The organism is Paenibacillus endoradicis, assembly GCF_024721975.1.
On the sequence record NZ_JANQBB010000001.1, the window covers coordinates 230,685 to 288,355 of the forward strand.

Below are 57,671 nucleotides of genomic sequence, written 5' to 3' on the forward strand. Positions count from 1 at the left end.
AGCAACAACAGATCATAGAACAAAGGGGTAGATTATTGCAGCAGAGAGAACGGTTAGTCAGTTCAGATGAACATCAACAGCTCCAATTGAAAAAGGAAGCAGTTATCTCGCAGATTGAAGTATACGTTACTCAATATATGAAGCTCTCTTTAAGTAAATTGCTTATTAAAAATACAAAAGAGAAGTACGAACAGGAACGTCAACCTGCTGTACTTCTCAAAGCCTCACAATATTTTGTAAAACTAACGAATGGTTCGTATACGCAAATTATTGGTAATGCAGAGCTTGGGACATTACAATTACGTGCTAGTAATGGAGCACTAGTGGAAAGTGAATTGCTAAGTCGAGGAACGTCTGAACTATTATATCTATGTATTCGTCTCGCGATCCATGAGGCCGCGGTGAATCATATTAATTTACCATTAGTGTTAGATGACCCGTGCGTGAACTTTGATATGGTACGTCTACAGGCAGCCATGGAACTGTTAAGCGAAGTTTCTAATGAACGTCAGTTATTATACTTTACTTGTCATCCACACACGAGAGATCAATTACAAGCGGTAGCGGGAGATACTGTATCCATTCAGTTGGATAGATAACATTGTAACTATTTGGACATTGTATTTAGTGGAAATTTGGTCAGCTAAGTTTTTTAATAGCGATGAGTAGAAACCATCCTAGGCTAATAAAACCGAATAACGGGTATAGTGTTGAAAGTAGTACGCCAAAACCGATTTGACTTAACAAATAGCATAGAATTAGGACAAACATAACGATTAAATTAATGGACAGTTTCGATCTTTCATGAATCTGTAGTGCTAATCCATATACGTCAGCGAGTAAAGTAGTAAATACTTCAGCAAATATTATACAAATATAGATGACGTATACGACTTGACTAAGACTTCTCGCAATGCCACCCATTGGGATAGCGAATTGTGTGATACCGGGCATATGTGCTGATAACGCGATATGTCCAACCATAAGCATGAAGCCGATCCCTATGCCACCAATGATGGAGCCCCACTTAATAATGCTTGGCTTTGATGTTTGTGCACCAATGGGAACAAGTACAGCTTGTGCAAGTGACAGATTGAAGGCAGTGTATAGGAACGGTGTACTAACTATCGTCCATAGTGGGAAATCGGTATGCGCGCGGAGAAAGTTGCTTGTATAAGGTGTTTCTAACGTATCGAAGAAAATAATAAATGTGAATATAAGCATAATGGGAACGACGATTGAATTCACAGCGATAATGGCAGTTAATCCTTTGCGTAGTAAGAAAAAGCAGACGATACAAGTTGAGATTAAACCTAACTGATATGGCAAATCCCAATTTTCATAAAATACAGTCCCGGCGCCTGCTAACATAACTGCTGATACACCGAGAAGGACGACAAGCATAAATATGCTGATCCAAGAACCAAACCGTTGGCCAAATAAAGCAATGTTCAAATCCTCATACGATTTTGCTTTAATTTGTTGGGCTAATAACATGACTTTATTGCCAAGCCATATAAATAAAAAGGTAGAGGCTATAATTGCAATAGTTCCCCATTGGCCGTACTTTGTGAAAAATTGTAATATTTCTTGGCCAGTCGCAAATCCAGCTCCAACTATCGTGCCCATGTAAATTGCAGCGATCTGTAGCGATTTGATCCAATCTTGCCTGTTCATAAGATTCCCTCACTCTCACTTCAACATTTACTATAAAAAGTAGTTCAAAAAGCCGCTTTTTGAACATGTACTATTATTGTATGAAGTGAAATAGACAAGCATGACAAGCATTGGATTTTTGTGTAAAGCTTATGAGATTTACCTTGTAGTAAACAACCAAATATTTGTAGATGTGACGACTTTGCTTGCTAGAAGAGCGAACCTGTGTTATTTTACGTAAAAGAGAAACTGGTGGGAATTTAAAATCATGGACTGACAGCCAACGATTTTGAACTTTCATTTGAATGCGGAGGGATTTATATGGAACAATTAAAACAAAGAATTTTAGAGGAATCTGCTATTGTATCAAATGATATTTTGAGATTAGATTCTATTATTAATCAGCAAGTGGATCCTTCGCTAATTATGGATATGGGTAAGGAACTTGCTTCACGATTCGCTAATGAGGGTATTACGAAAGTATTGACTATTGAATCTTCAGGTATTCCGGCTGCTTTTGCGACGGCATTACAATTGAATGTTCCATTGGTATTTGCTAGACGCAAACAAACGGTTATAAATGATCCTAATTCATATCTTGAAAGAGTACCTTCATTCACTAAAGGAATGGTTTCCGATCTTGTTATTTCCAAGCAGTTTTTAAGTGAGACTGATAGAATATTGTTCATAGATGATATTATTGCAAATGGCGACGGAGCTCGTGGTATAGTGAAAATTATTGAACAATCAGGTGCCGAGCTTATAGGAATGGGCATTGTTGTAGAAAAATCTTTCCAAGCTGGAGCAGATTATTTCCGTGAGCAAGGTGTACGTGTTGAATCACTTGTGAAAATTGCTTCACTAAATTCTGGAGAAGTTATCTTTAAAGATTAATTTTCCATCAAATTTAGTTGTGATTAAGTTTGTTCATCTTATATAATAGAAATAAGACCAAGGGGAGGCGTAAGCAATGGAACATATTACGGAACAATTCTTAACTGAAAAGATTGCTAGTGCAAAAGTTTCTTTCGAACGTGCACTAGATTGTAAGCATACAGAATTTGATGATTTATATCCTTATATGCTTGAGCACCCTCAATTTTTTTGGTATAAACGATACGTTGCATGGTCTGAATTACTTACAATAGTGAAGTTATGCAACGAATTATCAAGTGAATGGAAAGAACAGTTTACTGATAAGCAAGTTGATTATATTGAGAAACAGGTCATGTCTTCTCGTGTATTAGATGAATGGTACGAAACGATTGATTCCAAAGATCATGCAATTAACGAATAAATAGATCAAAAAGTCTTAATGATACGCTATGAGGCGTTCATTGAGACTTTTTTGTAAATGCAAACTAATAATGTAACTTATTGTGGAGTGGAACGTAAATAAAGAAGTAACGAAGTTTTTATTTATGCTTTCGAAGTAACTTTTTATTACTAAGAAGCACATCAAGAAGCTATAAAAAGTTTTAGGAGGTTTGAAATGATATCTGAAGATCAATTGAATGATTACCGTGTTTCAGGTGAAACGGTTCGAGTAGTTCGTGATAATCTTGAAAGTAATGATGTACAAGGTATCGTTGTTGCCTGGGATGATAGTTGTGTAATGATTCGTAAGAAAAGTAGACGAGTTGTTAAGTTAAGCAGAGAATATGTATACATTGCTGCAACAGAAGAAAGACCATCAATCGTTAACTAGTTATAGTCATAAGCTTGTCTTCATATAAAAAGTCTAATGAGGAAGTTCAATAAACAGTCTTTGCTAACGAAGTGCTGCAGGGAGTTTAATCAGCATCGAATATGAATTGAACTTGGGAAGTCCTGGACTCATGTACCAACTACGTACATTGGAATGTCCTCCTTCTCCATGTATTACTTCATCTTCTTGGATCTGAAAGCCCGCTTTTTGAACATGTCTTATATTTTAAGCTTGCGAAGATTCTTTTTGTTTATGAGAAGTATTTCGGAAGCTAACAAAAAGTTCTAGGAGTGATTGTATGAAGTGTCCAGTATGCGATCAAGTAACGTTGCGAGAAGTTGAAAAAAGTGGAGTTTTAATTGATATTTGTCCTAGCTGTAAAGGCGTTTGGCTTGACCGTGGTGAATTAGAGAAGTTAATGCAAAGCATTAATGAGACTCAAGAAGAATTTGAACAATTACAATCTCAAGTAGCTACTCAACATCTTAGAACTTCAATGGATCAATCCTACAATCCGAATGAACAGAAGGCTAATCAACAACCTTTCACGCAACAACCTTACAGTCAACAAACTTTTGGAAATGTACAACAAAACTATCAGCAAGCCAATCATCAACAACCGAACTATCAACAGTCAAATTATGAGCAGCCTTATAATAAAGATAGTCATAAACATGGCGATAGTAAGTATGGATATGATAAATATGGTCGTCCATATAAGAAAAAGAAAAAAACTGTATTTAGTGTATTTGAAGATTTGTTCGACTAAACAAACGAAATTTAGTATTACAAAATAGATTCCAATGGAATTGGATAATGATTATGAAGCAGGATCAGAGAAAGTAATATACTCTCTGATCCTGCTTCTTTTTGTATTCATACATAAGCTATTGGAAATAGGACAATATAATGACATATTTTACGGAAATGAAAGGTGATTATATGATGAAGTCAGGTAAAAAACTATCGATAGGTATTATTGCATTAATGATCGCGATCACGTTCTATATGGAAGGACAAGAGAAAGTATACAGTGAGAATATAAAATCCGGGACTCATCTGATGGCAATTGTCATTGATGATCTAGGCAACGATATGGACGGAACAGAAGCGATTTTAAAATTAGATATTCCTATAACGGTAGCTGTAATGCCGTTTCTTCCTTCGTCGACAAAGGATGCTGAAGCAGCATATCAAGCAGGTCATGAAGTTATCGTTCATATGCCAATGGAACCAAACAAAGGTTTGAAAAAATGGTTAGGACCTGGAGCTCTAACAGCAGATCTTACGGATGAAGAAGTAAGGCAAAAGGTAGAACAAGCTATTGATAATATACCTCATGCTGTCGGTATGAATAATCATATGGGTTCTAAGATTACTTCCAACGAACGTATTATGCGAATCGTCTTGCAAGTGTGCAAAGAACGTAATTTGTACTATTTAGATAGTAAAACGACATACCAATCCGTTGTTGCAAAGGTAGCGACTGAGTTAGGCGTGCCTTATGCGGAAAATCAGTTATTTCTAGATGATGTATATAGTGCAGAGCATGTTCACAAACAAATGCAGAAAGCGTACGCTCTAATGGAACGTCAAGAAAATACGGTCATGATAGGACATGTTGGTGCACCAGGTAAATATACATCGAGTGAAATTTTACGTTCTATTCCACAATTTGCACAACGTGGCCAGCTCGTACGTGTAAGTGAATTAATACTTTTTAACTTAATTGATCCAGAGGTAATGTAGCACTCCACTTGCAATTGCAGAAGCAATTTTTGTCTGTTCATTACTCGTGACAAGACGTTCGCGATCAGCAGCATTACTAATAAAGCCTAACTCCACAAGAACGGCAGGAGACTTTATATATTTAAGTAAATAGAATGTTTTTACTGGCACCACATGTTTAGATGTTCCAAATAATTCATTCATAGGCGCTTGAATATTGTTTGCTAACAATGAACTTTCTCCTGTGTGCTGATGTAAAACAAGTGGGCCGTTTGCTCTTGCATTAGGAGCGGCATTGACATGTAAGCTAATGAAGATGACATGTTCAATCTCTCGTGTTAAACCCATCCGTTGTGATAAATCTTTAAGATGACGTGATGATGTTTTATGCCAATCATTATCTTCACTTAATGCATAATCACCTGTACGATTTAATATCGTGGGAATACCATTACTTTGTAATATGGCATATAACTTTTTGGCAACAGCCAAATTAATGTCTTTTTCCAAAATGTTTTGATATGATGCACCACCATCAATACCTCCGTGGCCAGCATCAATGATTACAGCAGTCGTTGGGAACATAATTTCTGTATAAGCCCCATCTATATTTGTTAATCTTGATAATTCAGCATCTACGTAATGCAACGAAGCGGCATCCTCATTAGTATCTGTTGACCAGATAACGCTCGAAGCTTGAATTGTATTTGGGGAGCAACTAATTATTACTATGAGTAGACAAATTGCAATGCTAAGTAATAAACAATGGTTTTTCATCCTATCCCAGCCTCTCTTTAACCAATCAAGTCAATATTGCTTTAGGATGGCTTGCATTGATTAGTTTCATTCATGAATGGTCTGGACATGAAGGGGCAATACTTAATGTATGAAGCTACAAAATGATTAGGAGGCGATGGATAATGGGTAAGATAACAGGCCAAGAATATGTACAGTATATAACAGAACAGCTTGTGGAATATATCGAAACGCCAGTTGCAGATCGTAAACAAGCAAAAAAAGAAGCCAAAGCTACAAAAGAGCAATGGCTACCGAAATGGTTTGGAGTTGGTGGAGCATCTCTGTTAATGTGGATTAAGAAAAAAGATCAATAATTGCATTATTGTGGTTTATAAAAATTTCCTTGTTGCAGTAAGTAGTCGAATGGAATGAATCGTCTCATATTTTCATCGTCTTGTTGTAGTTCGATATATAGATCGAATAATTCCCATTCGTGGTAACCTGTTACGGAGTAGATAGCTTCGACTTGATCGCTCCAGATAGAACTTGTATATCGTAATTGACTTCCGAATTCGATCAAGTTTTCGATAGATGTATCATCTTCGAATTCCGAATTCAAGGCAGTTGTAGTTAGCCAAGGCATAACGTCATAAGGAGCAAAGTATGATTGATATTCATATCCAGTTAATAAGGCATGAGAGAACGCTATTCCATGCCTTATTTGCTTTTGTGTAGAAACTTTTGCTGCAATTAAATGTTTTGAACCTAGGTCATATTGCTCCGAAGTAAATGGTTCGAAATACTGATTAGTATTGTTCACTTGTTGCGATACGACCATATGTAATGGATCGTAATAACGTAATTTATATCTATTAGTAGATAAGTATTGTAGAGAGTCATCTGAGCCTAATCCATATTCCCCTAGTACATAACCACCTTTACCATCACTATGTATAACCATATATCCGATTGTACCTAGTTTACTGTGTTGAATTAACATTAACCAACTATGTGTCCCCGGACCGAGTGGAGATACTGTAAGCTCCGCCTCTTTCCAACTTTCAAAATCTGGTTGATTGGCTAGTTCATCAACCCATAACTCTCCTTGGTCTTTAACTGATAGTGAATGAACTTTAGCATGAATAGTTCCCGAAGCCATTATAGATAAATTACTGCAAAGCAGGAAAGCGACCATTACTCTAATGATCAGTTTAGATATTGATTTGTTATGCATGATATCACCTCATTAGAAGTATAGTGGACAAGCTTCAAGAAGACTGTTATATATTGTCATCCATATGCATTGTCCTGAGTTCTATTTTTGCCGATAAGATGAATAAGACGTCATATAGCCACTAATCAATGCCATCCAAATGAAATAATCCGCAGTTTATGACGGATACAGTTATTCTTGGTTCGTATTGCCAACGAATTTCTTCTTCGCGTTTTTGAATTAAGCTTCGAACATGCTCACGACGCTCATCATCTTCAGCATGTTCGAGCATAGGCTCGTAATAACTTGCCAATCTTGCAAGTTCTTCGATAAGTCTTGTCTGAGCGTCTTCTGCCCAACGATAGTCGTAATTTTTTAATTTGCGCTCAATCGTTTGTTCTGCAATCGATAATGCTTTTGCATAGGCAATACCGTTTTTAGCGATATGAATATTTGGCGGGATACGAGGAGAGAGCTTAATTTGCTCTAGCCGCCCTTGAAATGATTCTACGCAGTGACCTGTTACGAGTGAAATACCTAGACTATGAATTTCTTCTCGCTTGCGGTCGGAACTGAATTCCACACAATAATTAACACCAAGCCATACTGTATATGGTCTGGAGGCATAAGGATGTAGTGCTTTCGCGTTAGGCTCTTGGAATAGGCAAACATAGCTACCATTGTCTTGGGTCGATTGAAAGAGTTGCTCGAGACGACCAGAACCATAATGCAGATGTTCCCTTGGTACACGCGCAATTGGTTTCGGGACAAGTCCGTACGCTCTTTCAAAGCTTGATTCCTCAAATGTTTTTGCAACGGGATCTACAACCGGAGTAGACTCGATTAATTCATTATATTTATCATCGTCGGTTACAAACAGAAAGCTCATCGTCTCTGGAGTTTCGTTGACCCGATCGATAAAACTCCAGTAATAATATCTATTTGTTAGTTCACGATCTGCTGCTGGAGATAACTTAACTTTGAAATGATATGGCGATTTCTCGAGAATAGAGCATTGCGTTGCTTCTAAGTATCGCTGTACAAATCGATGAATCTCTTTGCTGTTCATAGTGACCCTCCTAAAACTTTTCATTGAGCTTCTATGGTCAACTTCTCTGCGATGAAAAGTTGCATCGTAAGCATAATCTAAAACTTTTCATTGAGTTTCTATGAGCAACTTCTCTGCAATGAAAAGTTGCATCGTAAGCATAGCCAAACTTTTTATAACAACTTCTCAGCAATGAAAAGTTACTTCGGTTATGGTTTGACTTGTTGCTTCATCTCGTGAATCGTACTTCCTATGACGTTAAGCTCTTCTTGCAGTTGCTTTTCATCTTGAGATTTTAGAATAGCCCTCGCGAGACGCTGTTCAATCGAGCCGTCACGACTTTCTAATTTTTCAAGAATATGATCCAAACCACCGATAACTAGCTCAAAGAGGTTAATCTTCTCATGTAATAGATGCAAAATATGTTCCTCAATGGTTCCTTGTGTACATAGATTGAAAATATGAACATCATGAGTTTGTCCAAGACGATGAACACGCCCAATTCGTTGTTCTACACGCATAGGATTCCACGGTAGATCAAAGTTAATCATATGGTGACAGAATTGCAGATTGATTCCCTCTCCGCCTGCTTCAGTAGCGATAAGTACTCTCGTATTTCCACGAAACAGATCCATCATCCAGTCTTTCTTACCTCTGTTCATACCACCGCGATAAGGAACAGCTGAGATGCCGTTTGCTTGGAAAAATTGCAATAAATACTCTTGTGTAGCACGGTATTCTGTGAACAAGATTACTTTCTCATCGCAATTTTGAATGAGTTCAAGTGCTTTATCAGCTTTTGAGTTAGAAGTAATGCTACGAATTTTCTCAACAATATCCCAAATTTGTGCTCGCATCGGAGATTCTTCGCTTGTTTTCTTAAACATATTGACGAGCGTAAGAAATACAGCATCTCGACTACTACAAACTTCTCGTTGTAATGTGACAAGTGATAACATACTGCTCATATCTATGGTGTCATCTTGTGCACGTTGTTTTACAAAGTTCGTCACTGCATCATAAAGTGCTTGTTCTTCGGTAGATAGCTGTAGCGTAATATTTTTAACAATACGCTTTGTAAAATGAATACCACCATCACCACGGCGATTACGAATCATAATGGAGGAAAGGACATCTTGAAGCTGATCTTCATTTTTCGGGATGCGTTTATCCACAACATAATTGCTAGTGAAATCGCTCTGTGCTCCTAGCTGACCTGGTTTTAATAGAGATATAAGATTAAATAACTCATCCAGATCGTTTTGAATCGGCGTGGCAGTAAGTAATAGACAATATTTTTTGCTTAATTGAGTAGCGAACTGATAGTTGGTTGTTTTTTTGTTTTTTAATTTATGAGCTTCATCAATAATAATTAGATCATAATCTGTTGCTAGTACTGCTTCACGATGAGGATCACGCTTAGCAGTATCAATGGAAGCCACAACAATATCATAGCCCCAAGAGTGTGCTTTTTTTTGAGCGACAGCACTAATACCGAATTTTTGATTAAGTTCTCTTACCCATTGCAATACTAACGAGGCAGGAACAAGAATTAAGGCACGTTTAACAAGACCACGGACAATATATTCTTTCAATATAAGACCAGCCTCTATTGTCTTTCCTAATCCGACTTCATCAGCTAGAATAGCTCTTCCGCCCATTTCATGTAACACTCGTTGAGCTGTATCCAATTGATGCGGCATCGGTTCTAGTGCGGGAAGCGAACGTAAACATTGTAGCTCTTCAAAACTATCTATGACGGTAGCTTGTTTAGCTTCCATCGCTAATTGATACATTGCCCATTGATCCCATGGCCCATTTTGTTCGATGCGTTGTTGTAACTGATGGAACCACTGTCGTTCGAACGTCGTTTGAACTGCTGGATGAATAAGCTTTTGGACGACTTCTTCTTCTGGTTGTGATGGTATAAGACGATTATTCATAGTTGCTCCTTTATTATTGGATAATATTTTCTATCATTCCCCAAATGGCAAAAACATAATCTTTCAATAAGCAGGGTAGCTTAATCATTCGACCTAAGTGACATTAATCATTGGCTCATTCATCTAAACAGCCCAGATTTATGGTATGAAACAAGTACTAGCAGCATTGACTCGTTGACGAAAAGTGAATAGTTATGTAGTCAAAGTACCTGTAATAAAAACTTCATAAATTATTAATTTAAACTATATATAGTATGTTATAATAATTTTATTACTACATATAGTAATATTGAAGAGGGGTGACTAATATGAACCGTTTAGAAGGATTAAGTGAGAAAATATTTTTGGATAGATATGCTCGCAAAAATGCTGAAGCATCAAAGGTAGAAGTTGGTGATACTGTACTAGTATTATTGAAAGACGATCTCGCATTTCCTGTAAAGGAAGCAGGCGAAATATTGTCACGTCAAGGTGAGCAAGTTGAAGTGAAATTGCGTAATGGTGACATTGTTCAATCCACGATCAGTAAACTAACACATACAATAGAGAAAACTCCTGAAGAAATGTGGTCTAGACTTGCTGGCGCGATGTCATCTGTTGAAGACGAGGACAAGCAAGCATTATGGCAAGAAAGATTTCAATATATATTAGATGATTGGAAATTAGTTCCTGGTGGACGTATAGCTGCAGGAGCCGGTGCAAGTGATGAATTAACATTATTCAACTGCTACGTCATTCCATCACCGAAGGATAGTCGTGGTGGCATTATGTCTACATTGACAGAAATGACAGAGATTATGGCTCGAGGCGGTGGTGTAGGTATTAATCTATCTTCATTACGTCCGAAAAGAGCAGTTGTTGTTGGCGTCAATGGTTCATCCAGTGGTGCTGTATCTTGGGGGGGATTATTCAGTTATACAACTGGATTAATCGAACAAGGTGGTAGTCGTCGCGGCGCGTTGATGCTAATGATCAATGACTGGCATCCAGATGTACAAGAATTTATTACAGTGAAACAGTCGATGGGCAAGATTACGAATGCTAATTTATCCGTATGCGTGAGCGATGGATTTATGGAGGCTGTTAAGCAAGATAGCGACTGGGATCTGGTATTCCCTGATACGACAGAAGCAGGATACGATGATCTATGGGATGGCGATCTAGAAGCTTGGAAAGCATTAGGTAAGAAAGTTATCGTTCATAAGACAGTTAAAGCACGTGAAATATGGTCAGCTATTATTGAATCTGCTTGGAAATCAGCAGAACCAGGTGTAGTGTTTATGGAACGCTACAATAATATGTCTAACAGTTGGTACTTTAATCCGATTATTGCGACTAATCCGTGCGGAGAACAAGGATTACCTGCATGGGGAGTATGTAACTTATCTGCAATTAATTTATCTAAGTTCTATGATGAAGAGAATGATGATGTTGCTTGGAATGAACTTGCGAAAGTGACGAATTGGGCTGTAAGATTCCTTGATAATGTGATCGACAGAACACCATATCACTTCCCTGAAAATGAGCTGAATCAGAAAAAAGAACGTCGCATCGGGCTTGGAACGATGGGTCTAGCGGAATTGATGATTAAGCTGAAAGTTCGATATGGATCATCTGAATCTTTAGATTTCCTTGATAAATTATATGGATTTATGGCGAAGGAAGCATATTTAGCCTCAGCCGAAATTGCTGCCGATAAAGGTAGCTTTACAGCGTTTGATCGTGAGTTGTATTTGCAAAGCGGATTTATGAAGAACATTATTGCTGAATTCCCGGAAGTGCAAGCAGCAATAGAAGCAACAGGTATGCGTAATGTAACGGTAATTACACAAGCACCAACAGGAAGCACTGGAACAATGGTGGGGACTTCTACTGGTATTGAGCCTTATTTTGCTTTTGAATATTACCGTCAAAGTCGTTTAGGATTCGATGTTCAGTATGTACCAATTGCACAGCAATGGCTCGATGCTCATCCGAATGAGCAATTACCTGACTACTTCGTAACAGCAATGACGCTTACAGCTGAAGATCATATTCAAGTTCAAGCTGCCATTCAACGCTGGGTGGATAGCTCTATTTCTAAGACTGCGAATTGTCCTAATGACTTTACAGTTGAGGAAACTGAAAAGTTGTATGAGCTGGCTTATGAGTTAGGCTGTAAAGGGGTAACGATTTACCGGGATGGCAGTCGCGACGTTCAAGTGTTATCTACCGCACCAAGTAAGGATGAAGCGAAGAAAGAGAAGATAGTTACAGCAGATTCTGAGAAAGAAGCTATTAGTGGCTTAGAACAACAATCACTTTCATTAAATGGACAGTCTGAAGGACCAATTGGTATCAGTGGTAAAGTAGTCGCTACTAATAATGAAGATCGTCAATATAAACGTCGTCCGCAAGTATTGAAAGGGGCAACGTATCGTATGAATACGCCACTTGGTATGGCGTACATTACCATTAATGATCTCGATGACGTTCCTTCAGAAATTTTCTTAATCGTGGGTAAAGCTGGGTCAGATGTATTTGCGATGGCAGAAGCGCTTGGTCGAGTTTGCTCATTATTCCTACGATATGGCGAGCATGGCAATAAAGTGGCATTACTTATTAAGCATTTGAAAGGTATTGGCGGCACTGGAGCGATAGGATTTGGTAACAATCGTGTTGAGTCAATTGCTGATGCTGTGGCGAAGGCATTGGAAATGCATTTACAAGCAAATGTTGTTGAGCCTGAATATGAACAAATGGAGCTTGCAGGGGAGTTTCTAAGCGTAGATATCGTACCGCACGCCGCAACAAGTGTAGTGCATCAGCATGGATTGCACGATAGCATTGATCTTTGCCCATCCTGTGGATTAGCGACGCTGATTAATATTGAGGGATGTAAGCAATGCAGCTCTTGTGGCTATAGTAAATGTAATTGAGTAGTGGCTAGGCTAGAGACTATATTCACAGAAAAATATAATCGACGTTTAAGGTGCATCGTGTTTCCAGATGCACCTTCTTTGCGAATTTATGTAATCAGTAGTATATAGCTACCTAGAATTGAAAAGAGGAGATAGCAATGTGGAACTTTAATTATTACCTAATCCAAAGAAAAATATAATTTATGTATTTAATATAATATCATAAAACTTTATGACAAAATATTAATTTGACTATCATTCGATTGCTCCCCATTATTATAGAATATCGTTAGCTCTGAGAGCTATCTTTTGCTTTAGTGGGAGGCATCTATGATTAAACATAATTTACATAAAAGCCAAGGAACCAGCCGGAGGCTCTCCGGCATTTTTAAGTTGCTGAAGCGATTCCGAATATGGATCATCGGGATCGTGCTTATACTTACTTCGCTATTAGCAATCGGGGCCTATTGGATACATAGTCTTGATATCGCCAAGTTAGTCGTTCCTATATCTGCTCCGACCCAATTCATAGATCGGTACGGAGAGGTTAGTTCCGAGGTCACTTCTGCAAAAATCGAATATGTGCCGATCGATCAAGTTCCGCTGCATCTCCAGCAGGCGATCATCGCGGTCGAAGATAAGAGATATTATGATCACACCGGAGTAGACATCTTCGGAATTGTTCGAGCAACTTTCCGTAATGCAAAGGAAGGCGGTGCAGTACAAGGCGGAAGCACGATTACTCAGCAGCTTGCTAAGAACGTATTTTTAACGGGTGAAAAAACATTCTCGCGCAAGCTGACGGAAGCTGCTTATGCACTCAAGATCGAGGCACTTTATGATAAGGACCAAATTCTCGAAATGTATTTGAATCAAATTTATTTTGGAGAAGGCCAATGGGGAGTGCAAAGGGCAGCCAAGCGGTATTTCGGCAAACAAACGAGGGATTTGACGTTGGCCGAGAGCGCTTTGCTTGCCGCATTACCGAAAGCACCAAGTCGATATTCTCCGCTTAAGAATAAGGAAATCGCTTTGGAGCGTCGCAACCTCGTGCTAGGTTTAATGAAAGATGAGGGTTTTATCTCCGAAATAGATTATGAACACGCCAAAGCAGAACCGATTAATGCGCTGAAGGAAATTCCTCAGGAACAGGTCAACCATTTGCTAGGTCAATACGCTTCATATATGGATGAAGTAATCGAAGAGGCCATTCGTGTATATGGATTTACCGAGCGTCAAATGCTTGCTGGAAATCTACTCATCTACACAGAGCTGGATCCTGCGGTTCAGAACGCAATGGAAGAAACATACCGCAATGAATCCCTGTTCCCAGAAAGTGCATCCGACCAACTACTGCAGAGCGGGGCAGTCATCATGGATCCGTCTACTGGGGGGGTACGCGGAATTGTTGGGCAGAGAGGAGAGCATACATTCCGTGGTTTCAATCATGCTACACAGCTTGTTAGGCAACCCGGATCGGTATTCAAACCATTAATCGTCTACGCGCCTGCTATGGAAAGAGGGTACGATAAAAATTCACAGTTGTATGATGGTCCATTGGATATTCAGGGTTACCGACCTAATAACGTGGATCACCTGACTTTAGGGCAAGTATCGCTCCAAGAGGCGGTTATCCAATCCAGAAATATTCCTGCGGTATGGCTATTGAACGAAATTGGACTTACTACCGGAATAGAGTTTGTAGAGAAACTCGGTATTCCGCTAGTAGAGGAAGATCGTAATTTAAGTGTGGCGCTGGGCGGATTGTCTCAAGGAGTGTCTCCACTTCAAATCGCGCAGGGCTATAGTGTGTTCCCTAATCTTGGAGTACAGGTTCAAGCGCATACGATTACAAAAATTACAACTGTGGACGGACAAGTTTTAGTTGAGGCCAAGCACCAACCGGTTAAAGTTATGTCTCCGGAGAACGCTTATGCAATGACTGAAGTACTGCAAGATGTTGTGAGGGAAGGTACAGGAAAGAATGCGGCAATCGATCGTACTGTGGCTGGGAAAACGGGATCGACGCAGCTTCCGCAGAATAAACAGTTCGAAGGGATCGCAGGCGGTGTTAAAGATGCATGGTTTGTCGGCTATACGCCAGAGCTGGTAGGGGCGATTTGGCTAGGCTACGATCTCACGGATAGCAATCATTATTTGACAACATCCGGCGGTCAATACCCTGCTTTAATTTTCAGCGAAATGATGTCCTTAGCCTTAAAGGATGTTCCTGCATCTGAGTTTAAACGTCCTATACGCGAACAACCGAAAGAAAAAGAGAGTACTATTATTGGCAATAAAACAAATCAGGGAAATAAAAAAGAGAAGAAAGAGGAAGAGAAAAAGAAGAAAGAAGAAGAGAAAAAGAAGAAAGAAGAAAAGAAGAAAGAAGAAAAGAAGAAAGAAGAAAAGAAAAAGAAGAAAGAAGAAGAGAAAAGAAAGAATACAGAAAAATAGAAAATATGAATCCTATGACCTGCGAACTACGGTAGTTCCTTGTTGACTGACCTCTCATTTGACGGGATCAGCCTTATTTTATATAGTGACGGATTATTATCCTTTGTATTTCGAATTACAATCTAATACTGCAAGCTCAACAACAGGTTAGGCATCGCCCTATTATTACTGTATGTGTTAACTCTGCCTATTCGACACATGTGGAGTATTGCTCACTGTTGGTTAGAAAAAACTAATAATGGAGATGTATTGGCGTATATAGCAACGGAGCGGGTACAGTCTCGCTTCTTTTTTTGACTATATATATCTTTAGGTGAGGCTAGAGACAGTTGGACAGTCGTCCTTTGTTATACCCTAGCCAGTGCCTGACGGAGAATTTATTGTTCATTAGCAGTGGTTAAGGCTTGTCATACCCGCCTGGAAATTTTACGAATATCCTCTTGTACGCACATGGAAGCCTTACCTTAAATTAGAGCCAGTATGTTAACGGTGAGAGCCTTCAAGAAAATATTGGCTCTCAATCACCTAATTCAACTATCGTTCTTCGTAAGCGTAGTCGTCTGATGTCCAAAGAAATCAATTTCTCTCCCATAATTTTTTACACGTAAGCGTCTACACTTATTTTTGTCATATTGATAACGTACCCTTCGTAGACGGAATAACATCGCCTGTTATCCTAATTGCTTTCTTCAACGCATCGCCGAATGCCACGAAAATTGCCTCATTTATATGGTGTGTATTTCTGCCGTATTTCAAATTGATGTGCATGGTTATTCCGCTATTATGCGCTACAGCGACAAAAAACTCTTCGGTTAATTCGGTTTCAAACTCGCCTACTCGTGTTGAATGCATTTCCACGTTAATCACTAAAAAGGAGCGATTAGATATACTCAAATCCACTATTGCTAAGCTCTCATCCATAGGTATACGCGAACTACCATAACGGTTTATGCCTTTTTTATCCCCTATAGCCTTTTTGATTGCTTGCCCCAAGCATATTCCAATGTCTTCAACCGTGTGATGCCCATCTATCTCTAAATCACCTTTACAATCCACATTTAGTTTTATTCCTGCCCTAAAAGCAAAAAGCATGAGCATATGGTTAAAGAATCCAATCCCCGTGTTGATGTTGCCTTCACTGTATTCATCGAGATTAAGCTCCAGTTTAATTTCTGTTTCTTTTGTTTTTCTGTTAATTAATGCCTCCCGCACCATAAAAAACTCCCTTCCTAACTGAGGTTTTGTCTTTGGAAATTGCTAGCCTAATGAATTCGATTAAGACCACATCCTTTATCGCTTTACTCCTCTAATATATTATTGTAATAAATTAATAATGTAAAGTTATGTAAGCCGGTCGACCACGCTAAACTCCCATTAGCTTAATGCCCACTCTTAATAATGCAGTTCACAGCTTAAACAAACCAATTCGAATAACAACAGCTTTGTTATGTATCAACTTGGATACGTGAGGGCTCTCTAAGAGTATTCCTAGAGGTGAAGGGTTTTGATATTGTCAATATCCTTTGACATTTAAAAGAGGGTGTGCGTTTAATACATACCCTTTCAACTTTGAATTATTAAATCCATCCAGAATAACTAAGTGTGGCCTATGCCATAGGAGAGAACCTCCCCAGTTGGGGGTTATTTCATTTTTACAACTTAAATCAAACTTGCAACGGCCATAAAGAGTGAAGAAGATATTTTTTCATAGATTCGAATATAAACAATTTTTAACGAGGAGAGGGATAGATTATGATGTCGGGAAACCAAGAATGGATTAATGATAGACTTATCAGAAAGGCAACTCAGTACGCTTACGGTGAGTCGAAATTTTTTATGCCGTTACCCCATGTCGGCTCCTATTCAAATATACAAAATAACAGTTAATTGTCAGGTTGTTTTTAGTCGCTCAATTACTGTAGACTCTAGGACAGATATAACACGATGTCTATCATTGTGGAGGGGGCTTAGTTTGTGGAATTTAGAGAAATATCATGGGACAACTTTATTGAATGTATTGAACTACAAGTTACAGAGGAACAGAAACTCTTTATCTCATCTAATCAACATGCACTCGCAGAAGCTTATATTGCTTCCAAAGAGGGTCAGGTCATTACTACATTTGCTATTTATAAACATGAAAAGATGGTTGGCTTTATTATGATGTATTATGACGATGGAAATGGCAATTTCGAATACGGCAGTTATGGAGTTTTTAAAATCATAATTGATTGGCGATATCAGGGCAAAGGGTATGGTAAAGAGGCCATGGTAAAAGCTATAGAATTTTTTAAGGCATCTAATTATGGAAAAGCTAGGGTAGTTGAACTAACGTATAAACCTGAAAACCTAGTTGCAAAAAATCTATATACATCGCTAGGTTTTGTTGAAACAGGGAATATAAACCCTTCTGGTGAAGTATATGTTGAATCTCTCCTATAGCCCGTTAAGCTCCTATTAAAATTTAGTTTGAAGCAACTGTAAAGAGACAATAGTAAAGAAGACGCAGCTGTAACAACAGAACCGAGCTTAACATTGGATCCATCTAGCACTTATTGAATACCTTCAGCTTCAAGTAAGTTGACAATCTTCCTCTAAAATCCCCCGACTTTCCTTAGCAGTCTTGACAGATTTATCGACTCGTGGCAGGATAATATAGTTAAATTTAGTTTCTTATGTTTAATTAGTTTGCGAAAATTAGGGGTAGTTATATAAACATATGATATAGTTATTGATAACGAAAATTCAAAAGGAAGGTGTAGATTTGAGTTTATTTCCTATTGATTACTCACTCTTGTCAAAGCAAGCCTTATTATCACATATAAAAGACAATTATGAAGTTTATGAACCTATTAATATAAAATACTTCCTTAGAGGTATGAACGATACTTATGTATTAGAAACTAAGTCAGAAAAATATATTTTTAGAGTTTATCGTGCTGATAGAAGAAATAAATCTGAGATTGCTTTTGAATTAGATTTATTGAATTTTCTATATAAGAATGATGTAAGCGTTTCAATACCGATCACAAAAAAAGATGGTACCCTCATTAATGAGTTTTTTGTCCCTGAAGGTGTAAAATATGGGGTTATGTTTAGTTTTGCTGAAGGTAATGAAAAGCCTATTCAAGCGGTAGAAGATAGTTATTTGTTTGGGAAAGCAGTTGCTCAAATTCATAAAGTTACTGATAGTTTTAGAAGTGAACACGTAAGAGCGAATCTTAATTTGGAACATCTAATTGAAAAACCACTTAACATAATCAAATTACATATGGAACATCGGCAAGAGGATTACAATTTTATTTATGAACTAGTTTTAGGATTAAAGGAAAAGTTAGTGATGAAGATAGAAGAAGGTTTAGATTGGGGTGTTTGTCATGGCGACTTGCATGGTAACACAAATGTAGCATTTACGGAAAACGGGAAATTGACACATTATGATTTCGATATTTCTGGTTATGGGTGGAGATCTTATGATATTGCAGAATTTAGATTAGCGAGAGAAATTCACAGTGGTCATAACAAGGAGGAAGTTGAAAGGCTTTGGGAAGCTTTTCTACACGGGTACAGGGACGTAAGAGATCTCAGTGAAAATGATGTTAAAGTGGTTTCAATATTTGTTGCACTTAGACAACTGTGGCTCTTTGGCTTATGTTTTAGTGAATCAGAACTAATAGGGGTAGCTGACTTCGATGATGGATTTATTGACAGTAAGCTGGAGTATTTCAGGAACTTAATTTTTTGATCTTTTTCATATCTCTATTGGTGAATATATATAAATTCTTCAACTCGACAAATCGATTCTTCGACCTTCTTCGCCAGCCATACTAGCAGATATTTTATTCATTTTCATCATCTGTGGTACGGCGCTTGCAACATTAAGGGCTACTCTACTCAAGAACATAAAAATGGAATAAAGAGACCAAGTTGTAGTTAAAAAGCATCAAACCAATGTTACCGGCATCGAAGACTAAATTATTGCATTGTATATTTGTTACCTTAATTCTTCTGGTTTTTCACCTGAATTAACGAAAAGTTGCTATTAATCTGATACAGGAGAATATAAATATGACTTTAAGAGAAGTGTGTGAAAGTATTTGCTTACCGGATCCAATGATGAGAAAAGTGCTAGACTTTGCAAGGGGATTTGATGAGAACACAATAAAGCCCTTTTCTGCTACCCTGTATGATTCATCAGCCTGGGAAAAGGGAGTTAAAGAAATAGAAAGGGTTCTAGGAGAGGATGCTGATGGGAGCAAAATGCTCACTTTTATGCTTCTGCGTGCAGTAGAGACACATAGGGAATACGAAAAAAGAGGAATCAGCGAGACAATTTTTAAGGATACGATAAAGTTCTGTACCAGATTCATTAATGAACATTACGAGGTGTATGGGACATATGCATTCACGTGGGGATGGTGGTTTCCAAGACAGGTTTCGCTTCACGAATTCCGAATCGGTGCACTTGAATATGAGATGATCGAGCAGGAAGAAAAAAAGATAATAAATATACATATCCCTGCTGATGCGGATATGAGGAGCGACAGTTTGCGTAAGTCATATGAGGAAGCTAGGGAATTTTTTGCGAAATATTTTCCGGAGTATGGACAGTCGGATATGGTATGTGATTCCTGGTTGCTTTCTCCTGTCCTTGCTAAGCTACTGCTGGAGAGTTCAAATATAGTCCGCTTTCAGAAGGCTTTCAACTTGATACGTGTAGATGATACGAACGACAGCTCTATCAGATGGGTTTATGGAAGAACTGATATTCCAATACACGAACTTCCGGAAAAGACATCTTTACAGAAAAAAATCAAGGCCAGTCTGTTGGAAGGCAGTAGCATTGGTGCAGCGTACGGAAGACTGCAGGAAGACCCCTGGAAGGGCTAATGGGAAAGGTTTAATATAGAACGGGGAATTAATGTTTGAGATAATGATACATAGGGGTTTGTTTCCGCCGAGCTGGAACGTTACTTGAAGCTCTCATTGATCCGGAGCTTTTAAGAAAGTTAAGCCAAATGCTAGAGAACGGTGGAAACAGACGGTTAATATGAAGGCTGTTCAATAGTACAGGAAAGCGGGGGGGAAGTTATTCGTCAGTTACACAACCAGGGAGCTTTAAGTTATGTTAGCAGTGGCTATAAGACATGTAATATGCATCAGTGGGGGCCAGGAGTAAGGGACATTTATGCATTGCACTATATTATAAGCGGGCAAGGCTATTATGAAATTGGTCAACGAAAATTTCATCTTCATGCTGGAGAGAGTTTTATTATTTTGCCGCACATGCCAATTTATTATTACCCAGAACCACTAGATCCTTGGGAATATGTATGGATTGAATTCAAAGGAAGCGAAGTGCCGCAACTGTTAGCTTTAACTATCCTGAAGTCGGAATCTCCTGTTACTAAGGCAGCTCCGCAAAGGATGGATTCTTTTTATGATGTGCGTTTATATGACGAATTAAAGGCATATGAAAAAATACGATCTGATGCAAAGATTCGTTTGTTGATTTCGTATTACATAGAATTTTTTCCGGCGGAAGCTACTATAGACGATACCGATTATGTAAGACTATCGAGGGAATATATTGAGCATCATTATTGGAAGCCCTCTTTGACGGTTACTACTATTGTAGAGCATGTAAATATTGAACGGAGTTATTTGTTTCGCTTATTTAAGAAGGCAACGAGTATGTCAGTATTAAGTTATGTCACTATGGTTCGTATTCAGCGCGCAAGTGAGTTATTAACGGATGAAGGTTTATCAATTAAATCAGTTGCTTATTCCGTTGGATATAGTGACCCATTATATTTTTCAAAGGTATTCAAGAAAGCAACAACTTATAGTCCGACAGAATATAAGTTGTTGCATCAGAACAAGTAAGGGATTAACGAAACAGTACACATTTACCAGACTCACGATAATATAGAATTAATCGTTCAATTGGCTCTCGTCCACAATTGAGCTTATCGCCTAAGCAATCGATACAAAGAAAGTCCTTCGCTGTTGTAGAAACTAGCTTCAGGTAAATGGCAACGTCATCGGTCATAAGCGGCACTCTACAGCTAAAGCAACATCTCGTGCTGCTCATGGCTACACTAGCCTTGCTCTAATAACGACGCAATCATGTGCAGGGACGGTAGGGGAAAAGCGTTCTTTAAAGATTCCTAGTTCCTTATGCTCCCAGCAATCGTACAATGACAATGAGAAGTTTGAAGCATATGGCAAGCCAATATCCCAAAACTGTAAAGAAATCTCTCGTTGGTTATCACTTAGATTGAAAAAGCCTATTGTTACGTCACCATTAGTAAGTACCTTTACTAGCATAAATACTTCATCATCATGAAACCACTGAGGTTCTGGCTTAATACGGTAAGCACCACGTGCTTCTAAATCTTGATTAATTGCTAGAATATCTTTATTTAACAATATTCTTTTTGTAGCTGGAGTTGCCTTTCGAATATCACTACCAATCATTAGTGGAGAACCCATCATACTCCATATAGAGAAATGAGTCTTATACTCAAGATCACTGCAGCCTCCTATTTTTCCGATATAGTCGTTGTTGCTGCCGCCATACATGCCAACAATAAGCATGTCCATATCGTTATGACAGAATGAACCAGTATAGCACTCCTTGTCTAGCTGTGAAATGGCTAGCTCCTTTATAGAAATCCAGTTATCACGAATATCTCCAGTAGAGCGATACATGTGAGCACCTGACTCACGAATCCAGTGATAAACATTGTCTTCTCCCCAGTTACAAGCAGAAAAAAGAATCTCTCTGCCGCAGTTTTTAAGCGCTAAACTCATGCGCTTATAAAGCAACTCACCAGAAATATGACGAGGCTTGAAGCAATAGTCATACTTTAAGTAATCTACTCCCCATTCGGCGAACTTCTTAGCATCCTGAAATTCATGTTCAAAGCTACCAGGATAGCCAGCGCAAGTGTGGGTTCCCACACAGGAGTACATCCCAAACTTTAAGCCTTTTGAATGAATATAGTCTGCGAGTGCTTTCATGCCACTAGGGAACTTCTCGGGATCAGCCACTAAATTGCCCTGCTCATCGCGCGCCTTCAAACTCCAGCAATCATCAATAACAATATATTCATATCCTGCATTTAAATACCCTTCAGATACGAATAAATCAGCGATTTCACGAATTAATTGTTCATTAATATCCCATGTGAAAGTGTTCCATGAATTCCAACCAAGTGCAGGGAGCAGGCCAAGCTGCGTATCATTGTTCATCTAAAAAAACATCCTTTTTCGTGTGGTAGAAGCTACAAACATATTTAATCATATGCTAGAGAGTGAATCCTATAGTAAAACGTTGCTTACACATGTATAAATGTTGCTTTTTAGTAGCTTAACCTCTCGTGATCATACTAGTAACGTTGACATTAGCGAGAGTATGAGAATAAAAAGCGAGACAACTAATCTATTGAAGGTGGCATATAACGGTTTGAATTTTGTTTATATGTACTTAGGGCGTATTGTCAGGTGTGACACTTGTAATTTGCTTGAATACTCGATTTTTAAGTACTTAGTATCGCTATTGAAAGTAGAATGACTATTATATTATAGAAATAGAAGCCATTTTTAGGAGGACAATGATGAATCTACAGTCTGAATTTTGGTACAATAAGCCGGCAGCTAGCTGGAATGAGGCACTGCCTATTGGTAACGGATATATGGGAGCAATGGTATTTGGTGATCCAGTTGAGGAAAGAATTGCCTTGAATGAAGATAGTGTTTGGTACGGGGGACCGCGTGATCGTAACAATCCAGATGCATTGGTACATCTACAGACTATTCGTGAGGCGATCCGAGCAGGGGAGTTAAATCGAGCGGAAGATTTATCATTAATGGCTTTATCTGGATTGCCAGAAACGCAGCGTCACTACATGCCGCTGGGCGATTTGAACCTCCAATTTTTCTCTCCTGCTACAGATCATGCAGTAGTAGCTAGTACTGAGAAAACGGTAGATAGGAGTGGATTTGAACATTATTTACGGGAATTGAACATGTCGAGTGGAATTGTTGCTAGTACCTATAAACAATATGGCATCTCGTATCATAGAGAAAGTTTTGTCAGCTTTCCTCACAATGTTATGGCTTTTCATTTTACAGCAGAAAGCCCCAATGCGTATCATATTCGTGTTAGATTAACGCGTGGCAATAATCGCTACTATGAAGTGGTTTCGAAAGCGAACGCATATACACTTATGATGAAGGGCGAATGTGGCGGAGCTCAAGGTTCAAGCTTTCGCACTGGGGTAAGCATAATAGCAGATGGTGGAGAATTGCAAATTATTGGTGAGCAGCTAATTGTTAAAAATGCGAATCGTGTGCTGATACTACTTGCAGCAGCGACCTCATTCCGACATGAGAACCCTGAAAAGTATGTATTGCAACAATTAGATAAAGCCGCGCGGATAGGTTATGAGCAACTACGGCAACAACATGTTGAAGATTTCAATTCATTGTTTAACCGCGTCGAATTCAAGCTGAAAGCAACGGAAGATGTAAGAGTAGTACCTATGAATGAGCGCCTGGAGAGAGTGAAGGATGGCAAAGAGGATTTGCAATTAATCGAAGTATTGTATCAATACGGTCGATATTTATTGTTGTCATCCAGTCGTCCTGGCTCGTTGCCGGCAAATTTACAGGGGATTTGGAATGAACATATGCTACCGCCTTGGGATAGCAAATATACGATTAATATCAATACAGAGATGAATTATTGGCCTGCAGAGACTTGTAATCTATCAGAATGTCATCAGCCGTTGTTCGATCTTCTAGACCGAATGCGGGTAAATGGACGAATAACAGCCAAGGAAATGTATGGCTGTCGTGGTTTTGTTGCACATCATAATACTGATATTTGGGGAGATACTGCCCCGCAGGATAGATATGTTCCAGCTACGTATTGGCCGATGGGGGCGGCATGGCTTAGCTTGCATATGTGGGAGCATTTTCTGTTTACCCAAGACCAAGACTTTTTAAGACAATCTGCGTATCCGATCATAACGGAGGCTGCGCAATTCTTTCTTGATTTTTTAATTGAAACTAAAGATGGTTTATTAGTGACTAGCCCTTCAGTATCACCTGAGAATACCTATATTTTACCTAATGGTAAATCAGGAACGCTTAGTGAAGGACCAGCAATGGATAGTCAAATCTTGCGCGAGTTGTTTGCGGCATGTATTCAGGCATCTGAGTTGCTGCAAAGTGATACGTCATTACGTAAGCAATGGCAGCAAGTATATTCACGTTTGCCGCAAAGTGAAATTGGCAGCGAGGGGCAATTGTTAGAATGGTTGGAGGAATATGTGGAGGAAGAGCCTGGTCACCGTCATATCTCTCATTTATTTGCCTTGCATCCGGGCAGTCAAATTTCAGTACATAAGACACCTGAATTGTCGGCGGCTGCAAAAATAACCTTAAAAAAGCGGCTTGCTAGTGGTGGAGGACATACGGGGTGGAGTAGAGCTTGGATTATTAACTTCTGGGCAAGGCTTGAGGAAGCAGAACTGGCTAATGAACATATTGTTGCGTTGCTTTCGCATTCTATGCTTCCAAATTTACTAGATAATCATCCTCCTTTTCAGATTGATGGGAATTTTGGGGCGACTGCAGCGATTGCTGAAATGATCTTACAAAGTCATTGTGATGAGCTAAGATTGTTACCTGCACTGCCTATAGCTTGGGAAGAAGGATATATGAAGGGATTACGTGCTCGGGGGGGCTTCACTGTAGAAGTTGCATGGAGGGATCATTGTTTAGTATACGCACGCATATGTGCGACGCAAACAACTACACAATGTCGCATCCGCACCAATCTTCCTGTCCGTATTCAATCATCTGAGCAAGCTTGTTCAATTATATACAGTCAGGACTCGTTTATAGCGGAATGGCAGGCAATGAAAGGGATTGTATATACAGTATTACCATTATAAAAAGTACGTTCTAACTAACTCTCATCTGCTCCTTCCCTTGGACGCTTAGTTATAATGACGACAGATAGTGTTTAAGTAGTATATGTGTAACCCATGGTGAAATTCTCTTTACCTTTACCAATCTTAATTGATATTTATAACATATATTGAATGACTCGCTATTCTTTAATATGTTGACTTTATAAGGAAATATATATAATTTGAAAGGTTATTAGACCCTTAAACTACGTGATAGTATTGATGTAATGAATTAATACTTAGTATGAAAAAGTATACTGAAGGGGCGCTAATAATCTATGGTGAGGATAAATGTGACGGGATTACCTGACAAGTATTTATGGTCAGTCATTGAAGAACGTCAAGGTTTTGTTCAAGAGATTACCTATATGGTAAACAATTATATTAATCATTCTCGACAGCTTGTAACATCTGGAAATATCGATATGGATGAAGCAGGAAGAGAAATCGTTACGGGTGATGCCTTAATGAAGAAATGTAATATCTACTTGCCTGCGGGGTATGACCCAAACGACGTAGCAGTCAGATACAATGTATTGTATTTACTACATGGAGTTGGCGGGAATCAATATGAATGGTTAAGAAGTAACGGTAAAGTGAAAGAACGATTCATCATCTGCAATATATTTGATAATCTCATTGCTAATGGTGAAATAGAACCGCTAATTATCGTATTTCCTAATGGAAGAAGCGCCTACGACTGGACAGACAGTTCCTTCAATTCCGAAGGAACCAATATGTTAGGTTTCTATTACTTCGATTATGAGCTCAGACATGATCTAATTCCATTTATAGAATTAAACTATAATACTTACGCAGATATTATGAACACTTCACATGAGGGAATAAAATATAACCGCACACGAAGAGCGATTGCCGGGCTGTCAATGGGAGGGATGCAAGCTCTGAACTTAATTCTCGGAGGTTACAGATATGATTCCACTCTATTCACTGGAACAAAGAGTCATTGGAACAACGGTCTAGATAAGACTGTGCTTGCACCTGGATTGATAGATTTGTTCGATTATGTAGGAGCTTTTTCAAACGCTCCTACGTCTAGTGACGGAAAGATTCTTGGATCCAGTCTGGCGTCATGCGCCTTTAAGCTTCAATTGTTGTATACCACCTGCGGCAGTGAAGACGGAGTTGCAAATAACAGTTTTTTAAATTCGATAGATCAGCTTATACACGAAGCAGGGGATGATCTCGCTCATTATTATGAAATTATAATTAAAGATGGTATCCATGACTTTAATGTATGGAATAATGGTGCCTACAATTTTAGTCGATTGGCATTTAGGAATTTTGATGATCAATTAATGTCCAATGTTGTTAAGAAGGTGCTTTAAGGGAGAACCACATACAAACTCAGAAAAGCACTTCGCAGATAGCAAGGAATATAAGAATAATTCGGTTTTCTGCTTATTCTTGTTAAGTAAACAGATAGTTTAACTCATATACAGTTAGGTCCAACAGGATTAGGTTTATTGGCAAAAGATAGATTAGTTTGTATCTCAACATCACTTCTCTTAAACGAAGCTACAGAAGCGATGCATGAATCAGAAGAATTTCCAATGAATATTTTACCAACGAATATTATTACAGTTCTGTATGAGTTATTACTTGATAATGAAAGCTTACAGCCAGATTTCACTCCAATAGAAAAATCGGTACTTCGCTCACGTCTACCTATGGACATGAATTTTGACAAAGTAATAATAGATTGCATTGAACTCGGCTTTGTGGATAGAGTACGAGGTGGGTATAGACTTAATGTTAAAGGTGATATTGCAACACGTTTGTTTTCAATTGTTCATAGGGTTGTAAGTAAACCTAGTTTGTTTTCTTTCGAATTTTCGACACAGGGCACTTTGTAAAACCACGAAGCAACACTAAGCTAGCGGAGAACGATAGCTTAGTGAACTGCCTTTTCATCAAGACGTTATTTGATTGTCAATTATCAACATTACGATTTAGCATAGCCTAATAGTTAATAATGAATGGAAGAATTCTCCCCTTCATTATTAACTATTTTTTATTTTACACTAGGTACGTACGTCGCAGATATCATTGTCTAGAATATCTATTTGAAAAACCGTAAGTGATCTTTCATACCCCTATATATAAAAGCGTTTTCATTATTGTAAAAAGAAGTTAATGAATGTAAAGAGATGTATATGGCAGAAGCATAATCTCTTCAATCATAATAAAACTGTAGTTATTTATCTTGATATAGTTGAATGGGGGATGTAAATGAAAAAAATGAAATCTTTATTGTTTAAAGGAACCTCTATTGTATTACTCACTTCTGTATTCCTTTCTGCATGCTCAGGTAACAGTGATTCAAACAATGCAGGAAAAAAAACGAATAACAGTCACACTCCGACATTATCGGCAAATGATGAACCACTTGGTAAATATGATCCTCCAATTGCGTTGTCATTTGTTAGAGATTTGAATGACGTTGTGGAAAATAATGTACTTAGCGTTCTAGACGGAGAAACGATAGAGGACAATCGATGGTCGCGCATTTATGAAGAGGAATTGGGAATTAAAATTACGTATGATTGGATCGTTAAGGGAGCATCAACCTCTGATCAATATGTTCAGAAAATTAATATGACTCTTGCCTCAGGTGCTCTACCAGATGTAATTCCAGTGGATGCTACACAGTTGAAACAACTTGCAGATTCCGATCAAATTGAAGACCTTACAGAAATTTACGAAAAGTACGCTTCTCCGTTAACAAAAGAGGTTCTGTCGCAAGAAGGAACAAGCCCGTTTGACGCCGTTACTTTCGACGGTAAGCTTATGGCTATTCCGCAGCTTGAATCATCTATTGAGCGCTCTATGTATATTTGGATTCGGACAGATTGGCTGGAACATCTTGAATTGCAGCCACCTAAAACGATTGCAGATGTGTTAGCAATCTCGAAAGCGTTCAAAGAAAAAGATCCAGATCAAAATGGACAGAATGATACGTATGGTTTAGGTATTACAAAGGATTTATGGGGAGGCGCAATGGGATTAGAGGGCTTTATGGCAGCCTATAATGCGTATCCTAATATGTGGATTGAGAATGGAGAAGGCGAACTTGTCTTCGGAAGTGTTCAGCCGGAAGTGAAAAAATCTTTGCAGATCTTGCAGGCTATGCATGCAAACGGCGAAATTGATCAGGAGTTTGGTATTAAGGACGGAGGTAAGGTGTCCGAACAAATTGCAGCGGGGAAAATTGGATTGGAATATGGTGAGCAATGGAATTCGATCTGGCCGCTGCAACTTAATCGCAATAATGATCCAAATGCCCAGTGGCAAGCTTTCCCAATTGTATCTGAATCTGGAGAGAATCCCAAGGTTCCACTTAAATTCAGTACAACTCGTTTCTTTGCTGTGAAAAAAGGGATTGAGCATCCAGAGGCTGTTATCAAATTATTTAACTTGCACCTTGAGAAAAACTGGGGTGAAACAGCTGAGTTTGATAAATATTATGCACCACCAGAGGCAGAAAGTGTATGGCAATTATCTCCTGTTACACCGTACCCTGCAATGAAAAATGTTGACGCCTTCCGAGCAATTGATGCTGCTCGCAAGGCAGGAGATACTTCTGGCTTGAAGGGTGAAGCAAAAACGATTCAAGAGAAATTAGAGTCATTTACGTCAGGGACATCGGAAGGATTTGCACTTTGGGGCTGGGAGCGAATATATGGTGAACAAGGCTCGATGGGAATAGCTGATCAATATGATAAAAATAATCAGTTTCTAATGGAAAAATTTGTTGGCGCTCCGACACCTACTATGGTAGAACGCAAATCTACATTAGATAAGATGCAAACCGAAGTATTTACAAAAATTATCTTGGGTGGATCTGTGGATGAATTCGATCAATTCGTAGAGAATTGGAAGAAGCTTGGTGGTGACCAGATTACGCAAGAAGTGAATGAGTGGTATGCAACGAAAAAGTAATAGGTAAGGAACGTGCGGAGGTGGAAATGGAATTCTTCCTCCGCATTACTCTTATTCACTGATGTGGAGGATAAGTAATGAGAGCTAAACTAATTAAAGAACTGCCGTTACATTTGATGATATTACCAGGTCTAGTATTCATCGTAATGTTTTCATATATTCCAATGTCAGGTATTGTTATTGCCTTTCAGAAGTTCATTCCTGCCAAGGGATTGTTTGGTGATCAGAAATGGGTGGGATGGGATAATTTTGAGTATGTAATGAGCTTGCCAAGCTTTACACAGGTGATGTGGAATACTCTTTTTATAGCTAGTGTCAAGCTTATACTTGGTTTAATTATTCCAATTATATTTGCGATTTTATTAAATGAACTGAAAAATCAAGTTATTAAACGTTCCATCCAAACAGCAATATATTTGCCTTACTTCTTATCTTGGGTCGTACTAGGTGGGATACTAATAGATATTCTTTCTCCTTCTGGAGGAATTGTAAATGGTTTTTTAGGCATGCTTGGCTTACCCAAAATATTTTTTCTTGGAGACAACAACTGGTTTCCATTTACGTTAATTGGGTCAGATGTATGGAAAAATTTTGGGTACGGAACAATCATATATTTGGCAGCCATAACGGGAATCGATCCAGGGTTGTACGAAGCTGCAACAATAGACGGAGCTAACCGTTGGCATAAAGTATGGCATATTACGCTACCAGGGATGCGTATGGTTATTGTATTGCTATCGGTACTATCGTTAGGACAATTGTTGAATGCTGGGTTTGATCAGGTATTTAATTTATATAGCCCGCTTGTTTATGAAAGTGGAGATATTTTGGATACTTTTGTTTATCGAATTGGGTTACTGGATGCACAATACGGTGTAGCAACTGCAGTAGGATTCTTTAAATCAATTATCTCGCTAACTCTAATTTCTGTTTCCTATTTTCTAGCTTACCGATTTGCTAAATATCGTATCTTTTAGAGGAGGGCGCACGATGGAGAAGCAAGCTGAGCATGTAAAGTTAAGCAGCAAAAGATTTGAATGGTTCCCTTTTATAAATTCGATTGTGTTAATTTTAGTTGCTCTATTATGTATTTTGCCGTTAATTCATATTATTGCCGTATCATTTAGCTCCAGTGCAGCGGCTTCCGCAGGATATGTTAAGCTGTGGCCTGTTGATTTTACTTTCGCATCCTATCATTATACAGCTAGTCGAAATGAATTCTGGGAGTCTATGCTTGTCTCTTTGAAAAGAATTAGCATTGGGACGCCGTTAAATTTACTGTTAACGATTTTGATTGCTTATCCATTATCAAAGGAAACTCACTCTTTTCGTTTAAGAGTTTTATATGCATGGATATTCTTTATGACCATGCTTTTTAATGGTGGTTTAATTCCTTGGTATATAACTGTAAAGGAATATGGACTATTAGATTCGATTTGGGCGTTAGTTTTACCGAGTGCAGTTCCTGTCTTCAGTGTAGTTTTACTATTGAACTTCTTCCGAGAAATTCCGAAGGAGCTTGAAGAAGCGGCTCTTATGGATGGAGCGGGTCATTGGAGGGTTTTATGGACAATTTTTGTGCCTATCTCCAAGCCAGCACTTGCTACACTTGCATTGTTTTCTTTGGTTGAGCATTGGAACAGCTGGTTTGACGGATTACTACTTATGGGTAATCCAAATAATTATCCTTTGCAAAGTTATATTCAAACAATCGTTATCCAACAGAATCTTTCCAACATGTCGCGAGACGCTATGCTTAATCTAGCATTGATTTCAGATCGGACGTTGAAATCATCGCAGATTTTTCTAGGCTCTTTACCGATCATTTTGGCGTATCCATTCTTGCAGAAGTATTTTGTGAAAGGTATTGTGCTTGGTAGTGTTAAGGGCTAGCAGTCTAGTCATGAAAAAATTACTATGATTAGGCGGGGTTTCAACAATTAGTTTATCATATATAATGAAGAAAAATTGGGAGGTATCACCTTTGTTATACCGACTAGATTTTTCTCTTCGCAATACTATATTTCTTCGCTTACTCATTACCTTTCTACTCATTATGCTCCCTATTATGTTTTTTGGAGCTTACTTGTATCATTGGATTGTTCAGACGGCAAGAGAAGATATTACAAAAACGGCAGCATCTCAGCTCTCATTTTATATGACTGATCTCGAGAATGAAATCGAACGTATGAAGCTATTGGAATACAGTTTGCTAGATGATGATGATCTTAATAAACTTGCGCTAACGTGGGAAAGAATGGATACGATAGACCGGACTAACAGTATGAATTCATTGATCAAGAGGCTATTTACGGTTCAGAACAGCAGTATGTATATTGAGGATGTTAGTGTTCATATTGCAACTATTGGAAGGACGATGTCTGCTAATGAAGGGGTAAGGGATTTACAAGTTCAGCGTTTTCAAGAAATTAGATCGGTATTTGGCGGTCCAGGCTCTCATGTCATAGAATGGAATTATGGGCTATTTATAGGTGCAGTTAAGCAGAGGGGATTAAAGGGTGCTGAACCTTTATTCACAGTAGAAATTGAATTGAACAAGCAGAAGCTGCAGCAGGTATTGTCTCAATTCAATACTTATACAGGCAGCGGTACTGTATTACTATCAGAGAAGGCCAATGTTATGCTTGGAAGTCTTACGGGAAATCTTTCAAAGGTGCAATTAGCTGATTACCTTGAGCATATAAACAAGTTGAATACAGAAGAAAGCCAACTAGTAACGATAGCAGAGCAGCGCTATTACTATGTAATAGCGCACTCTTCTGACTTAGAAATTACAATTTATCGATTTATTCCTGAGCAAGTTGTCCAGCAGCCCTTGAATGAATTTTATAAATGGGGATGGATTTTTATTGTTGCAGCAATAGTAATTATCGCTGTATTTGCTTTTTCAACATATAGATTTATTCATAAACCAATGCTAACACTAGTGAAAAGCTTTAGAAAAATGGAACATGGTGATTTGGATATTTCTATAGCACATGAATCAAAGGATGAGTTCCGATATTTATATGGCCGTTTCAACCAAATGGTATCGAATTTGCGTGTCCTTATTGATCAGGCTTATAAACAGAAAATATTGGTGCAGCGAGCAGAGTTAAAGCAGCTACAATCTCAAATCAATCCACATTTTCTATATAATAGTTTTTTTATTCTTAATACAATGGTGCGCACAGGTGACGTAGAACGAATGGAACAATTCACGACTTTACTGGGTGAATATTTTCAATTTGTTACAAGAAATTCATCAGATTTTGTAACTTTAGAGCAAGAAGTACAGCATGCGAGAATGTACACAGAAATTCAGCAAATGAGATTTTCAAGAAGAATGAAAATAGAATTCAATGCGCTACCGACAGAACTTAATCAAGTACTTGTTCCTAGATTAATTGTACAACCAATAATTGAAAACGTATTCAAACATAGTTTGGAAAAACGAGTGAGTGCGGGGTTAATAAAAGTACACTTCCATCATAGTGCAGAGAGCATTGCTATTATTGTAGAAGATAATGGTGAGCAATTATCTAATGAAGTTCTAATGCGGATAGAGCAGGCTATTCAAGATACGAACGAGCACATCGAAACAACCGGCATGGTCAATATTCACCGCAGACTACAAATTACGTTTGGGATTGAAAGTGGACTAAAAACGGAGCGAAGTGAGCTTGGCGGACTAAAGGTTAAGCTCCTTTTTTCGAAGGGAGGTAAGCAAGAAAATGTACAGAATGTTAATCGTTGACGATGAGGAGATTATTACCGATGGCTTAATGGATATTTTCAGTAGGCTGGATATTGAGCTTGATTTGTATAAAGCCTATTCTGGTGTTGAAGCGTTAGAGCTGTTAAATCGTACAAGGATGGACATTGTATTGTCTGACATATGTATGCCTGCTATGGATGGTCTACAATTGATGGAAACGATCCGCTGGAAATGGCCTCAATGTAAAATTGTTTTCCTGACAGGACATAACGATTTTCAGTATATATATCAAGCCATTCAAGTACCGGGTGTACAATATATACTTAAAAATGAAGGTTATTCGAAACTAATCGAAGCTGTTCAACGTTCGTATGACGAGCTGGATAATGACATACGCACCAACCATTTAATTAATGATGCTACGGAGAAACTGAATATACTAGAAACACTTGCTCATGGTGATTATTTTAGATATTTGATTCACGAGAGTCCAGCACGACAAGCACTTAGCGAGAATTTTGGCAGGTTAAACATTTCGCTGAATTCTGAACTTCCAATACTTATCGTTCATGGAAATTTGGTCAATACGGATTTGGATTACTCCTATTCAGAACGACAGAATATCGCACTTGAGGTTAAATTTCTTGCAGAAAGTTTTCTGTCTGAGAGAACTACAAGTATTGGTATACTTGATCGATATGGTGATGTTATTTGGTTTATTCAACCGTTTCAACATATGACAGAAGGGAGCACGATATCCTTCGAACAAACGGTTATGTTTCTAGAAGGAACATTCGAGCTGATTCAGCAAGCATGTATGAGTTCACTTCATATTTCAATTTCTATTACCTTAAGTAATGAAGCTATTAGATGGGAGTCGCTTTCGGCTGCCTATGATAAACTTAGACAACTTCAGCATATGAGGCCTGGTGATGGAACAAGTATGGTGCAAAGCGTCTGCTTGCTTAATAGCTTGTCCTGTAGTTCAACAGATTCAGTTCGTGATCAATTACTAGGTAGTAAACTTGAAGCGTTAGCTGCACATTTGGAAGGGGGAAGGCAAAAAGATTTTATTAAGCTCTTTGAAGAGCTAACGACTTATTCAGTAGTACGAGGTAGAGATTGTCCATATTTGACGGAGGTATATTATGCCATTGCGCTAATGCTACTTTCTTATATCAATAGATGGGAAGTACAAGATAAGGTAGGATCCTTTAGTATGATGCAGCTGGAAAGCCATCGTTATTGGGTAGATGCATTTAGATTATTAAGAGATCACTCAGAAGCATTGTTTACAGCTAGAAAATGCGGGGAACAAAAGAGAGCTACAGCTGTCATAAAAAAAATACGCACCTATATTGAGTTGCATATTGCAGATGATTTATCGCTTATTCGCTTAGCCGATGAAATGCATTTCAATCCTTCTTATTTATCAAGATTATTTAAGCAAGAGTACGGGGTTAATTTATCGGAATATATTGAACAATCTAGAATTCGTAAAGCTAAAGAATTGCTTGCTGTTATTGAGTTGAAAATATCGGAGGTCGGTATGCGAGTTGGCTACGAATCTCCACAGTCATTTACTCGATTCTTCAAAAAGTTGACGAGCATAACTCCACAGGAATATCGTCAGTTTTCTGAGAGTAATACAGGAGCTTAACGAATATTGATTGTTATAGCCCATCTATCGAATTTCATTCGATAGATGGGTTATAGTGGTTACTTATTATTTTTTCTTACTGCACTACTCCAAAGCCTAGTATAGTAAAGCGCTTATCTTGATGACCTGCTGACATGCGAATCTCAACAGTATGAGTACTTGCTTCTTCCTCGTTGAATACAATAATAGGATGGCAGTGTGTCCATTTAATAAGAAGTGGATCTACCGTTTTTACTAGCTTACCGTCTACCAATATATCAGCACTTCCAAATTCATGACTACCGGTATCTTTATATATTAGTAGAAGACTTTTGCATTGCAGCTTCATGATAAAGCTATCACTTCCGGATTCTGAAGTGTGCATCCAGTTGTTAGGAAATTGAGGTGTGCGGATGGTTTGATCGTCTAGCCCCACCGCATGCAAATCAGTATCTGTTGCTTGGAAGCTACCCTCACAAATATGCGCGATATGTGTGTTATGAATGCGATCTAGAAGCGAGATATGAACAAAATCATATCCGATAATCGGCTGCTTGTTCAAGTCAATATCCTGTTTACTTTGGTCACTACGATCAGCTTCGGCAATTAAGTAACTTAGACAATCTGCCATTATCGTATGACCAGCATTTGTTGGATGGTAAATATCGTAAAAGTATTGTTGCTTCGTAATGACAAGTCCTTCTTGCTTTGTCAAACCAAATTGCTCGACTAGTGCATCCTTAACGCTAACCATCGGCAGATCATAATGCTTACCGACGGGGGAAAGTCGATCCTGCAAGTTCCAGTCATTAATAAATACGCTGAAAAGCAGAATCACAGCAGGCTCATTTTGCTCCTGAAGAGCTCTAAGTACTAGACTTTCGTAGCAAACTCCTTCAGTTTCATCTTCCGCATCATTAACAGCGAATTCAATAATAACGATATCTGGCTGGGAAGCGCCATGCTTTAGTACATCTCTTTCGTAGCGAATCATGCCAAGCTCTGATGGAGTTCCGCCTACTCCAGCTTTAATAAAGTGAATATGATCTCCATTATCTTTACCGTATTGCTGTTTGAAGTTAGTGTATGATTGATAGGCATAGCATGAATTTTGAATGGGCCTTGCGCTAGCACCTTCAGTAATCGACCCACCGATATAGGCTATGGTTACCTCTTCACCTTTTCGTGCTTTATCTATAGCTTTTTTCAATCGTGTGTTGTTTCCGAGCTGTAGTAGTGATTTGCTGATCATGTTGTGATAGGCAGGTGAATGAGGGTCAATAGTATTATTGTCTTCCTGTTGAGGAGACTCAAAGCCTTCATTAAAGTATAAAAATACACTTACTGTGGCTAACGCTCCTGCACGTGAAAATTCAAAGCTAAGCTTCCCTGGCACATCATCTTCTTCTGACCAATCGTAATCACTCAAAAGGATAATGACTTCAGATCCATCTGTTGGACATAACGTTTGCATACGTGTACCCGTCTCGTATTTGTTCGTCTTGCCCCAATTTTCATAGATGAAGGGGATACTTAGTTGATCCGTCTCAGCGCATTGAATAGATATACCGATACTGTGTACTAATTGGCGAAAGCCTTTGCAACTTTTTAATAGATCTAACAGCGTATCGTCGACAATTTTACTTGCATGTTTAGCCATGTCAACGAGACGACCTTCCATATAGATTTCTTGACGATAACTCCCGTCAGGTTGAGCGGTAGCTTCAATAATAGAATCTAATAGGAAATAAAAACCTTTTCTTGTTTTTATTGCATTCCGTAGGGAATCGTTTGCCACATATATCAATCCTTTCTTCAGTTTTATCTATATTTTAATGGGTACTATTTCAAATTTAAACCTGTTAAAGTATGTTAAGTGTCGCTAAACCTACATATTATTATGCGGCGATAGATTCAATGACTAGTGAAATTGAAAGGGGAAATTGAGATGAGTAGTACAACAACGTTATATCTAGATTTAGTGAAGGGTCGAGAAACTGTCCAAATTTATATTGATCGAAATGGACTTGATTATGATGGGCTGGAGCTTGTTGCGAATTCATTCGTGCAAGATGTACAGCTTATTACTAACAAAACGTTGAAGATTAGCTCCGATTTCCATGAACTTTCTGGGACGGTATTGATGATAGGCTCAGTAGGCAATAACGCGTTAATTGATCAGTTGGTACTTGAAAACAAACTTGATGTAACAGATATTCAGGGGAAGTGGGAAGTTTTCAAGATTGCATATATAGAACAGCCTTTGGCAGGAATTGATAAGGCAGTTGTTATCGTGGGAAGTGATAAGCGAGGTGCTATATATGGTACATATCATATATCTGAGTTAATCGGAATTAGTCCGTGGGTATATTGGGCGGATGTAGTGCCCGCAAAAAAAGAAAATCTTTCAATCGAAATAACTCAATTAAATAGGGTCTCCAAAGAGCCATCTGTAAAGTATAGAGGGATATTTCTTAATGATGAATGGCCATCCCTTGGAAATTGGGTGACTAATCAATTTGGTGGCTTCAATGAATTGTTCTACAGTAAAGTGTTTGAGTTAATTTTAAGATTAAAAGGTAACTATCTATGGCCTGCGATGTGGAGTGCCGTATTTAGTGAAGATGGGCAACGCTTTAACTTGGCTAATGCTGATCTAGCACACAAGTATGGAATCGTAATTGGAACCTCACATCATGAACCTATGTGTCGTTCAGGTGAGGAGTGGTCTAAGACATATGAGCAATATGCTCAAAATTATGATTGGGACTTCCGTGTAAATAGAGAAGCAATATCAAAATTTTGGGAAGATGGTATAGAGCGTAATAAAGACTTCGATAATATTATTACGCTAGGAATGCGAGGAGAACGTGATTCCTCACTAAGGCTTGATCTTTCTGAAAATATTGAACTTCTGAAAGATATTATTCTCACTCAGAAAAAAATATTACAAGAAAAGGAACTTGAAGATGCTCCAAAGGTTTTAATGGTTTATAAGGAAATTGAAAGATGCTGGCATGGTAATGATGAAGTTGAAGGATTGGAGAAATGGAATGAGTTAGAAGATGTAACGATTATGCTATGTGATGACAACTTTGGAAATGTACGTACACTGCCTAATGTCGAAGATCGCGATAGAAAGTCAGGCTGGGGAATGTATTATCATTTCGATTATCATGGAGGGCCTCGCTCTTATGAATGGATTAATTCGACACAGCTGGAGCGAACTTGGGAGCAGCTTACGATGGCCTACGAATACGGCATTCAAGATATTTGGATTGTGAATGTAGGAGATTTAAAACCTCAAGAACTACCAATCTCATATTTCATGGACTTGGCCTACGATTTTGATACGTATGGTAAAAATGGTAGAAACCAAACATCAGCTTATATTGATAATTGGGTGAATCAACAGTTTGGAGAGCATGTAACTGCTAAGAAACTAGAACAAATTTCGTCAATCTTAAAGGATTATACGAAAATGAATAGCAGCTGCAAGCCAGAATTGTTAGATCAGCATACGTATAGCACAGAGCACTATAATGAAGCGGAGCAGATTCTTGCAAAAGCGTTTGATTTGGCAAAACGAGCTAATGATGATGAGGATATTCCAGATGTTGCAAAAGATGCTTACTACCAGTTAGTTGGTTATCCTGCAGTTGCTACCGCAAATATTCATATCTTGCATACAAGTGTAGCCTTTAATGAAAAGTTTGCAAATCGTGAGAATCCTAGTAGCATTGCTAATTGGTATGCGAAATTGATAGAGCAGGCGATTGAAGCGGATCAATGGCTTGAGAGAAAGTACAACAAAGAAATTGCAAGTGGCAAGTGGAATGGCATGATGTCCTCACCGCATATTGGATTTGTTAGTTGGAACGCAGATGGCTGGCAGTATCCGGTAGCAAAATATATCGCACTCAATAAAGAAGGCAAAATGATCCTAGATGTTGAAGGGTGTCAGCAATCATATACGACTGGCGAAGCGATATTACCAGTTTTTACGAATATTAATAACGAAAGCTATAGTATGTTGATTAGTAACGGAGGTAGTGAGTCATTTTCATATTCTATTTCAACTAATGCGAATTGGTTAAATGTTGATAGTGATATTGGTAGCATTGATATTGGAAAGCAAATTATAGTATCCGTAGATTGGAGTAAACTGCAGTCTGACGCACACGCCGAATTAGTTATTAATGGTGCAGGTCAATCGATTAAAGTAAATGTTTTCGCGAAATGGATCAATGCAAGTGGGTTGTCGAACATGACCTTTATTGAACATAATGGTGTACTATCCATTGAAGCAGAACATTATTTCAATATATCCTCAAATTCGAATAGACAGTGGCAGCTAATTGAAAACTACGGGAAGCATTTATCAGCTTTAAAAGTGTACCCCGACGTATATGAGCCATTATCTATTATAGACGCACCATATATAGAATATAAGGTTCAAATTAATGAGCCAGGGGAGTATGCGATCACACTGTTTACTGCTCCAACGAATAATCTAACGACTGTTGTTGAACTAAAGTACGGAGTCACTGTCGATGACCATCAAGAGGTTATTGTTAATTCCTTGGCAGAGCACTATATTGCAGGTCATCCTAATAAGGGGAGCTGGGGTAGGGGAGTTATCGAAAACATTCATCAATCAACTTCCAATCATAATTTAGAACAAGGTGTTCACTCTATTAAAATTTACAGTATCGATGCCGGATTAGTTATTCAAAAGTTAGTTCTTGCGAAGCAAGAGTTACCTCATTCATGGTTTGGCCCACCAGAAAGTTACTATGTTGGGTGCAACAGACCTAACGCAAGATCAGTCGTGCAACCAGAAGAGTATTTGTCTGGGCTAGATTATTATTTGGAGATGCAAAATAGTAAGATGGTCTAGGTAAATGTGATGATGTGAGTTAGTTCAAAAATACAATGGCCATGTAGAGCTTTTAAGGCAAATTCTTCGGAGATTATTGAGACTGTAGACAAACTAGTTTGTCTACAGTCTTTTTTAATCTAAGTTGGAAAATACTATATTCGAATACATTAATCGTCCTGAACCTATCTTCTGCTGAATCTTCCGTATTTTCGAACACCTTTCCTTAGTGAGGGTTCTTACCATAGACGATAATAATAATGGCCATCCGGATCATGAAGTAACCGATTCTCCTGATGACTTCCTCCGTTTTTCTTCATCCATGGAGACTACGATAAGATTGTTCATGTAAACTAGAGTAGTGATTGAATAAACAGTTAATAAACATATGAGGTGAGACACAGTATGAATTATGAAGAAGTGTTTACCGTACATGTAAATATTATGAAAACGATCGAGCTGAAGAATGATGATGGAGATTCAGTTGTAATGATTTCATTCTCAGGCGATGTGAGCGGGAGATATTTCTACGGAGTAGTACTAGATGGGGGGATAGATACTCAAGTTATTAGGAATTACGGCGACCGCCATACCTTATCTGCAAGGTACATGCTTGAAGGAAAGGATCATACAGGAGAAGCCTGCCGAATTTACATTGAGAACAACGGTGATTTGCACAAACAGCGGAAGGATGGATCGTTCCGCACTTTCCCTATGATGGTTACGAATAGTAAAGCATTATCTTTTTTGAATCACGAACTTTTCGTAGGAGAAGGAGTGCAGACGGAGTCGGGAGTAGACATTATTATTTATAGATGGATATAATTTCAAGTGTTCTAGAAGGATAACTAAGCAAGTACAAGTGGCGGCATATCGTTATAGCCTGGGCGAATAACCCAGAAGGTGCTAACCTGTAATAACATAAGATGCATTTACTAATTTGGGTTCGTGAAATATTAGTAAAAAAAAGATAATTATATCAATAAATGGACGTTGCTTTAAGCTACCAAAATTCCGATAATTAATTTACAATAGTTATTTAAAAGTAGTTCAGCAGCCAATTCATATAAAAGTGTATGCGCTTTCTGAAAATATTAAATGTATCACCTTATTCACTAGTTATTTGTTAGTAAGGACGTAACGTGACTGCTCATTAAGCAGAAGGAGTAAACCTTGAATGTACAGACTACTGATTGTTGATGATGAAGAAATTATTACAGAAGCATTGTACGAAGTATTTAATCAATCCATGAGTGATGAATTAGATATATGTAAAGCATACTCAGCAAATGAAGCATTGAATTGGTTAGCACGAACGAGGGTTGATATCGTACTTACCGATATTCGTATGCCAGGTATGAGCGGGTTAGAATTGATGGAAGAGATTCGGATGTTTTGGCCAAGGTGCAGAGTAGTTTTTTTAACCGGTTATAGTGAATTTGAATATGCTTATCAAGCTATTCAAAGATTGAACGTTAGATATTTATTGAAAACAGAAGGCTACTCCAAGGTCACTCAAACTGTTCAGGAAGTTATTCAAGAAATTAATACTGAAAATCAAATGTATAATTTATTGCAACAATCACAAGAACAGATAGATATGATAAAATTTTTGGAGCAAGGTGAATATTTCAGACACTTACTACATGACAGTTACTCAACTGATGAACTCCAAGATTTGTTAGTGTTAGAGTTTGAAGGATTAAACATTGATTTAGATGCAAAAGTCCCTGTTGTGCTAGTTCTTGGTCACTTATCATATCCCTTTGAAGTAGCTTATGTTGAAAGAAGTGAAATGTTTTCGTTAACGAGAGCTATTTGGAATTCATTTATGGTAGATCAGATAAACTGTGTTACTCTAGTCGATAAACATGGTGATCTATTATGGTTACTCCAAACTTCAGAGCAGACAGATGAAAAATTTAGCAATCATTTAATTAGATATTTGGAGGGTACTTTAGAATTGATTCAACAAGCATGTTTAGAATCATTAAGTGTCTCTATATCTTTTACAATAAGTGGTAGCGCTTGTGGATGGAGCGAAATAGCAAAACAGTATGATCGGCTTAGACAGCTACAGAAGATGAAAATTGGTGATGGCATCTCGTTAATCCAAATTGATCGTAATGAGAAGACCAACATATCTAATTTCAATGAAGGGTATCGGCTCGGACCTAAGATGGAGGTATTGAGCGCGCATCTAGATGCAGGAAGGTCAGATAATTTTTTTACATGTTTTAATGAAGTTACGCAACAATCTTTACGAAATGGTGATTTAGTTCAACGCTCTGTTGAAACCTACTATTCAATTGCATTAATGTTACTATCGCATATTAATAGGTATAATTTACAACATAGTATTGGTGATTATAGTAAATTAATGCGTTTTGATGAACATATGTCTATAAAGGAAGCATTTCAATATTTGCAATTATTAGCTGAGCGAATGTTTAAACATAAAAGCTTAGATGAAAGAGATAGATCAACTATGATTATTGAGAAAATATGTAGATTTATTCAAGAGCATTTAAGTGAAGATTTATCACTTGTTCGTTTGGCTGAACTTTATTATTTTAATCCTTCTTATTTGTCACGTTTTTTTAAGCAGGAACATGGTATTAAGCTATCGGAATATATTGATGAATCTCGAGCTAGAAAGGCGAAAGAGTTATTATGTAATGGCGATCTTAAAGTTCGTGATGTTGCTTTATTAGTTGGATATGAAGCAGCACATTCATTTACTCGCTTTTTCAAGAAAGCTACAGGAATGACTCCACAGGAGTACCGAGATTCGATTATAGTGGAATGCTAGTCTCAGTAGTTGTGTAGAGTTTTACATGAAGAGTATAGTTGGCCATTAAGTCGGGCTGATTATACTTTTTTTAAGGAGAAAAGTCGAATTAGTTAATTCACTTATCTGATATCAACTATATTTACAAGGTATGTAACGGATTTTATACGGCTACTTTACCTTTTTATAAGCACTATACTTAAGGTAGTTATTGATTAAGGTATCGTAGAACAGGATGAATGGCTAAAGTACTCTATTGATAAATATAATATTGAGAGGTGTTCTGGTTCATTATGAATCAACTTGTTATCACTCTAATATTGTCATATCATATATTATTGTTAGCAACACTATTATAAGAGTGGAATAGAGTCAATATAAGATGTAGTGGTATAAACAGTAAAAAGGGGATCACACCTTCTTATGTGCGAAGGTTTAATGGAGTGAGAAATTAGTTGATACTAATGATGTAATAGTTTTGATAGCCTATTATGGACTATAAAGATTTGAACATTGATATTAAGATGAGTTTATCGAGAAATAAAATAATATCTTTATGAAAAGGGGGAGTCCTTTTGTACATATTTCTGATGAAATGGGTCAAGCTAATAGCTTTGACTCTATTGTTAATGCTGATAGTAATAGCTTGTGAGAATAGCCCGAACGGTATTATTGACGAACCCTTAGAACAGAACGAATATAGCAATGTATACGATGAGATTGGACTTAGTAAATATGATCCACCAATAGAAATATCTTTTGTTCGTGAAACGAGTGACGCTTTGGAAGATTTATTAAATGTATTACCTGGGGAAACATTAGAAGATAATAGATGGAGCCGAATTTATGAGGAAGTATTAGGCATTACAATTAATTACGATTGGAAAGCTAAGGGGGATTTATATAAGCAAAAGCTTAGTTTCTCCGTTTCTTCTGGTCAACTTCCAGATATAATTAAAGTTAGCTCAGAGCAATTGAGAATGTTGAGTAATGCAGGTTTAATACAGGATTTGACGGATATTTACAATGATTATGCGACACCACTAACGAAAAATATATTAGAACAAGAAGGAAGATCAACTTTTGATGCTGCCACAATTGATGGTAAATTGATGGCAATACCAGATACTAATTCCTCCATTGAAGGAGCGATGTATATTTGGCTACGAACGGATTGGATGGAGAAACTCAGATTACAGCCACCTCAAACGATGAATGATATATTGGAAATTTCGAGAGCGTTTACAGAAATGGACCCAGATCAAAATGGACAAGATGATACTTTTGGTTTAGCCATTTCGAATTATTTGTGGGACCCTGTTATGAGCATTAAAGGATTTATGGCAGGTTATGAAGCATACCCAGAACTTTGGATCGTTGATGATTCAAATAATCTTGTATTCGGTGGAATCCAGCCAGAAGTTAAAGCATCACTTTTAGCATTACAACAGATGTATAAAAATGGTCAACTCGATCCTGAGTTTTCATTTAAGAATGGTGAAAAAGTGAAGCAACAGATTGCAAGCGGAACAGTTGGGATGATGTATGGTGAGCAATGGGGGTCGTTTGTTGTGCAATACAGTCAAGAACTTGATCGTGATGCAGACTGGAAAGCATATCCTATTGTATCTTTGAGCGGTAATCCCCCAAAGGTTCCATTAAGATTAAGAACTTATCAATACTTTGCTGTACGCAAAGAATTAGAGCATCCAGAAGCAATTGTCAAATTAATTAATTTGCATCTCGAGAAAAATTGGGGTGAGACAGCTGAATATATCAAGTTTTATAGTTCTTCTTATCCAGTGTGGCAGTTATCACCAGTAACTCCATATCCAGCTCAAAAAAACTTAGAAGCTTATCGCCAGATAGCTGAAGCTCGTCAATCAGGGGATTGGACGGGGTTGAATGCTGAAGCTCGGTCTATTCAAAAGTTAATTGAGCAGTATTATGCGGGGGGAACAGATAAAGATCATGGTTGGGGTTGGGATAAGACTTATGGTGTAAATGGTGCCTTTTCTATCTTGGATCAATATGAAGCTAATGGTCAATTATTATATGAAGCATTTACAGGAGCTCCTACAGAAACGATGATCGAGCGAAAATCATTACTGAACGATCTGCAACATGAGACTTATATCAATATCATCCTTGGTAATTCTATTGATGAATTTGATCAATTTGTAGAAACATGGCATGAGCTAGGTGGAGCAGAAATAACAAAGGAAGTTAATGAATGGTTTCAACAAAACAAATGATTTAAGTGGTAATCTAAAGGCTCGGGGGTATTTCCTTGTTTAACTTTCCTGTAACATCACTACGCAGAACTATTTTTTTTCGTTCAGTATTCACGTATCTGCTAGTTATTATCCCAATTATTATACTAGGCCTTTATTTGTACAACTGGAGCTATAATAACGCAAGTAAAGATATTTCAAGAGCTACCGTAACACAATTAAACTATTATTTAGAGGATTTAGAACGAGAAATCGAGTGGATGGAACTACAACAGTTTGATTTAGTCGAGGACGGTGAATTAAGTAAGCTAGCTGTCACATGGGGTAAGATGAGTAATGTAGAAAGAAGAGAAAGTTTGAACTACTTATTACATAGACTTACATCATTCAAAAACAGCAGTGCCTTTATTAAGGATATTAACGTACACATTTATAGTATCTCCAAAACAATCTCTGCGATGAATTCTGTTATCGAACTTGATGAGCAAGCATATACGCAATTAATTGCTAATGTTTCAAAAAATCGTGATCGATTATATTATTCGGATGATGCTGTTCATCTTATTGCATCTAAATATGGAGGTGGTAAAGGAGACTTGCCAAACTATGTCGTTCAAATTGAATTAGATTCAGAGAAGCTAAGAGAGTCGTTGCAGTTACTTAGTGCCTATGAAGACAGCGGGTCATTTCTTACTTCCAGTTCTTCCGGATATACAGTGATGAGTAATGATGAATCTAAAATTATAGTTAATAATTATTTGAAGGAGGACAAAGAAAATAGAGATTTCTTGACATTGTTAGCTGTTAATCAAGAAAAGTATCATATTGACAAGGCATATTCAAATAAATTAAAGCTTATTCTAGTCACGTATTTGCCTGAGGAGACAGTGAAGAGGCCTTTAAGCTTTTTTTATTATTGGGCATGGTTATTTGCAATAGCTTCCCTTATAGCTATTGTTGTTTTTTCTTATTCTACGTATCGCTTTATTCATAAACCACTGTTGTTGCTTGTTCAAAGTTTTAGACGAATGGAAGCTGGAGAGTTGGATCGACCAATCGTTCATGATAAGAAGGATGAATTTGGCTATTTGTATACTCGCTTTAATCATATGCTTACCAAATTAAAAAACCTTATAGATCAAGATTATATACAAAAAATGATGATGCAAAAATCTGAGTTAAAGCAGTTGCAATCTCAAATTAATCCCCATTTCTTATACAATAGCTTTTTTATATTAAATTCTCTTGCAAAAGTAGGGGATACTGAACGAATTGAACAATTCACAATAATGTTAGGGGAGTATTTCAGATTTATTACACGTAATGGTGAAGATCTAGTATTATTGTCGGAAGAGATTAAACATTCTCGAATGTATACAGATATTCAAGAACTTCGTTTCTCGAGAAGAATTCGTGTGCAATTTAATGATTTACCAATGGAGATGGAAACAATTAAGGTTCCTAGATTAATCGTTCAACCTATTATAGAAAATGCTTATGAGCATAGCCTTGAGAAGATGAGCGAGCAAGGATTACTTAAAATTTCATTTGAAAATGATAAAGATACCATCCATATTATTGTACAGGATAATGGTAGCCTTCTATCTGATGAGCAATTATTCATGCTACAGCATCGAATCCAGAATAATTCAGAAGAAAATGAAGTGACAGGTATTATTAACATCCATCGACGCCTTATTTTAACGTATGGTAAGGGTAGTGGACTTATAGTAGAACGAAGTGAACTTAACGGGTTGAAAGTTATTATTTGTATTCGAATTAATGATGATATGCAGTTAAAGTGACTCGAAGGAGTCACTTTTTTTATTGGGATTTTAAGGAGGTACTCAATTCTATAACTTGAGGGGTCAATCACCCTTAGTTTGACAGGTTGAAGCAATGAAGGTGAAACGTTACGATTTAAGAGTAAGTTCAAAACAGTCACTTGTGATCACGATGAGTATGCTAACGTAGCGTAGTCGGCATCGAATATGCCCCCATCGAAAGCCTGCGTGTGCTCACGTACACATAACGTACGCTGTGCTACTCGTTTTCGCTGTGGATCATCTTCTTGGTGCTGACAAGCAAATGTTTTGAACTTTTATTTCAATATTAGTTCAAAACGCGGACGTTGATAATGATGAATGGCTTCTTAGTATATTCGACATCGAATAGGTAGCGAATTTGGAAAGGGGGCTATTAATGATTGTTAAATCTAAAAAAAAGTTTATATTATCAGCTATCCTATTAGTATTTATTGCAATACTATTAATAAGTTTTTATCAACTATTAGATAAGAAATCAGATGTAATAACAGAGGAAGGATTGCTAAGTGCAAGTAACCCAATTATGTGGGCAGACGCACCTGATCCAGACGTTGTTCGCGTCGGCAATGACTATTATATGGTAAGCACCAGTATGCATATGATGCCTGGCTCGCCCATAATGAAATCTACTGATTTGGTGAATTGGGAAATCATTGGTTATCCGTATCAACGTTTGGAGGACAATGATGAACATAATCTTCGAGCTGGAATGAACATCTATGGAGAGGGCTCATGGGCTAACAGCTTTAAGTACCACAATGGTAAGTTCTATGTGCTGACGGCATCATTAGACTCTGGAAAAACATATCTATTTAGTACAGAGGATCCAAGCGGGGATTGGGAGCGAACTGAATTTAATGAATACTTTCATGATCCAGCATTGCTTTTTGACGATGATGATAAAGCATACATTATCTATGGCATCGAAAATTTCAATATTAAAGAGTTAACCTCGGATTATAAAGCGATTAACCTATCTGGACTTACTAAGCAAATTGTTACTTCTGGTCAAGAGGGGATGGAAGGGGCACATGCTTATAAAATTAACGGAAAATACTATATTACTGCCATATGGTGGGAGAAAGGAGATATTAGAAAGCAGTACGTATATCGTTCTAATAATATAGATGGTGCTTATGAAGGGAAACTGGTACTTAGTGATACGATGGGATTCAAAAATAACGGCGTTGCAAAAGGTGGTTTAGTGGATACACCAGAAGGTAACTGGTATGCCATGCTGTTTCAAGATCATGATGCAGTAGGAAGAATTCCAGTATTAGTACCCGTTAACTGGAAAGATGATTGGCCTGTTTATGGAAATGAAGAAGGAAAAGTTCCTCTAACTTTGTATACATTAGCAAGCCGTGGCTCTGTTAAGAACTTAACGAAAAGCGATGAGTTCAATCAAGCAACTATAGCACATGATACATCAGATGTTCTAACGACGGAAGTAGCTTCAAGTACACAGTCGATAGGTGTAGAGCTAGTAGTCAACAGTCAGTTCAATAGTAATATTGCCGACTGGAGCGGCAAAGATCAGGCTAAGGTAGAAGTTATTGCCGATCCTTCTTCTAGTGATAATAACATTGCATTTATTTCAAAGCGTACAGTTATGTCTATTAATGAAATTCCAGCAACTGCTTCTGAAGTAGCAGAAAGTATGCCTAATGGTTCACAACTTGGCCTTGAGTGGCAATGGAATCATAATCCTAACAATATGAAGTGGTCTCTCACTGAGAGAAAAGGTTTCTTGAGATTAACGACCGATAATGTTGTCAGCAATGTAATGGAGGCACGAAATACTCTTACCCAAAGGGGACAAGGGCCCCAAAGCTCTGGCTGGACATCTATAGATACTAGTTATATGAAGGATGGAGATTATGCTGGGTTAGCGGCCTTTCAGCAAGAGTATGGCTTTGTTGGGGTAACTAAGAAAGCAGGAGAACAATATATCGTTATGGTTGATAAAGGTGTTGAAATTGATCGAACCTTATTATTACAAAAGCAAGTATATTTCAAAATTGATTTTGACTTTACAACGGATAAGGCTCAATTTTTCTATAGTCTCAACGGCAAGCAATGGACAATCTTCGGGCAAGAGTTACAGATGCGCTACACATTGCCTCACTTTATGGGATATCGCTTTGCATTGTTTAATTATGCTACAGAGAACGTAGGAGGATATGTAGATTTTGATTTTTTCAGATTCAGCCCAGAAGCAACAGCACTTGAAACAACGGCAGTTCTGAGCGCTAACTTGAAAGAAAATCATGTTGAGTTAAGTAAAGAAAAGGGGAGTAGATATGAAATAAGTATATTGCTTGATGAGTTATCAGATGATCAGAATTTCCAGCAACTTCATGCGACGATACAATTTCCAGATTGGTTAGAAGTTGAAAGGATCGTTGCTAACGAACAAAATACGCCTGAAGTAGAAATAACCTATGAAGAAGTGGCAGGCGGCATAGCATTACAAATAAATTCTGTAAATGTAACGAAGCAATTATATGAAAATGTTGACTTCAGTAAGGAACTTGCAACAATTACATTTACACTTAAAAAGGAGCTTGTTGAAATGACGAATGGTGAAATAAAGGTAGATTCTTTGGAAATCGTAGATTCAGCACAACAGAAGGAAAACATTGATGTAAGTGGAGCAGTAGCCAAGCTTACCTATGCACCACCTACTCAAGCGGTAGGTAAAGATGTTTTGAACGGTAATCCGTTAGTGTCTCACAAATTTGGAGCAGATCCTTATGCGTTAGTATATAACGACCGAGTATATCTTTATATGACGAACGATGTATTTCAGTATGACGAGAGTGGCAATGTCAAGGATAATACTTATGCTAATATTAATAAGCTTTCAGTTATTTCATCAGATGACCTAGTCAATTGGACTGATCACGGCTTTGTAGATGCAGCTGGTCCAGATGGCGCTGCAAAATGGGCAACGCAATCTTGGGCACCTGCTGCAGTACATAAAGTGATTGACGGAAAAGATAAATTCTTTATCTACTTTGCTAATAATGCAAGTAATATTGGTATATTGACGAGTGACAGTCCGACAGGACCTTGGATCGACCCTATTGGTACACCACTTATTACTAGAGAAACTCCTGGTGTGGAAAAAGTAACATGGTTGTTTGACCCAGCTGTGTTAGTAGATGATGACGGAAAGAGTTATATCTACTTTGGTGGAGGTATTCCAGACGGACAGGAAGAAATGCCGAACACTGCTAGAGTGATGGAACTAGGCGAAGATATGATTAGTGTGGTGGGAAAAGCTCTTCCAATTCCAGCTCCGTATATGTTCGAAAATTCAGGGATTAACAAAGTGAATGATAAATACTATTATACGTATTGTTCGAATTTCTACGGTGGTGTTCGTCCCGAAGGAAGCCCTCAAGCAGGTCAAATTGCTTATATGGTCAGTGATTCTCCGATGGGACCATGGACATATGAAGGGATAATTCTGAAAAATCCAGGACACTTTTTTGATGTAGGCGGTAATAATCATCATGCCATTTTTGAATTCCATGAAAGCTGGTATATCGCTTATCATGCACAGACATTGTCTAAAGCGATGGGAGTACCAAAAGGATATCGTTCAACTCATCTGAATCAGGTTTTCTTTAATGAAGATGGAACGATACAAGAGATTATTGCTGATTATGAAGGTGTTAAGCAATTAAAAGCCTTCGATCCATATGTTCGAGTAGAAGCGGAGACTATCGGTTGGCAAGCAGGAATAAATACGGAGCAGATTAGTGATAACGCGCAGAAACCTTCTTCTAATAGAGTGGTAACAGATATTGATAATGGCGATTGGATAGCCGTTTCCAATGTGGATTTTGGGAGTAGGGGTGCTACGTTATTTACGGCAGCAGGAGCCAATGGTAATGTTGCTAGCAACATTGAAATTAGGTTAGATAGCCCAGATGGGGAATTAATAGGAGAGCTGTCTATTCCTGCAGCAACTGGCCTAGATCAGTACTCTGAGTTGCAAACGAAAATTGAAGGTGCAGTTGGAGTTCATCATTTATTTTTAGTATTTAGAGGAGAAGACAATAGCGAGTTATTCAAGCTTGATTACTGGCAGTTTCATGAATAGTTAGGATGCTGTGCCCCCATATCTAATTGATATGGGGGCTTCTCATTATAAGGGGTAGTTCAAAAAGCAGACTTTGATAACGATGAATGGTCTCGTAGTTTAGTCGACATCGCATCTGAAACGAACTTGGAAAGTACGGTTCGCGTGTACCAAACACGTACACTTGCGCTTCCGCCTTTCTCAAGTAACGTTTCACCTGCTCGGTTCTGAAAGCCCGCTTTTTGAACTTTCATTATAAGGGGTAGTTCAAAAAGCAGACTTTGATAACGAAATGTGCAGGGAGATAAACTGGGATCAAATATGAAGCAAGCTTGGGAAGTGTGCAATCTTTTTGATTGTAAGCAATTCTTTACTCGTTTTTTTAATGACTTTAAACGGAACTGTTTACGTTGCTAAAAACCTATAATTTAGCAGGTATTCAACTGAATACAGGCAGGTTGTTGAGCTATATATGAAAGCGCTACACTTCTTATGTAGTTAACTCTTAAGGGGGAAAAAAAATGCTAAAGAAACAAAGGTTGTTAATACTGTTGTGCCTTGTTTTTGTTTTAGTAGTATCTGCGTGTAGTGGAAATACAGGAGGTGGCAATTCAGGAAATAATGCTAAACCTGATACATCCAGTAAACCGGTGGTTACAGAAGATGTATCAAATGAAGATGTTGATGTAGTTAAAGAGAACCCAAATGCAACACCTGAAATGGATTTTGATCTTGGTGGGAAAACTGTGAAGATTGTAGCGTGGTTCGATCTTGCAATAAAACAAGATGGCCCGGACAATATCCAGCGCCAGAAAAATCTAGATGCATTAATGGAAAAACATAATTTCAAAGTTGAATATGTTGCTTTGACCTATGATGAGTATGTTGATAAAGTGTCCGCTTCAATGCTAGCAAATGATCCTGTCGGAGATATTCTCTTAATTAGGAGACCTTGGGCAATTCCTAGTATGGTACAGCAAGACTTCTTCTGGCCACTCGATGAATATACAAAGAATGATAAAGCATTCAGTCCAAGCGGTAAAAAGTTCTCCGAATACGAAGGTAAAACTTACGGGTTTTCCATTTATGATGGAGATAATGGTGCAAATGGTATTATCTATAACAAAACATTGATGAACGAGTTGGGCTTGAAGCCTTTGCAAGAGTACGTTGATGAAGACAACTGGAACTGGGATACTTTCCTTCAAGTTGCTAAAGAAGGAAACAAAGATACAAATAACGATGGGAAAATAGATGTTTGGGGACTTGCAAATGTATCCATTGATGCGGCAATGGCTTCTAATGGTGCAGACTTCACTAATGGAAATCAACAAGCGTTAGATGATCCAAAAACGATTGAAGTATTTAATCATATAAGCACGTTTGCAACTGAGAAACTTGTAAGACCGACAGAAGGTGGAGATTGGACAGAGCCAACACAATTCTTCCGTCAAGGTAACACTTTGCTAGTTAATGGTGCAATGTATGAAATTGCTGGATATCGTACGGATATGCCTGACTCTGAAATTGGCTTTGTTCCTTACCCTAAATCTCCAAGTGCAACAGAATATACTAGCGTTACTTCTGCACCTACATTTTATGTTATTCCTAAAGCTGTCGAACATCCAGAGCAGATGGTGTACATCATGGAAAAAATCCAAGATTACGAGTCTGTTAGTGAATATTCAGCTCAGGCTTATTACGAATCTATTTTTGATAACGAGGAAGATGTTGCCAATCTAAGAACAGCGAACAAGAAAACGCATGCACTTGACAGAGAGACTTATCCGTCGTTCCCTTACTGGGAAATTCTTGGTGACTTGAATAATGGTGTTTCTGTTTCAACGGTTGTTGAGACGTACAAAGCTAAAGTTCAGGCTGCTGTAGATGAAGTATGGCTTAAAAAATAATCTATAGTCAAAGTAACTTTAATTAAAATGCAACATTCCTCATTAGGTAGTTGGTTTGTCTCATGAGGAATGTTGCTAAAAGTGCTGAAATTAAAAATAATGCATCAGGAGGGGAGAAACGTTGAACACAAGAAAGAAAAAGAAAGTGATTGTTCTAATGGTTCTTGCCGCACTTCTATTATCCCTGTGGGCTTTCTTACCTTCAGATTCCACCACTCAACCGCATGTTTATGCTATAGGTGGTTTTGATGCCGTTACAGGCTTATCGGAAGAAGATGGGTATGCAGCATATTTAAATCGTCATTCGACAGTGGATAGACCTAATGAGACGATTCGAATCGAAGGGGAAAATTTTGTTGAGACTCTCGGAGATGGTTTTGAGATCGTCAACCAGTTGGAAGGATTAGATGGTCAAGCAGTAGTAACACCGGAAGAAGGCACCATCAGTTGGGATGTATCAATAGAAGACCCAGGATTATACAATATTAAAATTCATTATTTTCCGTTAGAAGGAAAAAGCTCTTCTATTGAAAGAGAGTTTACTATTAATGGTGAAGTACCCTTTAAAGGGGCAGAAATACTATTATTTGACCGAATTTGGGCAAACCGTTATGAAGAAATTCAAAGAGATGATCGGGACAACGATTTACGACCTAGACAGGTAGAGAAACCTGAATGGCAAATCGGTGATTTCAAGGATAGGAATGGTTATTTTGAAGAATCATATTCCTTTTTCCTGGACAAAGGAATCCAATCACTTTCATTAACATCGTTACGTGAGCCTATGGCTATCGATTATATTGAACTGTATCAGAATAAGGCTCTGAAAAGTTATGAAGAACTGGAGAATGAGTACGAGGCCAAGGGCATTAAAGTTGCCCAGGATCAATATATGCTTATCCAAGCTGAGGATGCCATTTCTAAGTCATCACCTACTTTATTTCCAGTATCAGATAGATCAAGCCCTACGGTTATCCCGTATGATGTTTCAAAGATCCGTATCAACACAATTGGCGGATTGAATTGGAAACTACCTGGTCAGTGGATTGAATGGGAGATCGACGTCGAAGAGGATGGTTTGTATCAACTAGCATTGAAGCAGAAGCAGAACCAGCTTCGTGGTGTCTATGCTACACGGAGTCTAATGATTGACGGAGAATACCCTTTTGAGGAAATGAAGAGGATTCGCTTTAATTATGAAAGAGATTGGAAGATGGATGTGTTGGGGGGAGATGAGCAGCCCTATCTGTTCCATCTAACGAAAGGTACCCATCGTATTAGAATGACAGTTTCACTTGGAGATATCGCTCCATTACTGCAAACGATTGAGTCGAGTGTACTTCAGCTCAATGAGATGTATCGAAAGGTACTAATGATTACCTCTAATACACCAGATCCATTTCGAGATTATCAATTGGAGAAGCGTATTCCAAATATGACAGAGGTATTCGCTGAACAGGCTGAAATAATTCAAAGTGTAGCGGATTACTTAGAAGAAGCTACGGGAGAGCGAAGCGATAAGGTTGCGGTTCTTCACTCCATGGTTCGACAACTAGAAGAAATGGTTAAATATCCGGAGACAGTTGCCAAACAATTGAAGTCCTACAAAATTAATGTCGGAGGTCTAGGGACTTGGATTTTGACCGTCCGTGAACAGCCTTTATCGCTTGATTATCTTATCGTGTCTTCGCCTGAACAAAAACTACCAAGAGCTGACGCTACAATATTGGAAGTAATTGGGCATGAGCTAGGCGCTTATGTTTCTTCTTATACAGAAGATTATGACAGCATAGGTAACACGGGAGAAAAGGATAAAGCGATAACTGTTTGGATTACGACAGGACGCGATCAGGCGCAAGTATTGAAAAGCTTAATTGATGATTCCTTTACACCAGAGACCGATATATCCGTAAAGCTTCGTCTTGTACCGGGAAATATTCTATTGCCTGCTACCCTTGCTGGTGAAGGTCCGGATGTTGCTATGCAACTAGGCGAGGATATTCCTGTTAACTATGCGATGAGAGACGCCGCTGCGGATTTAACGAAGTTTGACGATTTTGATGAGGTTGTAACTAGGTTCCGTGACAGTGGTATAGAGCCATACAAGTACAATGGAGGCGTGTTTGCTTTGCCTGAGCAACAGACCTTTCCAATGCTATTCTATCGCAAAGACATTCTTGATGAATTGGAATTGACAACGCCGAAAACTTGGCAAGATATATATAACATGATTTCCGTGCTCCAGAAGCATAACATGGAGTTTTATTTACCACTTGAAACTACAAATGCAAATATGGTTCCGAATGCGACATTCTCTATGCTACTTTATCAAAACGGTGGTCAGTTCTACGGTGATAATGATACGAAAAGTGCGTTGGATTCTGAAATTTCCATGGAAGCATTCAAAAAATGGTCGCAGTTTTATACCAGCTATAAGTTTCCATTAATTGCAGACTTCCCGAATCGATTCCGGACAGGTGAAATGCCGATAGGCATTGCAGACTATACAACGTATAACATGCTGACGGTTATGGCTCCTGAGATTAAAGGTTTATGGGAATTCACGCTTGTGCCTGGAACAGAACTTGCGGATGGTACGGTCAACCATGAAGTAGCGAGCCACACAACCGCAGTCCTGATGCTCGAAAATTCGAAAAATAAAGAGATTTCTTGGGAGTTTATGAAATGGTGGACGGACAAGGAAACTCAGGTCGCTTACGGCCGTGAAATGGAAGGGCTTATGGGCGAGGCGGCTCGTTACCCAACTGCCAACATTGAGGCTCTTGAAGAATTACCTTGGCCAATCGAGGATTATAAAAATCTGGAGAGCCAGTGGAAATGGGTAAGAGGTATCCCGCAAGTTCCTGGTGGCTACTTTACTGGAAGACACTTAGACAATGCTTTCAGAAAAGTCGTAAACGCTAGTGAGAATCCTCGTGAAGCGTTGTCTGATTATATCTTGTACATTAACGATGAAATTGAAATCAAACGGAAAGAATTTAACTTACCGTATTAGTCAGGGGTGGAAGCTGATGCAAACAGAGAAAACCGCTCAGGTCGCAAAGGGATTCATTCGTCCGCAGAAGATATCGAAGTGGGCACATATCGCCAGCGAGTTGAAACGTAACAAGCATTATTATATTTTAATAAGTCCATATATGACGATTTTCTTTTTGTTCACTGTCATTCCCGTCGTTTTCTCTTTGGTATTAAGCCTATTCTATTTTAATATGCTGGAATTTCCACGATTTGTAGGATGGCAAAATTATTCTAGACTGTTGCTTAACGACGATGTATTTATGATTGCTTTGAAGAATACTCTTCTGTTCGCGGTTATTACTGGTCCTGTTAGTTATATCGCCTGTTTTTTGTTTGCTTGGATTATTAATGAACTATCACCTAAAGTACGTGCATTTATGACGTTAGTTTTTTATGCTCCTTCGATTTCAGGTAATGTGTTTTTCATATGGCTAATCGTATTTTCGGGCGATAGCTATGGTTATTTGAACGGATTTTTGATGAAAACAGGTATTATATTAGAACCTATTCAATGGCTTCTTGATGAGAAATATATTTTGCCGATTGTTATGCTAGTTCAACTGTGGCTTAGTTTAGGAACGAGTTTCCTTGCCTTTATTGCTGGTTTGCAGACGATCGATAGAACACTGATTGAAGCAGGGTCTGTCGATGGAATTAGAAATCGTTGGCAGGAACTATGGTTTATTACATTACCTTCAATGAGACCACAGCTTATGTTCGGAGCTGTTATGCAGATTACAGGATCGTTTGCAGTTGCTGATATTTCAATCGCACTTGCAGGATTTCCGAGCGTCAACTACGCGGCTCATACCATCGTAACGCATTTGATGGACTTTGGTAGTATTCGTTTTGAGATGGGTTACGCGTCCGCCATTGCAACAGTTCTCTTCGGCATTATGCTTGGAACTAATATGCTGACACAAAAAATGCTGAGAAAGATAGGTGAGTAACGTTGGTCATGAAAATGATGGCGGTCTTTCGAACGCCTAAAAAGCTTAATCGTTCTTTTACTGTCAGCTTTTTGCTGTTTGCGTTGCTTGCCTTTTTTGGGGCCTTCATGGCTTTGCCGCTCGTTTATGCGGTGAACAATGCATTCAAACCACTTGATGAATTATTTATATTTCCACCGCGTTTCTTTGTGAAAAATCTGACGATAGAAAACTTCTTAGATTTAATATCTTTAATGGGAAATTCTTGGGTACCTTTATCTCGATATATCGCTAATACTTTGCTGATTACGATTGTCGGTACTGTTGGTCATATTCTGCTGGCATCTGCAGCAGCTTATCCCCTTGCGAAATATCGATTCCTTGGCTCAAAGACACTCTTCTCTATCGTTGTGTTAGCTCTAATGTTCTCGCCACATGTAACAGCTACACCCAACTATCTGATCATGTCTTGGTTGGGCTGGGTAAATACGCATGCATCCATTATTATACCCGCATTAGCTTTCCCACTAGGATTGTTCCTAATGAAGCAATTCATGGAGCAAATTCCTGATGCTTTATTAGAAGCTGCCAAAATTGATGGTGCCAATGAATACAGGATTTATTGGACTATTGTTATGCCCAACGTAAAGCCTGCATGGTTAACTCTTATGATTTTGCAGTTTCCAATGTTATGGGGTAGTGACGGGGGTAATTTTATCTATAGTGAGAACTTAAAAACGCTGCATTACGCCTTGGGACAAATTACTGCTGGGGGAATTGCGAGAGCAGGGGTTGGTGCGGCAGTCGCACTACTTTTGATGATTGTTCCAATATCACTATTTATTATTTCTCAGAGTAGCGTCATTGAGACAATGGCTACTTCCGGGATGAAGGATTAGAAGGGGGCTTTGCACGATGTTGACTAGAAACCCCAAAATAAGAAAGGGTCTCTTCATGGCACTTTGTTGTCTAATTGGCATAAGTGTGTGGGGAAGTCCAGTCCAGGCTAATAGCAACGCAGATTCCTACAACTATTCTTATTGGGGAAGAACGGTTGCTTCGCCTGCCGCCTATACGGCGACCGGTTCGGTTAATGGGTTGGATATTGGAATAGGGATATTAAAGGAACCTAGCGATATTCAAGTCACATCTGATAACTATATTTATATATTGGATTCTGGAAATAACAGGGTAGTTATTTTAGATCAAAACTACGAATTGATTAATGTCATTGATTCATTTAACAATGAAGGATCAATCGAAACATTACTTA

40 protein-coding genes (2 of these 40 cut by a window edge) are annotated in these 57,671 nt (G+C 38.2%); 32 read left to right on the forward strand and 8 right to left on the reverse strand.

Annotated features, from left to right (window positions below):
- On the forward strand, nucleotides 1–599 hold the 3' portion of the coding sequence (locus NV377_RS01005) for an AAA family ATPase (protein WP_258199318.1). The gene continues 2,626 nt to the left of window position 1, outside the view; the window shows 599 of its 3,225 coding nt (coding positions 2,627–3,225); the start codon falls outside the window, past its left edge; the stop codon is at nucleotides 597–599.
- A 40-nt stretch (nucleotides 600–639) separates the two neighbouring features.
- Here NV377_RS01005 and NV377_RS01010 read toward each other — a convergent pair whose 3' ends face one another.
- Entirely contained in the window at nucleotides 640–1,677 is a 1,038-nt protein-coding gene (locus tag NV377_RS01010; protein WP_258199319.1) for a YkvI family membrane protein, read from the reverse strand.
- Between the two features lie 300 nt (nucleotides 1,678–1,977).
- Here NV377_RS01010 and NV377_RS01015 point away from each other — a divergent pair, with 300 nt between their 5' ends.
- The 5 genes from NV377_RS01015 (at nucleotide 1,978) to NV377_RS01035 (ending at nucleotide 5,113) form a co-directional block, all read left to right on the forward strand.
- Nucleotides 1,978–2,550 carry a xanthine phosphoribosyltransferase gene (locus NV377_RS01015; RefSeq protein WP_258199320.1) on the forward strand — a complete coding sequence of 191 codons (573 nt, stop codon included), beginning with the start codon at nucleotides 1,978–1,980 and terminating at the stop codon, nucleotides 2,548–2,550.
- A gap of 76 nt (nucleotides 2,551–2,626) precedes the next feature.
- Nucleotides 2,627–2,953 (forward strand): hypothetical protein, encoded by a 327-nt coding sequence (locus NV377_RS01020; RefSeq protein WP_258199321.1) that lies wholly within the window; start codon nucleotides 2,627–2,629, stop codon nucleotides 2,951–2,953.
- A gap of 195 nt (nucleotides 2,954–3,148) precedes the next feature.
- Nucleotides 3,149–3,364 carry a hypothetical protein gene (locus NV377_RS01025; RefSeq protein WP_258199322.1) on the forward strand — a complete coding sequence of 72 codons (216 nt, stop codon included), beginning with the start codon at nucleotides 3,149–3,151 and terminating at the stop codon, nucleotides 3,362–3,364.
- A 298-nt stretch (nucleotides 3,365–3,662) separates the two neighbouring features.
- A complete protein-coding gene (locus tag NV377_RS25765; protein WP_308860044.1) occupies nucleotides 3,663–4,133 on the forward strand; it encodes a TFIIB-type zinc ribbon-containing protein in 471 nt (156 codons plus the stop codon).
- A gap of 176 nt (nucleotides 4,134–4,309) precedes the next feature.
- Nucleotides 4,310–5,113 (forward strand): divergent polysaccharide deacetylase family protein, encoded by an 804-nt coding sequence (locus NV377_RS01035; RefSeq protein WP_373425796.1) that lies wholly within the window; start codon nucleotides 4,310–4,312, stop codon nucleotides 5,111–5,113.
- Here NV377_RS01035 and NV377_RS01040 read toward each other — a convergent pair.
- A complete protein-coding gene (locus NV377_RS01040) occupies nucleotides 5,090–5,869 on the reverse strand; it encodes an N-acetylmuramoyl-L-alanine amidase family protein (protein WP_258199324.1) in 780 nt (259 codons plus the stop codon). The two genes, NV377_RS01035 and NV377_RS01040, sit on opposite strands and share 24 nt — an antisense overlap.
- Nucleotides 5,870–6,012: 143 nt before the next feature.
- Between NV377_RS01040 and NV377_RS01045 the strand changes: the two genes are divergently transcribed.
- A complete protein-coding gene (locus NV377_RS01045; RefSeq protein ID WP_258199325.1) occupies nucleotides 6,013–6,204 on the forward strand; it encodes a YqzE family protein in 192 nt (63 codons plus the stop codon).
- A gap of 5 nt (nucleotides 6,205–6,209) precedes the next feature.
- Here the strand turns inward: NV377_RS01045 and NV377_RS01050 are convergent, their stop codons facing one another.
- The 3 genes from NV377_RS01050 to NV377_RS01060 form a co-directional block, all read right to left on the reverse strand.
- A complete protein-coding gene (locus NV377_RS01050; protein ID WP_258199326.1) occupies nucleotides 6,210–7,064 on the reverse strand; it encodes a hypothetical protein in 855 nt (284 codons plus the stop codon).
- A 121-nt stretch (nucleotides 7,065–7,185) separates the two neighbouring features.
- Complete coding sequence (locus NV377_RS01055; RefSeq protein ID WP_258199327.1) at nucleotides 7,186–8,112, reverse strand: YqhG family protein; 927 nt, start codon at nucleotides 8,110–8,112, stop codon at nucleotides 7,186–7,188.
- A 188-nt stretch (nucleotides 8,113–8,300) separates the two neighbouring features.
- Nucleotides 8,301–10,034: a DEAD/DEAH box helicase gene (locus NV377_RS01060; RefSeq protein ID WP_258199328.1), complete on the reverse strand. Its 1,734-nt coding sequence runs from the start codon at nucleotides 10,032–10,034 to the stop codon at nucleotides 8,301–8,303.
- 308 nt (nucleotides 10,035–10,342) lie between these two features.
- On the opposite strand from NV377_RS01060, the gene NV377_RS01065 reads away from it, so the two are divergent.
- Nucleotides 10,343–12,952, forward strand: coding sequence for an adenosylcobalamin-dependent ribonucleoside-diphosphate reductase (locus NV377_RS01065; RefSeq protein ID WP_258199329.1), 2,610 nt, complete (start codon nucleotides 10,343–10,345; stop codon nucleotides 12,950–12,952).
- 312 nt (nucleotides 12,953–13,264) lie between these two features.
- Nucleotides 13,265–15,391, forward strand: coding sequence for a transglycosylase domain-containing protein (locus NV377_RS01070; RefSeq protein WP_258199330.1), 2,127 nt, complete (start codon nucleotides 13,265–13,267; stop codon nucleotides 15,389–15,391).
- A gap of 627 nt (nucleotides 15,392–16,018) precedes the next feature.
- On the opposite strand, the gene hisB is transcribed toward NV377_RS01070, so the two are convergent.
- Nucleotides 16,019–16,603 (reverse strand): imidazoleglycerol-phosphate dehydratase HisB, encoded by a 585-nt coding sequence (gene hisB / locus NV377_RS01075; RefSeq protein WP_258200331.1) that lies wholly within the window; start codon nucleotides 16,601–16,603, stop codon nucleotides 16,019–16,021.
- 762 nt (nucleotides 16,604–17,365) lie between these two features.
- Between hisB and NV377_RS01080 the strand changes: the two genes are divergently transcribed.
- The 4 genes from NV377_RS01080 (at nucleotide 17,366) to NV377_RS01095 (ending at nucleotide 21,277) form a co-directional block, all read left to right on the forward strand.
- Nucleotides 17,366–17,833 carry a GNAT family N-acetyltransferase gene (locus NV377_RS01080; RefSeq protein ID WP_258199331.1) on the forward strand — a complete coding sequence of 156 codons (468 nt, stop codon included), beginning with the start codon at nucleotides 17,366–17,368 and terminating at the stop codon, nucleotides 17,831–17,833.
- A 322-nt stretch (nucleotides 17,834–18,155) separates the two neighbouring features.
- Nucleotides 18,156–19,136: a phosphotransferase gene (locus tag NV377_RS01085; protein ID WP_258199332.1), complete on the forward strand. Its 981-nt coding sequence runs from the start codon at nucleotides 18,156–18,158 to the stop codon at nucleotides 19,134–19,136.
- Nucleotides 19,137–19,459: 323 nt separating this feature from the next.
- Nucleotides 19,460–20,281, forward strand: coding sequence for an acyltransferase domain-containing protein (locus NV377_RS01090; RefSeq protein WP_258199333.1), 822 nt, complete (start codon nucleotides 19,460–19,462; stop codon nucleotides 20,279–20,281).
- A 264-nt stretch (nucleotides 20,282–20,545) separates the two neighbouring features.
- The gene (locus NV377_RS01095) at nucleotides 20,546–21,277 is read left to right on the forward strand and encodes an AraC family transcriptional regulator (protein WP_258199334.1); all 732 of its coding nucleotides are present in this window, start codon (nucleotides 20,546–20,548) and stop codon (nucleotides 21,275–21,277) included.
- A gap of 210 nt (nucleotides 21,278–21,487) precedes the next feature.
- On the opposite strand, the gene NV377_RS01100 is transcribed toward NV377_RS01095, so the two are convergent.
- Nucleotides 21,488–22,648: a glycoside hydrolase family 27 protein gene (locus tag NV377_RS01100; RefSeq protein WP_258199335.1), complete on the reverse strand. Its 1,161-nt coding sequence runs from the start codon at nucleotides 22,646–22,648 to the stop codon at nucleotides 21,488–21,490.
- Nucleotides 22,649–23,010: 362 nt separating this feature from the next.
- On the opposite strand from NV377_RS01100, the gene NV377_RS01105 reads away from it, so the two are divergent.
- The 8 genes from NV377_RS01105 (at nucleotide 23,011) to NV377_RS01140 (ending at nucleotide 34,718) form a co-directional block, all read left to right on the forward strand.
- Nucleotides 23,011–25,359: a glycoside hydrolase family 95 protein gene (locus tag NV377_RS01105; protein WP_258199336.1), complete on the forward strand. Its 2,349-nt coding sequence runs from the start codon at nucleotides 23,011–23,013 to the stop codon at nucleotides 25,357–25,359.
- A gap of 296 nt (nucleotides 25,360–25,655) precedes the next feature.
- Nucleotides 25,656–26,726, forward strand: a complete 1,071-nt coding sequence (locus tag NV377_RS01110) for an alpha/beta hydrolase (protein WP_258199337.1) — start codon at nucleotides 25,656–25,658, stop codon at nucleotides 26,724–26,726.
- Nucleotides 26,727–26,864: 138 nt separating this feature from the next.
- Nucleotides 26,865–27,254 (forward strand): hypothetical protein, encoded by a 390-nt coding sequence (locus tag NV377_RS01115; RefSeq protein ID WP_258199338.1) that lies wholly within the window; start codon nucleotides 26,865–26,867, stop codon nucleotides 27,252–27,254.
- Between the two features lie 376 nt (nucleotides 27,255–27,630).
- Complete coding sequence (locus NV377_RS01120) at nucleotides 27,631–29,340, forward strand: extracellular solute-binding protein (RefSeq protein ID WP_258199339.1); 1,710 nt, start codon at nucleotides 27,631–27,633, stop codon at nucleotides 29,338–29,340.
- A 77-nt stretch (nucleotides 29,341–29,417) separates the two neighbouring features.
- Nucleotides 29,418–30,317: an ABC transporter permease gene (locus NV377_RS01125; protein ID WP_258199340.1), complete on the forward strand. Its 900-nt coding sequence runs from the start codon at nucleotides 29,418–29,420 to the stop codon at nucleotides 30,315–30,317.
- A gap of 13 nt (nucleotides 30,318–30,330) precedes the next feature.
- On the forward strand, nucleotides 30,331–31,233 hold the full coding sequence (locus NV377_RS01130) for a carbohydrate ABC transporter permease (RefSeq protein ID WP_258199341.1): 903 nt from the start codon (nucleotides 30,331–30,333) through the stop codon (nucleotides 31,231–31,233).
- A gap of 91 nt (nucleotides 31,234–31,324) precedes the next feature.
- On the forward strand, nucleotides 31,325–33,097 hold the full coding sequence (locus NV377_RS01135; RefSeq protein ID WP_258199342.1) for a sensor histidine kinase: 1,773 nt from the start codon (nucleotides 31,325–31,327) through the stop codon (nucleotides 33,095–33,097).
- Complete coding sequence (locus NV377_RS01140; protein WP_258199343.1) at nucleotides 33,075–34,718, forward strand: response regulator; 1,644 nt, start codon at nucleotides 33,075–33,077, stop codon at nucleotides 34,716–34,718. The genes NV377_RS01135 and NV377_RS01140 overlap by 23 nt, the downstream gene beginning before the upstream one ends.
- Nucleotides 34,719–34,794: 76 nt before the next feature.
- On the opposite strand, the gene NV377_RS01145 is transcribed toward NV377_RS01140, so the two are convergent.
- Complete coding sequence (locus NV377_RS01145) at nucleotides 34,795–36,495, reverse strand: SGNH/GDSL hydrolase family protein (RefSeq protein ID WP_258199344.1); 1,701 nt, start codon at nucleotides 36,493–36,495, stop codon at nucleotides 34,795–34,797.
- A gap of 150 nt (nucleotides 36,496–36,645) precedes the next feature.
- On the opposite strand from NV377_RS01145, the gene NV377_RS01150 reads away from it, so the two are divergent.
- The 11 genes from NV377_RS01150 to NV377_RS01200 form a co-directional block, all read left to right on the forward strand.
- Nucleotides 36,646–39,597, forward strand: a complete 2,952-nt coding sequence (locus NV377_RS01150) for a glycosyl hydrolase 115 family protein (protein ID WP_258199345.1) — start codon at nucleotides 36,646–36,648, stop codon at nucleotides 39,595–39,597.
- 384 nt (nucleotides 39,598–39,981) lie between these two features.
- A complete protein-coding gene (locus tag NV377_RS01155) occupies nucleotides 39,982–40,401 on the forward strand; it encodes a DUF3237 family protein (protein WP_258199346.1) in 420 nt (139 codons plus the stop codon).
- 352 nt (nucleotides 40,402–40,753) lie between these two features.
- Nucleotides 40,754–42,388: a response regulator gene (locus NV377_RS01160; protein WP_258199347.1), complete on the forward strand. Its 1,635-nt coding sequence runs from the start codon at nucleotides 40,754–40,756 to the stop codon at nucleotides 42,386–42,388.
- A 569-nt stretch (nucleotides 42,389–42,957) separates the two neighbouring features.
- The gene (locus NV377_RS01165) at nucleotides 42,958–44,622 is read left to right on the forward strand and encodes an extracellular solute-binding protein (RefSeq protein WP_258200332.1); all 1,665 of its coding nucleotides are present in this window, start codon (nucleotides 42,958–42,960) and stop codon (nucleotides 44,620–44,622) included.
- Between the two features lie 35 nt (nucleotides 44,623–44,657).
- Nucleotides 44,658–46,406 carry a sensor histidine kinase gene (locus tag NV377_RS01170; RefSeq protein WP_258199348.1) on the forward strand — a complete coding sequence of 583 codons (1,749 nt, stop codon included), beginning with the start codon at nucleotides 44,658–44,660 and terminating at the stop codon, nucleotides 46,404–46,406.
- Between the two features lie 397 nt (nucleotides 46,407–46,803).
- On the forward strand, nucleotides 46,804–50,541 hold the full coding sequence (locus NV377_RS01175; protein ID WP_258199349.1) for a family 43 glycosylhydrolase: 3,738 nt from the start codon (nucleotides 46,804–46,806) through the stop codon (nucleotides 50,539–50,541).
- Nucleotides 50,542–51,041: 500 nt separating this feature from the next.
- Complete coding sequence (locus NV377_RS01180; protein WP_258199350.1) at nucleotides 51,042–52,430, forward strand: ABC transporter substrate-binding protein; 1,389 nt, start codon at nucleotides 51,042–51,044, stop codon at nucleotides 52,428–52,430.
- A 121-nt stretch (nucleotides 52,431–52,551) separates the two neighbouring features.
- Nucleotides 52,552–55,446, forward strand: coding sequence for an extracellular solute-binding protein (locus NV377_RS01185; protein WP_258199351.1), 2,895 nt, complete (start codon nucleotides 52,552–52,554; stop codon nucleotides 55,444–55,446).
- 16 nt (nucleotides 55,447–55,462) lie between these two features.
- The gene (locus tag NV377_RS01190) at nucleotides 55,463–56,419 is read left to right on the forward strand and encodes a carbohydrate ABC transporter permease (RefSeq protein ID WP_258199352.1); all 957 of its coding nucleotides are present in this window, start codon (nucleotides 55,463–55,465) and stop codon (nucleotides 56,417–56,419) included.
- A gap of 8 nt (nucleotides 56,420–56,427) precedes the next feature.
- On the forward strand, nucleotides 56,428–57,297 hold the full coding sequence (locus NV377_RS01195; protein WP_258199353.1) for a carbohydrate ABC transporter permease: 870 nt from the start codon (nucleotides 56,428–56,430) through the stop codon (nucleotides 57,295–57,297).
- Between the two features lie 16 nt (nucleotides 57,298–57,313).
- Nucleotides 57,314–57,671, forward strand: the 5' end (the start) of a protein-coding gene (locus tag NV377_RS01200) for a hypothetical protein (RefSeq protein ID WP_258199354.1). 1,106 nt of this gene lie beyond the right edge of the window; only the first 358 of its 1,464 coding nucleotides appear in the window; the start codon lies at nucleotides 57,314–57,316; the stop codon falls past the right edge of the window.

Excerpts from the sequence above, each read along its gene's own strand:
- NV377_RS25765 (WP_308860044.1), top strand. The coding sequence starts at position 3,663 with ATGAAGTGTCCAGTATGCGATCAAGTAACGTTGCGAGAAGTTGAAAAA.
- NV377_RS01045 (WP_258199325.1), top strand. The coding sequence starts at position 6,013 with ATGGGTAAGATAACAGGCCAAGAATATGTACAGTATATAACAGAACAG.
- NV377_RS01070 (WP_258199330.1), top strand. The coding sequence starts at position 13,265 with ATGATTAAACATAATTTACATAAAAGCCAAGGAACCAGCCGGAGGCTC.
- NV377_RS01060 (WP_258199328.1), bottom strand. The coding sequence starts at position 10,034 with ATGAATAATCGTCTTATACCATCACAACCAGAAGAAGAAGTCGTCCAA.
- NV377_RS01025 (WP_258199322.1), top strand. The coding sequence starts at position 3,149 with ATGATATCTGAAGATCAATTGAATGATTACCGTGTTTCAGGTGAAACG.
- NV377_RS01040 (WP_258199324.1), bottom strand. The coding sequence starts at position 5,869 with ATGAAAAACCATTGTTTATTACTTAGCATTGCAATTTGTCTACTCATA.
- NV377_RS01195 (WP_258199353.1), top strand. The coding sequence starts at position 56,428 with ATGAAAATGATGGCGGTCTTTCGAACGCCTAAAAAGCTTAATCGTTCT.
- NV377_RS01180 (WP_258199350.1), top strand. The coding sequence starts at position 51,042 with ATGCTAAAGAAACAAAGGTTGTTAATACTGTTGTGCCTTGTTTTTGTT.
- NV377_RS01130 (WP_258199341.1), top strand. The coding sequence starts at position 30,331 with ATGGAGAAGCAAGCTGAGCATGTAAAGTTAAGCAGCAAAAGATTTGAA.
- NV377_RS01160 (WP_258199347.1), top strand. The coding sequence starts at position 40,754 with ATGTACAGACTACTGATTGTTGATGATGAAGAAATTATTACAGAAGCA.
- NV377_RS01120 (WP_258199339.1), top strand. The coding sequence starts at position 27,631 with ATGAAAAAAATGAAATCTTTATTGTTTAAAGGAACCTCTATTGTATTA.
- NV377_RS01140 (WP_258199343.1), top strand. The coding sequence starts at position 33,075 with ATGTACAGAATGTTAATCGTTGACGATGAGGAGATTATTACCGATGGC.
- NV377_RS01175 (WP_258199349.1), top strand. The coding sequence starts at position 46,804 with ATGATTGTTAAATCTAAAAAAAAGTTTATATTATCAGCTATCCTATTA.
- NV377_RS01190 (WP_258199352.1), top strand. The coding sequence starts at position 55,463 with ATGCAAACAGAGAAAACCGCTCAGGTCGCAAAGGGATTCATTCGTCCG.
- NV377_RS01105 (WP_258199336.1), top strand. The coding sequence starts at position 23,011 with ATGATGAATCTACAGTCTGAATTTTGGTACAATAAGCCGGCAGCTAGC.
- NV377_RS01055 (WP_258199327.1), bottom strand. The coding sequence starts at position 8,112 with ATGAACAGCAAAGAGATTCATCGATTTGTACAGCGATACTTAGAAGCA.
- NV377_RS01020 (WP_258199321.1), top strand. The coding sequence starts at position 2,627 with ATGGAACATATTACGGAACAATTCTTAACTGAAAAGATTGCTAGTGCA.
- NV377_RS01125 (WP_258199340.1), top strand. The coding sequence starts at position 29,418 with ATGAGAGCTAAACTAATTAAAGAACTGCCGTTACATTTGATGATATTA.
- NV377_RS01035 (WP_373425796.1), top strand. The coding sequence starts at position 4,310 with ATGAAGTCAGGTAAAAAACTATCGATAGGTATTATTGCATTAATGATC.
- NV377_RS01110 (WP_258199337.1), top strand. The coding sequence starts at position 25,656 with ATGGTGAGGATAAATGTGACGGGATTACCTGACAAGTATTTATGGTCA.
- NV377_RS01090 (WP_258199333.1), top strand. The coding sequence starts at position 19,460 with ATGACTTTAAGAGAAGTGTGTGAAAGTATTTGCTTACCGGATCCAATG.
- NV377_RS01165 (WP_258200332.1), top strand. The coding sequence starts at position 42,958 with ATGAAATGGGTCAAGCTAATAGCTTTGACTCTATTGTTAATGCTGATA.
- NV377_RS01150 (WP_258199345.1), top strand. The coding sequence starts at position 36,646 with ATGAGTAGTACAACAACGTTATATCTAGATTTAGTGAAGGGTCGAGAA.
- NV377_RS01065 (WP_258199329.1), top strand. The coding sequence starts at position 10,343 with ATGAACCGTTTAGAAGGATTAAGTGAGAAAATATTTTTGGATAGATAT.
- NV377_RS01015 (WP_258199320.1), top strand. The coding sequence starts at position 1,978 with ATGGAACAATTAAAACAAAGAATTTTAGAGGAATCTGCTATTGTATCA.
- NV377_RS01155 (WP_258199346.1), top strand. The coding sequence starts at position 39,982 with ATGAATTATGAAGAAGTGTTTACCGTACATGTAAATATTATGAAAACG.
- NV377_RS01095 (WP_258199334.1), top strand. The coding sequence starts at position 20,546 with ATGCATCAGTGGGGGCCAGGAGTAAGGGACATTTATGCATTGCACTAT.
- NV377_RS01100 (WP_258199335.1), bottom strand. The coding sequence starts at position 22,648 with ATGAACAATGATACGCAGCTTGGCCTGCTCCCTGCACTTGGTTGGAAT.
- NV377_RS01010 (WP_258199319.1), bottom strand. The coding sequence starts at position 1,677 with ATGAACAGGCAAGATTGGATCAAATCGCTACAGATCGCTGCAATTTAC.
- NV377_RS01050 (WP_258199326.1), bottom strand. The coding sequence starts at position 7,064 with ATGCATAACAAATCAATATCTAAACTGATCATTAGAGTAATGGTCGCT.